The sequence below is a fragment of the Pseudomonadota bacterium genome (assembly GCA_018823285.1).
Lineage (GTDB): Bacteria > Desulfobacterota > Desulfobulbia > Desulfobulbales > JAGXFP01 > JAHJIQ01.
Map to the genome: position 1 here is coordinate 57,672 of JAHJIQ010000013.1, position 57,671 is coordinate 115,342.

Here is a 57,671-nt window from a genome sequence, read left to right on the forward strand (position 1 = left end):
TACGCGGGGATCCAGATCAGCAGGGCACCCGGCATCCCCTGTGTGTATGGTGGTTTTGCAGTTTTTTTCCTGGGTCTCTTCTTGTCGCTCGGCAGGTGGCTGCAAAGGATAATCAGGTCAGGTTCTCCCCGGTCGTAGTGGTCATCAGCCTGCCATGCTTGACCCCCTTGGTGCCGATCAGTTCATCGGCCAGTTTCCTGATCTCTCTGGCCTTGCCTTTGATCACCACCACCTCAAGGCAATGATGGGCGTCGAGATGGATATGCAGGGCGGAAACGATGTTCCGATGGTGGGTGTGCTGGTGCTCGGTCAATTTGTCCGACAACTCTCTGGTGTGGTGGTTGTAAACCAGCGAAACGGTGCCGACTGTTTCCTCGTCTTCGTTCGCCCACTGCTCATCCACCAGGGCGTTGCGGATCAGATCCCGCACCGCTTCGGACCGGTTGGTGTACCCCTTGTTGTCGATCAGTTTATCAAAGCTCTTGAGCAGCCTTTCATCTATCGAGACCCCGAATCTTACTATCTCCGCCATCACCACTCTCCAAATCCATAAAGCTTGAGTTGAGCAGCTCGCCTGCTCGAACCGAAGCGAGCTTGCGAGAAATCGAAACTTATACCCGAAGGGTGTGCGCTTCCATCACCAATCCGCCAAATAATAACATACGCCACACGCATAAAAACTATTTAATTGTTATCCTGTTCGTGCTACTATTTCGATCTTCGTAACACCAAGACCCCGAGGAAATTGATTCATGCACATGGCAGATGCCCTTTTAAGCCCGACGGTCGGCGGGATAATGTGGGCGGCAACCGCAATAACCACCGTTTACTGTTCGAAAAAGGTCAGCGCCAACCCGGATGATCGGAAGATTCCGTTAATGGGGGTTCTGGGGGCCTTTGTCTTTACCGCCCAGATGATCAACTTTGCCATTCCCGGCACCGGTTCAAGCGGACATCTTGGAGGAGGTATACTGCTCGCGGCCCTCCTCGGCCCCCACGCCTCTTTCCTGGTGATGGCCTCAGTCCTGATCGTCCAGGCCCTTTTTTTTGCCGACGGCGGCCTTCTGGCTCTCGGCTGCAACATCTTCAATCTCGGTTTCTTTCCCTGTCTCGTCGCCTATCCCCTGATCTACAAACCAATAGCCGGCCGAACACCTACTCCGGCAGGAGTCTTGTCCGCTTCTCTCGGGGCCTCAGTGATCGGCCTGCAGCTGGGTTCCCTAGGCGTGGTCTCGCAGACCTGGCTGTCGGGAGTAACGGAACTCTCATACACCTCTTTCATCATGTTCATGCAGCCCATCCATCTGATTATCGGCATGGCCGAGGGGGTGATCACCGCAGGCGTCATCTCCTTTATCTGGAAGGCCAGGCCGGAGATCCTGTCCCGGGCTGCCGGCGACCTGCCCGTGGGAGATCTGCCGATCAAAAACGTCCTGATCGGTTTCGGCCTTGCCGCTCTCGTCACCGGGGGTTTTCTGGTACTGTATGTTTCCGAAAACCCGGATGGTCTTAACTGGGCGGTGGAACAGGCCGGAAGAACAGGGACTCCTGAAAGACCTGCAACCGCTCTGCAAAGAAACCTTGCCGAGCTCCAGAACAAGACGGCGATACAGCCTGAGTACCAGGCAAAAACCGATCATTCTCACAGAGATCGGAACACCAAATCGCTGGCCGGATTAGCAGGTGGAATCATTGTTCTGCTCATGGTTTTAGTGACCGGTTCCATTGTCAGAAAAATCCGCCTGAAAAACACTTCCCGGGAACAGCACCTCCGATGACCCCAAGACTTGAAACCGCCTTTTATGACATCGGCCGCCTGGATTCGCTTTCCCAACTGGACACCCCTGCCCACCGCCTTGACCCAAGGGCCAAGGTGGCCACGACCTTCTTTTTTGTTGTGGCGGTGGTCTCCTGCGGGAAGTATGAAATCGCGGCGCTTCTGCCTTTTTTCCTATTCCCGGCGGCAGCAATCGGTCTTGCGAACCTTCCCACCGGGTATCTTTTGAGAAAACTGCTGCTCGTCTCCCCCTTTGTCCTGTTCATCGGGATCTTCAACCCGATCCTGGACCGGGAGACCCTCATGAACATAGCGGGTCTTGACATCTCCGGCGGCTGGATATCTTTTGCCTCTCTGGTCTTAAAATTCATGCTTACCGTGGGCGCGGCCCTCCTGCTGATTGCCACCACCGGCTTTCCGGCAATCTGCATGGCCCTGAACAAACTGGGCGCCCCGCGTATTTTCACCGTCCAGCTCCTGATGCTCTACCGATATCTTTTTGTCCTGATCGAGGAAGGAATCCGGATGATACGGGCCCACAGCTTACGATCCTTCAGCGGCAGAAGGGTAAGGCTACGGACTTTTCTGCAGCTTCTGGGCAACCTGCTCCTCCGCACCCTGGACCGGGCCCAGAGAATTCACATGGCCATGCTTTCCCGAGCTTTTACCGGGGAGATACACCTTGCCGGAAAATATAATTTCAAAACCGGAGAAGCGCTCTTTCTGATGGCAAGCCTCGCCCTGATCGCCGTTTTCCGGTTCACGGACATCACTCGAATCATCGGCAGCCTGATCCTGGAGGTCGGCCCATGAGCCACCATATCGTCGCCGTCAAAGATCTGCATTACACCTACCCGGACGGGACCGAAGCTCTCAACGGCGTTTCTTTCCGGATTGAACACGGCGAGTCGGTAGCCATCATCGGCGCCAACGGGGCTGGCAAATCAACCCTCCTTCACCATTTGAACGGCTATATCACACCTGGCTCCGGAAGCGTGCAGATTGGAGATTACCCCCTCACCAGAGAAACCATCCAGTATGTCAGACGGTCGGTGGGGATGGTCTTCCAGAACCCGGACGACCAGCTGTTCATGTCGACCGTGTTTGACGATGTGGCCTTCGGCCCCTTGAACCTCGGCCTGCCGGTGGAAGAAGTGCAAAAAAGGGTGCATGAAGCATTGACAACCGTAGGCCTTCCTCATCTCGCCGACCGCCCGCCCCATCGCCTTTCCAGCGGCCAGAAACGGCGGGTGGCCATTGCCTCGGTCCTCTCCATGTCGCCGGACATTCTGGTGATGGATGAGCCATCCTCCGGACTCGACCCGAAAGCAAGACGGCAACTCATCGAACTTCTCGCCTCTTTCAAGCACTCCAAGATCATCGCCACTCACGATCTCGACATGGTCCTTGATCTGTGTGAACGGACCATCGTCATGCACGAGGGGCTGGTCAAGGCCGACGGCCCGACCATGGAAATTTTCCACAACCCAGAACTGCTGGAAGCAAGCTGCCTGGAGCAGCCGCTACGGATGCAGGGGTACGTCGTTTTACAACCGTCCTGAACCCGATGGAGGAATCATCCGGCTCCCAACAGGGGTCGGCCCGTCAAACTGAAATATCACCCGACCTCAGATCCCCCTTTTTCTTTTGAAGTCTTCAATTTTCTCCATCTCCTTCTCAAAACATTCCGGGCAGAATCCATGGCTGACGTTCGCTTCCGAGTGTTTGTGCAAATATACATCCACCTGCTCCCAAAACCCTTCATCGTCACGGATCTTCTTGCAACGGGAGCAGAGGGGAATAATCCCCCTGAGCGCTTTAATTTCGTTCCTGGCGGCAATCAGGGTTGCGATCAGGTCATCCTTTTCCTGTTCAATTTTCCTCTGGGCGACAAGACTTCTGTATGCGTAAAAAGAGGCGGACAACACAGACAGCATCAGCAAAAATGCGATCACAAAAACCGCCAGATTGATCTTGCCGATAATCTTCCCGACCTGTGTCATTGTTTTTGTGATATCGTAATAGATCTCAAAAGCACCGATGATCTCACCATTGTCTCTAATCGGCACATAGCATTCGACAACAAAGCTCTCGAAAACGTCTCCGGCAGTCGTTTTATTCTTGTTTCTCTCCAGTACGCTGTACGCTTTGTTGCTGTTGATAATGTCATTAAAAAACACCCTGTCTGCCTGCATGCCGATATCCCGCGGATCGGTTGCGTATATGATTTTTCCCCGCTCGGAGAAAACCTTGACCTTTTCCAAGGCAAAAATTGATTTTGTCTCATCGATTTTTTCGATAACCTTCAATCCCAGCCGGGTTTCATCCAGGATCGTACCGTGAAGGTGCATAGCCGTAGACATATTGAAGGCCATATCCGTCATCATTTTTTCCGTATGGGTGACGACATAGGACGTGAAAGCCGGTGTTGTTACAAAATAATTGAAGAGCGGAAAGAAGATTGTTGCAAGGGCTGCGGAAACCACGACTCCAATGATTGTTCTCGTTTTCATATCTTCTCACAGGGAATATATATCGCACCAAGGTTCCTGATGAATATCCATCTTCTCATCCAATAAAACACCGGGTCAAGAAGTTTACCGAATTCCCCGCATCAAGCTGAGTTGAGCAGCTTGCCTGCTCGTACCGATGAGTTAAGTTAAGCAGCGTGCCTGCTTATACGAAACTTATGCCCCCCGGGCGAAAGCGAGCTTACGAGACATCGAAACTTATACCTCAAGGGGGTACTGAAGTGAGTACCCGTAGAGTGAAAAAAGGATACCCCCTTCAGCCGGACAGCTTATGGAACCACTTCAGGCAAGTGGAAAATCAGCCTTTTCTCCGGACAGCTCCCGTTCATTCAGGAGACGGAAGCCCGGAGAACCACCGGATATCCGGAAACGACTACAGACCCTCCTCCCGGACTCTTAAATAAGACGGGAACTTCGGAAGACCGGACTTGTAAAATCCATAATACTTGAAAGTGATGGTTGTCCCGACCTGCGGCGGATGGACTCTTTCCTCATCCGTAAAGCCGGTGCCGATTTTGCATCGGGTTCCATTCGGCAGTTCAACCAGTAACGCGCCAAGTCTTTCTCTATTTCTACCCGTGCCCGGCAGGTGGGCAACCACTTCACCCTCCATATCCTGATAGCTTTTAACCTTCAGAATGTCGCTGCTCCTGCCCATGCGGTAGAATGTATCCGGCCTTCTGACAATCAGACCTTCGCCACCCACGCTCTCAACTTTGAACAATTCTTCTTTCAGGTCCTCTTTACTTTTCACCGACTTTTGGGCGATAAGAAAAACATATCCGGAAGGATGCTCTGCAAACCACTCCGCTCCCTTTTGCAGCCGCTGAACAAACGGGGCGTCAGCTTCAGGCACATCGAAGACGGCAAACTTCAGATCAAGCCAACCACTGTGGGGTTGTTGCTTCTTGACTATCCCGACTGTCTTTTCAAAGGTGCCACGCCCGCCCCATATTTCACCTTCAAGGGCAAAGTCAGGGAAATTTTTGAGAAACTCGGCGGGCGGGTTCAATGGAATGCCGTTCTTGGAGAGCAGCCTTTTCCCGTCCCAATACCCTCTGACCCCATCGAGCTTTTCGCTGACCAGCCACCCGGCAACATCGATATTCTGCTCATACACCTGGGGCAGCATGAGTTCAAGAGCCGCCGCAGCAGTTCCCGAGAGGAAAATGGCAAGGAGCGGTATCAGAAGAAGCGTTGCGCGCCTTATCCTGCAGCAATCTAAAACGTATAAACCGTCCAAGCGGCTTGTGTCATTCAAGTTGTTCATTCCAACCGGCTTATTGTAGTGCTGGATCGACTCCACGCGTTCAAGCGAAAAATACCAAATGCAGGTTAGGCGGACAAGCAAATTAATCATGGTAAATATCCAACGCTCCTGTTTAAATATCCGGCAAATCTACTACGGGAAAAATGGAAAAAATGGGTGCCGACTGCAAACCGAAAGCAATTGTCCTCTTAAGTGGCGGGCTTGACTCGACTACAACTCTTGCTATTGCCGGACACGAGGGGTTTGATTGCTACTGTTTAAGCTTTTCCTACGGACAGCGACAGAGTATCGAACTTGAAAAAGCGAAGGTCATTGCCGAAAAAGCGGGAGCTGCCGAGCATCTGATCCTGAATCTTGATCTCGGCAAAATCGGCGGGTCCGCGTTGACCGCTGATATTGAGGTTCCGAAACATGATTCCGTGAGCGAAATCTCCTCATCAATCCCCGTCACCTATGTGCCGGCCCGGAACATCATCTTTCTCTCCCACGCCGTTGCCTGGGCGGAGGTGATCGGGGCCAGGGACATTTTTATCGGCATCAATGCCCTTGATTACAGCGGTTATCCGGATTGCCGACCGGAATTTCTCAAATCCTTCATCAATACCGTGAATCTGGGGACCAAGGCGGGAGCGGAATCCGGCGACAGATTCAATATCCACGCCCCGCTGATCAAATTGACCAAGAAAGAGATCATCGAAAAAGGGCTCTCCCTCGGGGTTGACTATTCCTTCACCCATAGCTGCTACGACCCGGACGATCAGGGCCGCGCCTGCGGCAGATGCGACTCCTGCCTGCTCCGGCGCAAAGGGTTTCACGAAGCCGGGGAGACCGATCCGGTTTCATACAGATAACCAGCTGAAATTATTGAACAATGACACTCTTCCTGCAAGATATCGGCGCCCTGCTGATGGTCGGGCTGCCCGGCCCGGAAATGGATGATTCCACCCGTTCTCTGATCCGTGAATCCGGGGTGCGAAACTTCATTATTTTCAAAAGAAATGTGGAAAATCCGGCCCAGCTGAAAAAACTGTGCGCGGAGATCATTGCGGACTGTATCAACAGCGGTTACGGCAGACCACTGATCTCCATTGATCAGGAAGGCGGAACAGTTGCCAGATTGCCCGAACCATGGACACAGTTTCCCGATGCCCGGGTCCTCGCCGCATCAGAAAACCCCGAATCGGAACTGTCGATTTTTGCCGGAACGTGCGCCACGGAACTTCTTGAGGCCGGGATCAATATGAATCTTGCCCCGGTTCTGGATATCTGCCCGGCCGGGGAAGGATACTTCATGGAACGAAGGAGCCTCTCCGGCGATCCGGTCAAAGCCGCCCGACTGGGGGGGCATGTGATTTCCGAAATGCAGAAGAACGGCCTGGCCGCCTGCGCCAAACATTTCCCGGGGCTCGGCAGCGCCAGACTCGATCCGCATCTCGAACTGCCTCTGGTTGGGAAAAAAGCCGACCTGCTACTTTCCGAAGATCTTCTTCCGTTCAGGGAAGCATGCCGGGCCGGTGTCGCAGCGGTCATGACATCTCACACGATCTATCAGGATATCGACCCGGAACATCCGGCAACTCTCTCCGGCAAAATCCTGACCGGAATCCTGCGTGAAAATATCGGCTATACCGGCCTGGTCATCACCGATGATCTTGAGATGGGGGCGATAGAAAATGAGCGGAGCGTTGCCGAGGCCGCCCTCCGTTCATTCGAAGCCGGGGCCGATCTGCTCCTGATCTGTCACGATCACCAAAAAATACGTGAAACGTGTGCCATTATCCATCACGCCCTCGCTTCCGGACGGGTCTCGGAGAAACAGATTACAGACGCTGCTGCGCGAATAGAGAAGGTCAGACATCGGTTTGCATAAATCCTGAATAGTTTCCCTCTTCTCTCAACACAAACTGCGGTAAATATGTTAGTATCCATCTGAATCCGGAACGGATAAAAATTTACCCGATACATCATCCCTCGGACCCCTGATCCTTAAAATGCTGCAAAAGGATGTTGCGCCATGAGCATGGAAAGCGAAAAGCTCGTCGTCGAGCTCAATTACCGACACGCCATCATTGACGAGAGAGACCCGGAACGGGCCTTCAGCAGCCGGAAGATGTTTGATCTGCTGCCGGAAACCCTGATGGACAAAAGAACCATGCGCCTGGTGGAGATCCACGATCTCTTTGCCGCAGTCGACGACACCAGGACCAACGTCGGTTCGGCAAGGCTTTTTCACTCCATGGTCAACCCCTCCGAATCGATCGAACTGATCCATGCCAAACATGATTCATTCTGCGAGCTGGACAGCAACGCCAAACTGAAAGATGCTATTGAAGAGTTTCTGGTCTCTTTTCGTTATGGCGAAGAAACCCTGTTCAAATTGCTGAACGCCCATATCCACCCCCTTGCTCCTTATGGCAGCTTCAACCGGGCCATGAACGTGATCAAAGACATGCTGCAGGGAGTCAAAAAGATCCCGCAACCGGAAACAATCTATCTCGACTCCCTGATCAAGAGTATTTTGAGTTTCAAGGGCTCACCCGCCTACGATCTCATCACCGGCCCGAGACATAGAACCACCAGGGGAATGAAAACCAGGAAAGAGAAAAAATTTTTCACCCCCTCTCTGCGCTTTTATCCGACCCGTTTGAGCATAGGCGCCCTGATCCCCGCGGTACCGGCGATTTATTTTGGTCTCGGCTGGTTCACCGAATTCATGAATCCGGCCGTTGCCTGGTCGATGCTCCTGCTCACCGGCTGGATGAGCGTCTTCGGTTTTCTCTACAGCGGGGTGATCAAGCCGATTTTCGACTACGAAACCGCCATCCTGCCGATCAGGACCAGGCTCACCCAGTCGAACCGTTTTGCTTCCGCGATCGAGGCTGTTGCCGCCATCGATGAGCTATTCTCTTTTGTGACCTTCAGCCGCAAGTCGAAGCATCCCTGCGTCCTGCCTGAAATCACCAACAATAAAAGCCACTCCTTCATCGCCAGAGACCTGCGCAATCCGACCAAGGATCTGATCGAGAATGATTTCGTTCCGAGCGACGTCTCCCTCGACGGCCAGCGGACCACCTTCATCACCGGTCCGAACAGCGGCGGCAAGACCACCTTCTGCAAGACAATCGTCCAGAACCAGATTCTCGGCCAGATCGGAGCGCCGGTGATGGCCAGTTATGCCAGAATCAATATGGCCGACCGCATTACCTACCAGGCCCCGGCCTTCGACACTCTGCATGACGAGGAGGGGCGTTTCGGCACCGAACTCAAGGTCACCCGGGACATCTTCTTCGCCACCACCCCGCAGAGTCTCGTTATTCTCGATGAAATTGCCGAAGGGACCACCACCCATGAAAAGATGGGGCTTTCGGTTGATATCATGAACGGCTTTTACGCCATCGGCAACAACACCCTGCTCGTCACCCACAGTTTTGAGCTGGTCGAGCAGTTCAGACGGCAGCAGAAAGGCCAGTACCTGCAGGTCGAGTTCAAAGACAATCTGCCGACCCATCGGATGGTCGAAGGCATCTCCCGTGAAAGTCAGGCCCACCGGGTTGCAAGCAAGATCGGCTTTTCCCCGGAAGACATCCGGAAACATCTGGAGGAGAAAGGGTACCTGGAACCTGAGCCTGAAGAAAACGGACATGAAGAGCGGAGAAAGAAAACCGAAGACCGGCGGAAAACGTCCGGTGACAGACGCCAGAGCCAGAATGACTGATTATTTAAGCTTTTCTCCTGGCTTCTGACTCCTGGCTTCTGACTTCTTGCGGGATACAGGCACGAATATATCGCCAAAACCCCTTTATTATCGGGAGATTAACCTAACTCAGAAAGTTGAGAACTAATCTCCGGCAATCACCCAGACCAAACGTCCTTCCGGTCGAACCAGTGCTGCGGGATACCGTTCCGAATATTTTTCCGGACTGGTCAGGATCAGGTCGGCGATCCCCCTTTTCGCAAATCCGTTGATCAGAAAGAGCACCATTCGGGCCCGGTTGATCACCGGCAGGGTCAGGGTCACTCGGGGAACAGCAGGAGAAAGTTCCGGCGGGAACGAGTCTGTCACCCATGTCTCTCTTTCGGCCAGGGCATCGGTTCCGGGAAAAAGAGAAGCGATGTGGCCATCCGGGCCCATGCCGAGCAGGATCAGGTCGAAAACCGGAAACCCTCCGGCCGACAGGCCATTCCTGAAGAAATCGCGAAGGGTCGCCTCATAGGCGGCTGCTCCGGCGGCAGCATTGGAAAGATCGGTCGGAATCCGGAAAATATTCTCCCGGGGCACTTCAGCCGGATCCAGGAACAGGCGTTCCGCCATCCCGGAATTACTGTCCGGGTGGTCTGCCGCAACCCACCGTTCATCACCCCAGAAAAAAAAGGTGTCCCGCCAGGGAGAGGCCTCGTCTTCCCGGTGCTCAAGTTCGGCCATATATCGGTACAGAGGCTGCACGGTGGAGCCGCCGGTCAGCGCTACTATATATTTCCCCCGTTCCGTTACGGCCCGGCGGCCGTGATCCATGAACAGTTCCGCCACCTGCCGGCAGAGCCGGTCAATATCGGCAACTTCATACACTTCAGCCTTCAAACAGTTCCTCCGCACTCCTTTCGGCCGCCGATTACTTCATCAACTGGCTCAGCCACTCTCCCGCCGCTTCCGGCCCCCAGCTTCCGGCCTCATAAAAATGCAACCTGCCGGGCCGGTCATCGCATACCGCGCACTCCTCAAGAATCGGGGTCAGAAATTCCCAGGCGAGCTCAACCGCATCCTGGCGCCAGAAAAACATCTGGTCGCCCTGCATGCAATCGAGCAGGACTTTCTCATACGCCGCCAGAACCGGGCCGCTGAAATCCTCACTGTAGTTGAAATCAAGGTTCATGGTCTGCAGACAGATTCTCGCCCCCGGGACTTTGGTCTGAAAAGAGAGCCGAATCTCCTCCTCCGGGAATATGGCCATGGTCAGGCGATTGGCGGTAATATTTTCCCCCAGCACCTCCCTGAACATCGAGTGGGGAGCATGCTTGAACTGAATGACCATCCGGGTGTCTTTTCGGGCCAGTCGCTTGCCGGAATAGAGATAAAATGGCACTCCCTGCCAGCGCCAGTTGTCGAGGAAAAGACGCATCATGGCAAAGGTCGGCGTCAGGGAATCGGATGATATTCCTGCCTCCTGCCTGTACCCGGGGACCTTCCCGGTCCTGTCGGGGCCATACTGGCCAAGGATGAGGTCTTCGTCGAGATCAACTGAGGTAAAGGGTTGCAGGCTGCGGAAGACCTTGACCTTCTCGTCCCGTATCCGATCAGGGGAGAATGCCGCGGGCGGTTCCATGGCAATCAGGGACAAGAGCTGCAGCAGATGGTTCTGGAACATGTCCCGGACCACCCCGGTTTTTTCATAGTACCCTGCCCGGGTGCCGACCCCCAGCTCTTCGGCGGCGGCAATCCCCACATACTCGATATAATTTCTGTTCCACAGGGGTTCGAAGATGCTGTTGGCAAAGCGGAGCATCATGATGTTCTGGACGGTTTCCTTGGCCAAATAATGGTCGATCCGGAAGATCTGCTCCTCAGTAAATCCTTCGTGGATGACGCGGTCCAGTTCCCGGGCGCTTGCGAGATCAGAGCCGAACGGTTTTTCGACCACGATCCTGGTCCAGCGACCATTCTCTTCGGTAGCAAGACCGGCCCGGGTGAGGTTTTTGGCAATGACCGGGTAAAGCGCCGGAGGTACGGCCAGATCGTAAATGCGGTTCCCGGTGGTCCCTTCACTCTTATCAAGGGCCTCAAGGTATACGGCCAGCTCCTGATAAGTGCCGAGGGAATCGTACAGGACCTGCTGGTAGTGAACACGTTTCATGAACGAAACCCATTCGCCGCTGTCTGTCGCCGCATCAGGGCATTTTTCCCGAAGATACTTGCGGAAGGAAGCGCTGTCGAGATCGGTCCTCCCGCAACCGACAATCACACAGGGTTCCGGCAGATTGCGGTTCCGGTAAAGATTGAAAAGCGCAGGCAGAAGTTTTCTGGAGGTGAGATCTCCGGTCGCCCCGAAGATCACAATGGTGCAGGGGTCGAGATCCCCTGAAGGAAGACGGCAGGAAGCACTGCTCCCCCCTGAACCGAAATTTAAATTATGAGTTGCCAAAAATTACACCCCGTTAGTGAAAGCCGTACCAATGAACAGCAGGCATTCATACTACCATAAAACAGGATATAATTTCAGCCCAGAAAAGTTGGATGGCGATCAGGGCACGATTTTCAGGATTGCACTGGACCGCCAGTTGTTCGGACCGTAGTCGCTCGATCCCTCAAGTCCGGAAGTTGTGCAGGTATTGTCTACCAGCCCGGGCTCGGTTTCCGGGGCATCCTCAGCAACACAGTTTGGACTATTGGTCCCCCCTACTGTTAATTCACCCGTGAAACCGTTGCGCGAAGACGACGCAAGGGAAACACCTGAGATACTGTTGTCCGTAGCAGTGATATTCCGCAACACGTTATCGTTTGAAAAAGAAGAAAGAGAGAGCCCGGTGGAATTTCCATCGGCAACAACCCCGGACAGGGTGTTTTCTGAAGACCCTACCAGAAAAATCCCGTAATTTGTACCGGTGGCGGTGACTCCGACCAGAGAGTTTGTCGAAGAATCATTCAACCAGATACCATTGCCGCCCCCTGAACCGGTGACCGTGATATCTTTCAAGGTATTATTGGTTGACGAAGAAAGCTTCACCCCGGCCATTGAAGCATTGGACACTGCCACTTTATTGAGAGTTGAATAGTGGGTGATGTAGAAATTGACACCAATACCATCTGTTGAGCCGGCGGCATCAAATGCCCCCTCTATCCAGACGAAAGAAAGACCGGCAACTGTTTTCAGACTTCCGGAAAGGGTAACCCCGGGCTTTACAAGCAAGGATATTTTATTGGTGCCAAATTCATATAAGCCGCCATTGTCTACCGTAACGAGATAAACCTTGCCCTCAGTTGTCATATTGCCGGTGTTGCCGCCGTTATCAATCTCGATGGGATTATTCCACCAGACAGCCGGCGTGGTCTCAAAAACAACTGCGCCATTCCCGTCCCTGACCGTGATTTTGTTCAGCAGCCATTGCGCGGTATCAAAATCGATCAGATCGGAAAGCCCCTTGCCGCTTTTAAGTCCGGTGGAGAACATCAGCACCGGGCTTTTGGTGGGATCGCATTCCCAATCAAAAGCACCGAGATCATCCGTTGCGCTAAGTCCACTGCAGGATGTTTTGTCCCCTGCATATACCGCACGCTGCAAACCGCCGTTGGAACAAGAAACATTGTCCGTTGAATAACACCGGGTACCGTCGTTTTTGACGTAATCGTTCCAGTTTTCGCCATCGGTGTACAGAGGTGAAATTGAAGTGCTGTACTGGGCCGCAGGAGAGCTGGGCGGGGTGGTGGGTCCTCCGGTGCTTCCATCGCCGCCGGCGCCGCCGCCGCATCCGCTCACCATGACTAAAATTAAAACCAGAGAACAAGCCCGAAAAAAACAATTTCCAATGTTCACAACAACCTCCCCTTTTCACCCTTCGGGTATCTGTTCAGAGCAAAACTGCGCTCTTTTAGGTCAATCAAAGTGCGGCACCTTTACAGAAGTACTCGATCCGATCTTGCCGCACTGACCTTCCCAGTCGTTAAATGAGCCGCATGGAATGGTCACATAAGTAGTTTTTGCTGGTACAGGATTGCCCACCAGATCCCTTAAACCTTTAACGTAACCAGCAAGTTTATCGTCTTCTTTGTAGATTTTGCCATACTTGTCATTTAAATCGCCGATGCCGCCTTTCATAGCTGGATACTCACCTTTTTCCGCAAAGACATTCAATGTTTTGATACCTGCTGCTTTTTGCAGATTATCTATCTGAGTGGTCCCCCTAGTTTTTCCATCACTGCCGGTGGCCCACATGTTCGTTGCCACCGGGCGGGCGTGATAGACATTGATCCGTCGGCCCTTTTGCACCTCGTTATGGCAGCCGAGACAGATACCGTAATTTTTTACAACTATGGTCGAATTGCTCAAAGAGTCCAGCTTGTGGACCGTCTTCACAGTAGCGATCGAATTGATCTTGGATTTTTCAGCGACCCCGGCCCACTGATATGCCTTTTCATATATTTCCAGTCCATTGCTATTGCCGTCATTTGTATGGCACTGGGAACAGACCAGTTTTTTCGGCAATGTCGCCGGACCGGTTACAGTGTAGGTGTTCTTCCAGTCAGCAGTAGGCTCCCAGTTAGGAGGGGGGGCGAGGGTGGGGCCGCCGCGCGGATCATCATGACACTCATCACAATTGCCAGCCTGTGCTGCAGCGTTATTGTGGTGCGCGCCGCCATAGGTTGTTGCGCTTGTGCTGCCGCCGGCTCCTTCGGTAGTAGTGGTTGTCATATATGGCCCATGGCAGGTCAGACAGCTGGCAGTTCGATAATCGGCAAGAGCCGCGCCAAGGCGGGCGTCACCGTTGGTTCCTCCGGCCGGATCGCCGATTTTGACGGCACCGTTCCCGCCGACATGACAATCTGCACATACATGGAATCCCACAGTGATACCTTCGGCGGGTATCGTATGACAGCTGATGCATACCGAGGAACCGGTAAAATCAGTGTCGGGATGGCCGCCGTGGGGATCTATTCGCGGGCCATGACAGGCTGCACATTTTGCAGGGACGGTACTGCCCGCCGTAATGGCGTTTACCACAACCGTATTAGTGCTGCCATGACAGGTCATGCAATCAATCTCCGATCCTGCCGGGGTGCCCAGATCATTACTCACTACAGTACGTCCGATATGCCCTGCTGACAGATTGCTGAACACGGCATGACAATTCACGCATGGGTCTACATTCACGGGCGGAGGATTGTCAAAGACTGGTTGCGTGTGAACCGTATTATCGACATCAACATGGCATGCGGCACATTGTTCATTGACATAGTAGCTGTTCCTGGTGTCCCCATGATGGGCGGCGATAATGCTCGTGGTGTTTGCCGCCAAAGGATGACAGGTCAGACAAGTGGCATTGCGCCAATCACCGAGCTTTGAAGCTTCTCTTGCATCACCGACACTGCCGTTGGCGGGCTCTCGGATGGTGGTTTCGTCGCCGCCCAAAGGATTGTCATGGCAAAGCAGACACTGATTGGCGTGAATTCCGGCGGTTACGTTAGTTTCGAAATGGCAGCTGTTGCAGTTGCCGTAGGAACTGAAATGGGTGGAATCATGACCGCCATGGGGCAGAGCGCGGACCCCGTGACAATCGGCACAGGATGCATTATCTGGAGAAGCGGTCGAACTTCTGCCGTTGGCAATGGCATCGACAACCAGTTGATTCGCGCTCAGATGACAGGTGGCGCAGGTCATCACACTGCCGGCAGCTTCGTTGTTTTCACCACCGGTTAAATCCTTGGATGCAATCACCAGCCCGACATGGGCGGTGCTGATATTGGCATACCCCGTGCCGTTATATCCCATAAAGGAGTGACAGGAATCGCACTGCCCGGAAACATTATTAAAAGCGACCGTGTTCTCCTGGGTCGGGTTGTCTTCATACAGGGCATTGTCGTGCTCACCGCGATGGTCGCTGTCTCTCCCGATATGACATTGGGAACAGGCGCTTGGCGTACCGACGATATGGTTTAAAGCTGATCCCCGCAAAGTGCCGTTATTGGCAGCGACATAGACATGGCAGAGGTCGCAGGTGTTGCCATGAACCTGCGTCTGCACGTTGCCGGGGTGGCAGAATGCCGTTGAACAGACCGCCTCAGACAGCACCCTTGTTGGGTGGGTGTCGCCGATCACGGTGTGGGAAGCGGCAAAATTTCCGGTGTAACCGCTGTGGCAGTCCACACAGGCCTGAATCGCCCCGTTGTCGGAACCGTCGTATATTGCCTGAATAACGGCTGCATCCGCACTCTGATGGCATTTCCCACAGTCTGGGGAATCAACCCCGCCGACCACCTTGTGAGTGCCGGTAATGATGTTGGGCTCCGTATGACAGGTGGTTGAGCAGTAGCCGGTGCCGTCGGTGATGGTATTGTGGATAATCGCCGGATGGTATCTGCTGCCGTCGCCGACTGATTTCAGGTCGCCGGAAATCACGATATTGTCAATGGCCACATCATTCTGGTACAGGACGCCGGTGCCGACCCGATATTGAATTCTGATCTTGAAGTCACCATTGGTATACACTTCCGGATCAGCATAGCCGATGAAATCGATGGGGCCGGTGCTCTGCCAGACATCTCCCGTGCTTCCGGTATGGATGTCCGTCGACCGCCAGGTCGTGCCGTCCCATGCTGCAGCCGAGAGGACCGCATCATCGTTATCGGCAATATTCATGTTGTAGCTGAAGCTGATCGACAGCGAATCATAGAGCGAGGCATCAAAGGTATTGCTCACCAGATACTGGACAGTCCCGGCGGCCAGCAGGTCACTGCCGTTCGTTGCGTCAAGGTCGCCGCTGCCGCCGCAGTTGGTCGGGTCAATTACCGTAATTCCGTTAGGGATTGCGATGCTGGTATTCCGTTCACTCACCGGCGCGGCATTTGAAATGTCCCAGATGATGAACGCATCGGTCAACTGGTCCTTCTCCCTCGGCCAGAGGTTGATGGTATGGGTGCCGGCGGAGAGGAATACCTGATTGCTGCCCGCTTGTCGATTGCTGGTCCAGGTCCAGGCGCCTACTGGTGTTTCGGTGATGATTCCAACCAGCGTGTTATCAACCCCCCACATGGTGGAGTCGCCGCTTGTATTATTCCAGTCACCATCCTGCAGACGCATACTGATCTGATAAGTGCCGTCGGCAGGAATAACCACGGTATAATCGGTCCTCGCGCCCTGGGGAGTATTAGAGGTGCCGCCGGTGGTTGTCCGCAGGTACCGGCCGTTGTTGGCGCCGGAAACATTTGAAGCGACCGACCAGTCATACGTCCCGGGGACAATCGTATTCTCATAATTTTCCGCCTCGATATAGGTCCCGCGGGGATCGACGGTACAGGCAGCCGAAGCCGGGGAACTCTCAAGAAGGATATATTCTCCGTTCCCGTTCGCAGGCCCGGTCCCGGCGCTGTCGCTTGCCCCGCTCCAGATCATCCATTGGGCAGCGCCGTTCACATCGGTCGCTTCAGTCCAGTTGCCGAAGGTGGAACCGGCGGCCTGGCCGGTGATCAGGTTTGTGAAATCATCCGTCTGGTTGAACGGCGTGTTTGTGCCGTCGCCGCTATCGTTATGGCAGGTCAGACAATCACCGCCGGTTCCGCCGGTGCGGGCCGCATAATTGACATTGTCATTCGGGATAATGACACCTCCGGAGGCGCTGTAATCCACCAGTGCATCACCGCCGTTCACATGACAAACCGCGCAGGTTTCGAGACTGTTGGCGGCCGCTCTCCGGTTATGGAGATTGGTGATGTAGTTGCGGTTGCTCTGCGGATCGTGACAGAAGGTGCATTCCGTTTTCTCCCTGACAAAGGTGTCCGGTTGAGGATGCCCGCCATGATCCGCGACCAGCGGGCTGTGGCAGCCGGCACACTCTACGGGGTTCTGATCCGTTGCGCCGGCGTTAATGGCGGCGTCAACCTTTGCTTGTGTCATCTCCGGCAGTTTTGCCCCCTGGCTGTAGTTATGGCAGCTCAGGCAATCCATCCCTGCAGTGTAGGTTGTGGTTGAGGTCAAAGCGATATGTACGGTGTGCAAGTCTGTATTGACAAAGCTGCCATGGCAACTTTTACAATCCAAACTCGGATTATTCACCTCGGTTAACGGAGTTGTGGCCAAATTATGGGTATTATTATGGGCGTCGGTTGTATCAGCAACAGTCAGACCGTGCAGCCGATAACTCCCCTTCACCACATGACACCCTTCACAGGTTACGGAAAGATTGTTTGCCGGGGCAATGGCGCTATTGATAACCGCAGTGGCGCTGGCGCTCCCTGAGTCACCGGCGGCATGGCATTTCAGACAGTCTCCGGTTGTCATATGGGTATTGAGCTGGGCCACGCCGGTGGTCATAGCCCTGTGGCAACCCAGGCAGTTTGCCGATGATAGATTATGCTTTGCTCCCACCGAAGCTGCAGTCAGGCCATGCCTCTTGATGGACGGAAAAACCGCCTGGTTATGACATTCGGTACAAGTTGTCGTCGAACCGGCAAAGCGGGTCAGATCAAACGGCACGGTGGTGAGATACGGGATGATCGTGTAATGACAGTTTGCACAGTCGTACGAATGGATCTGACTGATCGTTCCGCTATGACAGGTAACGCACTCGCCATTTGCGGTAATCGGGGCATACCCTTTACTCGCAGCGCCCAGATGATCATTTGGCGGGGTGGTCGGGTGAGGATCAGTCCGGGGAGTATGGCAATCCGCGCAGGAGGCAGGGTTCGCGGCAATGCCTCCGGCGATTGCCGCGTCCACCCTCGCCCGGGTCATCCCCGCCAGAACACCTTGAGTATAATCATGACAACTCAGGCAGTTCATCCCCGAACCATAGGTCGTGGTTGAAGACATGGCGAAGTGGCCGACAACCAGGTTCGGCCCGGCAAAGGAGGGATGACAGGTTGCACAGTTGCCGATTGCGGCTGGTTCCTGGCTCGGGCTGTCTTCAAAGACGGTATTGTTATGAATGTCTGCAGTGTTGGCTACCGTTTGCCCGTGCCGCCGGTAATCACCTTTCACGGCATGACATTGCTCGCAGGTCACCGGGAGATTTGGTTTCGGTGCGGTAGCGGTCTCGATAACAGCGACACTACTCGTGCCGTTTGCGGTGTCTACGGCAGCATGACAATTCAGGCAATCGCCGGAGACCATGTGCTCATTGAGCTGCGCCAGACCGGAGGTCATGGTGTCATGACAGGCCAGGCAGGTGATCGAGGACAGATTATGAATGGTCCCGACCTCAGCGGCGGTTATGCCGTGCCTCCTGATGGTCGGAACAGTTCCACCGCTGTGGCAGTCGGTACACGATGTCGTGGACCCGGCAAACTGGGCCAGATTCAAGGGGGTGGTGATTAATCCAGTCATTGAGGCGGTATGACAGGTCTCACAGGTGGCGTGGACCTCGACTACGATATCGCCGTTGTGGCAATTTGTACATTCGGCGTTCGGGGTGATTGGCGCATATCCGCCACTCCCGTCGACAGTATGCACGACATTCGGATGATCATCCGAACGGACACCGCCATGACAATCTGCACAGTAGACAGTAGCCAGTGAGTTGCCTGCTGAACTTTTACCTTTATTGATGGCTGCGTCAATATTATCCTCTCCAAGCGTTCCCAGAAGCACATCAGTGGGCAGCCCATTGACCTCAACTGTGGCCACGGGATTATAGTAATGGCAACTGCCACAATTCATGCCCGTTGAATACGTCGTGGTGGCGGCCAGGGCCAGATGCCCTGTCGCAACCGACGCCATGGCGCTATGACAGTCAGTGCTGCTGCAGGTCAGTGCGGGAGTCGCATCGAAGGCGGTGTTATTGTGAATATCGGTTGTATCAGCACCGCTCATTCCGTGGAGTGTATAATCCCCCTTCACTTCATGGCACTGCTCGCACGCTACGCTGAGATTATCGGCGGGAGCTACTGCTGCAGCAATAGTGTCCATGGCGCTGGTCCCATTGGCGGTGTCGGGAGCGCCATGACACACCATACAGTCGCCGGTCGCCATGTGCCCATTAAGCTGCACGGTTCCGTCATCAATATTGTCGTGACAGCTCAGACAGGCGACTGAGTACATATTGTGCCGTGCCCCGACAGCACCCACAATCAAGCCGTGATTCCTGATGGCCGGGAAGGCAACGGAATCATGGCAATCGGTACAGGTGGTTGTGGAATCTTTAAATTGGGTCAGGTCATAGGGTGTTACCGCAAGGTCCTGCAAATTCAGATCATGGCAGGACCTGCAGTCATACTGATGGGTCTCGGAAATTGTAGCGTTGTGGCAAACCGTACACTCCGGAGAAGGTGTGATCGGAGGATAACCGTTACCGGCCACGTCCAGATGATCGTTTTCCGGGGTCGGCGGATGTCGGTCCGTTACCGTGTCGATACGCACCCCATGACAATCGGCGCAGGACGCCGGCGTGCTCAATGAAGCGACACCGGCGTCGATGACCGTATCGATATCAGCGGTCAGTTTGCCGCCTGCATAGTTATGACAGCTCTGGCAACTCATCCCGAAACCATAGGTTGTTGTCGCAGAGAGGGCGAAATGGCCCATCACCAGATTCGGAACACCGAAGGACGCGTGACAGATTGTGCACTTGTTCTTTATGGTGGCCGGTTCCGGGCTCGGGCTGTCTTCATAGACGGTGTTATTGTGAGCGTCGTAGGTATCGAACACCGTCATCCCGTGCAGCCGGTAATCGCCCTTGAATGCATGGCACTGCTCGCAGGTTACCGGCACGTTCAAGTCGGAAGGGTCCGGCGGAGTCGAGGGATCGGTCGGATCAAGTATCAGGGTGGTCGCCCGATAAATAACGTTTGTCGCGCTGGTCCCGTTTACCGTATTCGGGGCGTTATGGCAGATCAAGCAGCTGTTCCCGCCTCCCAGGTGCAGATTCAACTGCGCCAGGCCGTTGGCCATGTTGTCATGACAGCTCTGGCAGATGGCGGAAGAAAGGTCGTGAATCGAACCGACCGTGGCTGCGGAATTACCGTGGTTTGAAACCCCGGTGAGGGTATGGCAATCCTTGCAGGAAGTGGCCGAACCGGCAAACTGCGTAAAATCCGGGTTGGTCCGCATGGCAGGCGCTTTCGCATGACAGGTGGCGCATGACGTGATATGCGCGCTCCCCGGGTCGCTGTAGGCTGCATGGCAGGGCAGGCACTCGGCATCGACCATGATCGGCGGATACCCGTTATAGCCCGGCGCCACGTGATCGACATACCCGTGCGGTTCGGTCTGGGCGCCATGGCAGTCGGCGCAGGCCGGGGGCTCGGGAGATGCAGCCGTGCTGACACCGGCAGCAATTGCCGCGGCAACCGTTGCATCGTCAAGCTTGCTGCCGGGTGTATGGCAACTCTGGCAGGTCATCCCCTGCGGGAAGGTCACTGTTTTACGATTCAGGTGACGAGCCGGAATATCCGGCGCAGCACCATGACAGGCCGCGGCACTGCATCCGCCCTGAATCGCGGCGGGTTCGACAATATTGTTCTGGCCGCCCTCATAAACCGAGGGATGATCAGGAGCAGGATTGTGTTTACCGCCCCCGTGGCAGGTTTTGCAGTTACTTGAAGGACTGGTGTGGTTTGCTGCCAGGCTGATCAATGTTCCGTCGGCGGGGTTGTGACACAAGGTGCAACTTGCCACTGCGGTTCCGCCGTTGAAATGCACTTCATTTACGGTGTTGAAAGGCCCGGTTACCGATACATGGCAGGTTTCACAACTGTTGTCCGTGGTGGCGGTTATTGCGATGGGGTGAGTGTCGGAGTCATGATCTTTCCAGTTGGCTCCTTTGCCGACGTGACAAATTACGCAGGTGACCTTTGTGAAGTTCTGGTCCCGGATATATCTGCCGCTGCCGTCAATCAGGCGATCGGCGCCATCAAACGAGTGATCCGGGGAGGCTTCAAGCGCACCATGATTGGTCACACTCTCCGCCCTGACGGTTACATTATTTATAAACAGGGAGGTCACCGGATGGCAGCTGTAGCAGCTTGGGTGCCCCGCCTCGGCTTTCTCGAAGCTCGTATGACATGAAACGCAGTTGGCATCACCGGTCAGAAAATTTGCATGATCCGCCCCGGGAGCAAAACCGGCTGTATGCTGATGACAGACCATACATGGTGCATTGGGCCCGTGAACGGTCGCACCGTTTCCGGAGTTGTCGTTGTTCCAGTAGAGGACTGTTCGTGGGTGGCAGACCTGACAGATCCCGAACGGTGTTTGCGAGGTGGAGCTGTCGACAAAGCCGCGGTCGGCTCCTGTACTGTTCAGGGGGCTGAATGACTTGATGTATTTCTCGCCGTTGCCATTGGCGTCAAGCATATAGCTGCGCAGTGATTGGCCGTATAAAATGGCGAAATTCAGGCCGTCTGACGTCGGCAGCCGGCCTTTCAGGGTGATGGTCGAGTTATCGGCAGCGATGATTTCATAGGTGTCTCCGAGGTTCTCATAGTTGATCATGAGTATCAGGCCGCGGCTGTCATCCTCGGCACTGCTTTTATCGGAATGACCTCCTTTAGCGTTCCAGGTTGATGGATCTGACCAGTCAGGCAGTGCGGACAATCCGGAATAGGATATCGTGGTCTTCCCAGCCGGATAATTGGCTTCCGGTGAGGTTGTGGCTAAGGTGGTGACCACCGTTCCGGTTGCCAGATAGGCATCCGGGTCAATACCTGCCCAGGAACGGATATTGTCCTGAAAATGGGGGTCATGACAATCAATACACTGGGTCGTCCAGGTCTCTGTGCCGTTGATCTCCAGATCGGAATGAAGCGTGTGTTGCGGCGCCGTCCCTTCCGGGCCATGACACCCTAGACAGATCACATTGTTGACGGTATCATCAATGTTGCCCGGCACATGATTATCATAGGCGGGATGCACGTGGCAATCGTTGCACCTGATGCCGTTTGATTCATTATGAGGCGTATCGGTATAATAGGCCAGAGCAGTGTTCAATCCGGCCAGCGCAAACAACATGGCCGTCAATACAATACAGGTTCTCTTGAGCATTTTCCTTTCCCCAAAAATTCATTGATCATTTCCCCCAGAAAAAATTTTTCACATTTGTCCACGTGTGGTAATTTTTTTTGGCGATCAATACCTTGCAGTTGCAGTGGTTCAATACAACCGTCAACCGAAGACACCCCTAAGTTCTCCGAGCCGGTGCAGAAACGGATCCAGGTCTTCGCCTGGCTTAGCGCCTTTGCAGAAACAATAATGCAGCCATGTTGCGTCACTCCCGGGACGAAGGGAGCCCTGATCGAATCGTGCAGCTTTTCATTAAGAGACACATGTCAATTAATCCAACAATCTTTGCGGCAACAAAGCTTCCAAAAATCGTGCCAGGGTTGCTGATTTAAACAATACGCATCATATCAGCCAGTTAGGCAAAGCACCGTTGTCGCCGGAGGTGTAGACATGTAAAAAGAGCGTGCCACCTATACAGACATGTCTTGTCATAAGTGTCTGGATGAATGCGGTGGAATCGAAACAGGAAAAAGAATCTGCCTGGTGTGCTGATTGGGGAATCGTCTCAAATACTGAATGGTGGTTGGCACGACATATCTGCGTTCATATCCACTACCTCAGGCATGAAAGCCAAGTTGGGCCACCCTTCGACAAGCTCAGGGTGCAAGGAAAGACTGTTTGAGAGATAAATACCGTTCACCCTGAGCCTGTCGAAGGGTGAATGGCTGGTCTGCACGCCCCCTTATCTACGGATAGAATCTGCCAAACAGGACACCAGTACCGTATCCGCCGGTGTGAAAACCCGGGAGTGAAAAAGTGCACCGAGCTTCATCATGATCACCGGTTAAAAATCATAGCGATAGCCCAGAGAACCGAAATAGTTCGTCGTGTTCGTTGAGCCGTCCGGATCGAAATCATTCCATTCTCCTCCGGCTTCAATGGTGAAATGGATTCTTGGTTTCCGGAGCCGGTAATCCATCCTTAACAGCGGCCTGGTTCTGAATTGGCTGCTCTCCAGCCCCCTTATTTTGATATAGGAAGCGCTTATTCTGGGGTTGAGGCGCCAGTAACGGCTTATGGGGTAGCGGGTATTGACATTGACGGTATACACTTCCTGCTCATTCCGGTCGTGATAGGTGCCTGAAAGAATGGCGATATCACCCTCCTTTACCAGGCTGCTGCCGATGAACTGCAGAGTGTACGCATATTCAAAAGGTTTTTCCTCCTGGATGGTTGCTGTATTGATAGTGAGTGCGGAGGGTGGGGTCACAGGGGTGGTTGAGTTGTCTCCAGGAACCAGTTCGGCCATGGAGGTCGAAAAATCGTCGGAGGCGTAAATTTTTGTCGCAGTCGCATCCAGACCGACCTGCAGTTTTTTGCTGACCGGCTTTACAAGACCCAGCATATAGGAACTGGTCTTGTAGGTTGCCGCTCTCGCAATCTCGCGAATCTCATCTTCGGTCAGGTACAATCTCAGATCATCAAGGGTTGTCACCGTTACGGTCCGGGTAAGGTCTGCGGGATCGGGGAGCAGATTCCTGCCCAGAAAGGCACTCAAGGCGTTATTCGGCAACAGGATCGGACTGTTGCGATAATCCGCCGCCAGGTTGATGATGATCTTATTGGGCAGATTGATATTGCCGTTAATGAGCGCGGTATTTAATTCGTCAAAATAGAGATCGTAATCAGCCAGGGCGAAAAACGATGCCCGGGGATGAAAAAAGCGGATTTCACCACCTGCCGCCTGTCGTTCGGTAAAGCCATTATCCTCCTGATTGATAATAAAGGTGCTGAGATTCCAGTAGTTGGCATAAGGCCCGATGTCAAAACTGAGACCGTAAAAATATTTGTCCGTTGCAAATTGATCAAGACTGTCGGAGGCAACGGGAAAGCCTCCCACAAGGTTCGCCTTCATCTTTGAAGCGAACTTATACGTTAAAAGCCCTCCGTCAAAACGGCCAAGGACCCCGCCGGTGCTTCTTGACTGCCTGCCGAATCTGCCGGAAACCGTTCTTTTGTTATCCGCGTCGATATAAAAGGTATTGATCCTGGTAATATTGTCCCCGGAAGTTCCATCGGCTTCATAACCGCCGACAAAAAGGGTCCGCGACTCAATGTTCGCCGCCCTCTTTCTGACGTTAAAGACCAGATCACTGGAAAGTGATGACCGGGTCACGGTTTTCACACCCGTTTCGGGGTTCAGTTCATCATAATAGTAATATTGCGACAGACTGCCGAACACCTCCATCCTGTCCCGGGAGGATTGTTTTTTCATTTCCACTTTGGGAGGCGTGGCGCGCGCCGTAAGAAGCCCTACCAGACGCTGCTTCACTCGCTCGGTGTCCTCGCCCTCCGGATACATCTGGATGAATTTCTCATACTCCGCCTTGGCATGGGCGAGTTGCCCGTTTCTTTCCCGGGCAAGACCAAGAAGCTCCTGGGCTTTTTTTCTTTCCTGCTGATCCTGATCCTGCAGAATTCTCGTATATATCTGAATGGAGCGGCGGTAATTTCCGGCGGTCATCTCTTTTTCAGCTTCATCCATCAGGGTCAGCACCCGCTGCTGCGATAGAGGAGGCATCAGTTTTGGGGCCTGCAGCGGATCTTCTTTTTGGTCCATCTGCTCCATCGCGGTCAAAAACGGAGTGATCCGCATGGAAGCGGTGCCAATCGAACGACGCTCCGAGCCCGCCCTCTCTTCCTCGGAAACCTTGGCAACCCAGGCATCGGGAAAGTTCTTCTTCAGCATGCCCAGAACTTCCTCCGCCTCCTCGCGTGACGGGAAAAAGCCCAACCGGAGACGGTTCCACACTTTGCCGTCATCGGTCTTAATTTTAGATGTATAGAGACGGTAGTTTTGAAAAACCCCGGGTTTCAATTGCAACTTCCTGACAATTTCATCCACCATCTGCTGTTCGGTAAGGCTTCGCTGCAGGTCCTCCTCATCCCCGGGTCTGACCCGGACGACGACCCTCCGCTCGGAACCGGTGCCGACCGTGTCATAATGGACTTTGCGGCGTAATTTCACAGTCCACCGGGGGCCCAGGATCTCCTCGGTCTTGTCGGCAACCTTGGAATCTGCCGGATCGGATTCAATGGTGAGGGCAAACCGGCGATATTCGTCCGCTGATTCCAGATTGATGGCATAGGGGTGACGGAGATCAATCCCGCCGAAAAACGACGCGCCGGAAGTCTCCGGCAATCCCTGCTTTCCGGTGGTCTCAACCTCCCCGGAGCCCGCAGCGGATTTCGGGTATTGCAGTTCAATGATACCGTTGTGGGACTGCAGCCTTTCTCTTTTCGAAACCTTCGAGATCCAGGCGGTCGCAAACACTTTACGGATGCTCCCGACAATCGCTTCGGCCGATTCCTGATCAGGGAAAAAACCGACCCGGATTCGATAGACGGTTTTCCCTTTTTTCTCCAATTCCGTGGCATAGACCCGATATTTTTCCAGTTCAGGTGTCGCGGCAATTGAAATCTTCCCAAAAGGTTTTTCAGACGTTTTCAGGGTTATGGTATAGGGGTAATCGAGATTCACCCCTGCCACTCCTCCGACTGCTCCGGCGCCGGGCATAATCGGCGCCGCAGCGGTTGTCGCAACTTTTTCAGAATATTCAGCCACCGGCTTAAAGACTCTGACGGCAAAACGCCTCAAGTCGTCACCACTTTTCACCTCAAAATCCACTTTTCTTGAAAAGCGCAGGGTCAGCTTCAACTCCGAAACCTCATCTTTTTCGAGAACCATTTCCTGCAAAGGACTGTTATCGGTTGCCTGCCAGTTGAATTCCTCAACTTCCCGGGAACTTTCGATCTCCCGGTCAACCGGCCTGAATCTGACCTGTACAATCCGGGAGCTGTTCAGTGGCGAGTGCGACAGATACTGGAGAGGCCGGTTGAAATCGACCCGGACTTCCTGAGCATCGGGAAGGTCTGCAAGGTCAACGGTATCGATGGATCTTTCTGCGGCTTCAAGGTTCAGTGAAAAACTGAGAGCCAAGGCCGTGATCAGACAGACAATCATTTTCAGGCAACGTAATATCTTCATTTTTCCGGTCCTCGCCGGTCTGAGCCGCAACCTCACAGGCTCGACCGATCAGGTTTAAGATTTGTCGGTCTCGTAAAAAACTACGAGACGAACGGGCAATGTCATATAACTCGTTGATTTATCGTTTTCCGATCTGGACGTATACGGCTTTTTACGGATTCATCAAGATCTCAAAGGTTCTGGGTGCTCATGGTCATTCGGATGCTATGGCATACATCCGTTTTTTGCCTCGGGCAGGTACACGGAGATGATCACGCTCCTGAAATCATCTCCCTGTTTCACCGAAAACTTCATTGGATGCGCGAAGAGGAGGGTCAGATACGGTTCCACCACATCCCTGCCCTCATAAATGATTTCCGCAATCTCAACGATATCCGAATCCGGCGGGGAAAAATATTCGCTGCGGACCACCTGCTGACGCTCTTCTGCAGTCACCGCGACCGGCGCGAGATAAACCCGGAGTTCTTTGCCCGCAGTTTCCGGAAAATGATTTTTGTATTTCACCGGCAGATTAAACTTCACCCGGATCACGGCACATTCCGACCTGTCGACAATGACCACCTCATCCAGGACTTCGTTTCTGCTGGTCTGGGCCTGCGCGAATTGGGTGCCGATTGCCAGCCAGAGAAACGCGGCGATCAGAACGGCATGTGCTTTACTTTCAGTGATGGTCATCATGATCATCGTCTCCCTCCGGATGGTCCGCAGGCGCATGGCACCCCACACAAGGCTGCCCGGTGACCGGCAACGTTTGACTGCTGTTGCCGAGGTGACAGCTGCTGCATGTGCTGTCGGGATGATTGCCGCCGTTATGTGAGTAACGGTTGACTCTCCAGGTTGCCGGGGAAGCTGAATGGCACTGCCGACAGTCACCTGAATAGTGAGGCATGACCGCACTATGGCAGGTGGCACAAGAAGGCGCCCCCGCCAATTCATCGTGGTCCGTGCGGGCCGGGATCCAGGCATTCGTGGTATGGCAGCCGTCGCAATGATTTGTGCTGGGAATATGGGCCGACGGTTTACCTCCGGCCATCGCTGCATTGTGGCAATTGAAGCACGGATCGGAAATCGACATATGGTCCATGACCGCCGGTTTCCAGGCATTCGTGACATGGCAGTTATCGCACTCGCCGCCGGTTCTGATATGGGTCGGAGACCTTCCCCCGGCATTGATTCCGTTATGGCAGTTTGCACAACTCCCGTTGACCTCCAGATGATCAACAACGGTCACCGTGGTCCAGGTTTGAGTATTGTGGCAGCTGTCACAGTTGTCCGTACTGCGGAGATGGGCGGGTGTCTTGGCGGACGCCGCACCTCCGCTGTTATGGCAACCGACGCAGGCGCCGGACACTTCGAAATGGTCAACCGTCACTGCCGGTTTCCAGGTGTTGTCGGAATGGCAGGAATCACAAACATTCGTTGCTCGAAGATGGGTAGCGTTTTTGCCTGGTGCCGCAATCCCGTTATGGCAGGCAATGCAGGTCCCGGAGATCCGCGAATGATCAAAGGCCGCCAGCGCCACCCTGCTATCAGTGGCAAGGGCCGGTGCAACCTCCCCGGCAGGTGTCCAGGCGGAAGTCGCATGACATAAGCCACAGGAATCATTGCGGTCGGGGTGATTACTCCCCATGCCCTGAGCTTTTGCTCCATCATGACACGAAATACATTCACCATCGGTTTCCTGGTGATCGACAACCGCCGGTTTCCAGGCTGAAGTTATATGACAGCTGTCACATTTGTCGGTACTCCCGAGGTGGGATACCGGTCTCCCTTTAGCGTCCCCGCGGCCATGACAGTCGGCACACGTCCCTGAAACATCAAGATGATCAACGGTGGTTGCCGATTGAATGGCGAGGGGGCTTGAACCTGCAGCAACCGCCATTGTCGCCACGGATCTCAAGGAAGCGCTGATCACGGGCGGGGCTGCGGCTGCAACCGCTTTCATGGCAAGAGAACTCTGGAGCGGCGCGTCCGGGGTGATCGCTGTCCAGGTGGAGACATAATGGCAATCTTCACACGTATTGCCGGTCACGGGATGCGACACCCCCTTGCCGATTTCATCAATGTTGTTATGACAATCAAAGCAGGCGAGCACAAAAGTGTGATACACCAGATTGGCCGGAACCCAGGCGACCGTTGAATGGCAGCCGGAACATTCACCGCTTGTCACCAGGTGACCGGCTTCCTTGCCTCGCTCATTCACCCCATCGTGACACGAGACACAGGAGGGATTGATCAGCTCGTCGTGGTCAAGCCTGCTGAGTGGCAGCCAGGCAGTGGTCAGGTGGCAGGAGTCGCATAAATTAGTGGTGTTGGGATGGGTTTGCGGCTTAACCCCGTTATGGCAATTCAGGCAGACCGAGCTGTTCAGCTCGGCGTGATCGACCTTTAGGACATGATCCCATGTGGATTGCGGCGAATGGCAGCCTTCACAGTGATTAGTGGTGGGAAGATGTCCGGCGTTCTTGCCGGGGAGCCTCACCCCGTTATGGCACAACATGCAACGCCCGACCACATCAGCCGAATGGCTGAAATCGACGCCGACAAACCAGCTCACATCGGTGTGACATTCCCCGCACTGTGCCTCGGTCGGGAGGTGGTAGGGCGACTTGGTTGAAGCGGACACCTCACTGCCGAGACTGTGGCATTGATTGCAGAGCTTCGGCGTCCCCGACAGAACGCCCCGCACATGACATTGTTCGCACTTTAGCCTGGCGTGGGCGCCGGAAAGATCAAACCCGGTCGCAAGATGATCGAATTCAAACTCAACCTGCTCCGCCCCGACGTTGGAAGCAAAAACAGCAAGCACAAACACCAGGAGAGCCAGAGCGTGCAATACGCCCCTGCCGAACGACCATTTCATTATCATTTCCCTTCCCCTTCATTATCAGACCAACAGAACCTGCGGCATCATCTCTGTATTTTAATGTCCTTGAACGAAACCGGTGTATGGCACCTTTCGCAGATCAACCCGAACCCCCCACGGTGCGGGTCATCGATCTGGTGGCAGCTGTAACATGAGGTGTCCTGTTTGATCTCTTTTTCCACCGCCTTGATGTGGCACAACATACAGTCGAGCCCCTGGTGCGCGCCGATCAGTTCAAATTTTTTCCTGTCATGTTCAAAATTCCAGAGTTCCCAGCCATTGGGGTTATGACATTGCCGGCAGTTTTTCCCAAGATGCTGCTTGTGGCGATCATCTTCCTTATGGCAGTCGAAACAGGTTTTTCTCTTGTCGGTGATATACACATTATCAGGATGACAATTCTCGCAGGTGGCAACCCCGTGCATGCCGATGAGCGGAAAGCTTGTCAGGTCGTGATCAAAAAACACATCGACCCGCCACCCTTTCGGGGTGTGACACTTGTCGCAATATTTCTCGAGCTTCCCCTTGTGGACATCGTGGTCCCGGTGGCAGTCAAAGCAGGCAATCGACGGTTTCTGCTCCTTGGTGACCGGCGTGGTGTGGCATTGGCTGCATTTGAGTTTTTCATGTTTTTCTTTCAATAAAAACTTCGATTCCTTTTTATTGTGATCATACTTGTGCTTCTTCCACTCGGTCGGCGCATGGCAAGTCTCGCATTTATTTCCGAAAACAAGATGATGACTGTCGTCAAGCAGGTGGCAATCGTAACAGAGGGTCCCCGGTTTCTGTTCGGCAACCGGCCGGATGTGGCATTTATTGCATTTGAGTTCCTTGTGCTTGTCCTTCAGAGGAAACTTTGAGTCTTTGCGGTTGTGATCATAAATAATCTTCTCCAGCCAACCTTTGGGGCTATGGCATTTATCACATTTCGTGTCAAATTTGCCCTTATGGGGGTCATCAAGCTTATGGCACCGGACACATTCATGTCCCAATTTGTCCTTCTCATCCCGGATCAGCGGTCCTTCCTTGTGACACTGATCGCATTTAAGCTTTTCATGCTTTCCGGTCAGATGAAACTTCGATTCCTTACTGTTATGGTCATACTTCGGCTTCTTCCATTCCACGGGGGTATGACATTTATCGCATTGGGTACCATACCTTTTTCCATGCACATCGTTGATCCGATGGCAGGAATAACAGTCCATCGGGATCTTCTCCCAGATCTGGCGGGGATGACAAAGGGCGCAGGATACCTTTTCGTGCTTGCCCAGTAACGGGAACTTAGTCTTGTTATGGTCGTAGACATACTTCTTCCAGGTCGCTTCCCGGTGACAATCGCCGCATTTCTTGCCAAGCCTGCCGCGATGAGGCTCGTCCTCTTTGTGGCACTCGATGCACTCGCTCGGCGCATCACGATATTTAACCTTTGGCTCAGGCTTATGGCATCGCACACAATTCAAGGTCTGATGATTTTCCCTGATTGGAAAATCCGTCTCCCGGTGATCAAACATATCCCGGTTCAATCTGACGATATCGGCCGTCCTGCCCAGATGCTCGGAGTGGCATTTCCTGCACTCGACATCCTTCACCGTTTTACTGATCCCGTGAAATCCTTTGCCCTGTTTCACATCCTCGGCAACTTTCTTATGGCAGTCCAGACAGAGTCCGGCCTGGGAACCTTTTTTAAACGCCAGATGACAGCTTTTACAGACCAGTTCATATTTAGCGTGCCCTTCAATAACCTCCCCCGGCATCACTACCTTTTCAATGGTCTCCCTGGCAGACGGCTCCGCTGATTCACCTGCGGTCACCTGCCCCTCATTTCCATAGGCGCTCCCGCAACACGCAAGGAAAACCAGCCATAAAAAAACAGCACTGCGAACAGCGATCTTTACTTGATTCATCATAGCGTTCATTACAATAGCCAACATTTCGAATCAGTACATGTGCACAGCAATCACATGGATGATTGCCACAAAAATCAGCATAAAAAACAACGGGCCATGAAACAGGTACCACTGGGCAAACAGCCTTTCATAAAAGGAAAGCTCAACGATTTTGAGAATGGCCTTCATATGATCCCTGACAATTTTCATATTGGATTGATGCTGCCCCTCCATCTCGCTTTCCGGCCACCCGGCCCTTTCAAATACTATTTTCAGACCGCGCTTCAACCCCCTGATGATAATCAGGTAATTCAATCTGGTCCTGAGACCGATGGTCAGGACCCGGAGGATGCTCTCCAGCACGCTATGGGGCGGGGCAAGAACCTCTTCTTCAAATTGGTGCAACCGCTGTTTGAGTTTCGGCGCATATGTGAATATATGGTTCAGGCTGGAACGGTTCACCTCGGTTTTTTTCTGCAGCTCCTGCAAGGTGATCTTCTTTCCGTGCAACCGGTAATGAACCCTGGTGTAGATATACATATGAAAAAACCCGCTCGCTGCCACCAGCATGGTAAAAGTCAGAGCAACCTGACTATTGAAGGAACCGACGCTGAAATTCGCATGAAAAAGAACAAAGGCCGGCCCCAGTGTGCCGAAGATCATATGGAGGTAGAACCAGAACTTAACCGGGCCGAGAAATTTCAGGCGGGAGTTTTTTTTGCGCAATGGATAGAAAACCAGCACCAGCATCATGGTCCCGCCGATAATGCCAAAAATATATCCCAGACCGCTTTCCGCACTTAACAGTTCCTCACCCCGCACCAGCCAGCCCAGACCTAAGACAACCCCCACGCAGAAAAAGAAAGCAAGCAGTGAATACTTGGTAGTGGCCGCCGCCTGCATAACGGAATAATCGATATTAACCCGCCCTTTCCTGCCAAAATAAAGGTCCTCATTTGCGTCAAGTTTGACCTCTTTTACCGGCCTGAAGATGGAAGCTACCACCCCCAGAGTCTGATCGGCGGGATCCTTCGCCTTCCCTTTTGCCGGACGGAACATGGAAGCAGCCACTTTCATGGTCTTATCGGCCCAGCTGGTGGTCTGATTGGCCTGGTCTGCAGATCGCTCAACCCGACTTTCTGATCGCTCACCCTGCTGACTCTTGACCCGCTTTACCTGACTTCTCTCAACCCCTTCCCGGTTCCCGGGCGGATCGGTTCGCCTCCCAGGTTCGCCATTCCCCCTGTGGCCTGATTTCTTCTCTTTTGCCGGCCGGAGCGCAGAAGTGACTATTCTCAAAGTCTGGTCGGCCAGAATCAAAGTCTGGTCGCCCAGGTTTTCAGGGGGTCTCACCCGACCCGTTCCCCGAGCCTTGGGAATCCCTGTCTGCCCGGTTCGGTTTTTTGTTTTCACTTTTGCCGGCCGGAACATGGCAGCGGCAACACTCAGGGTCTGATCAGCCCAGCTGATGGTTTGATCGGCCCAGCTTGAGGACTGATCAGCCGGGGGTGTTGCCGGGTCTTCCGGAAGCAAAGGCTGATCGGCTCGCAGGAGCCCCCGGGGAGAGCGCCTGACCTTTTGTATTTTTCCTTGTTTTTTTATGCCGGGTTGGGCAGGGTCTGAGTGGCTCTGGTCGGAAAATGCGCCATCAAGCAGTTCTGCGAAATTCTCTCTGTCCTCGGCTTGCGTACGCTCAAGAAGATCGACGTCATCATGCATCAGCAAGCGGGAAAGATTCGCGTCGTTGAGCGAGACGACCAGCTTCTTTTTGGCTCCGGACTTCGCCGCCGAGGCCCTGGGAAGATGCTCTCCGGATTTGCCAGAACCCACTTTAGTCGGTGAAATTTTTTCTTTTCCCGCGGGCTGTTTGTTCTGTCTTTGCATAGCTCTCTCCACCCTGCATCTATTTTGCCGGCAAACTGAAGACTTTACGCAGCGTACTGCCTACTCCATGCTTTTCAATAACGGCAAGCATCTCCTTGTTCCCCTCCGCCAGCTGCCGGGCCGACTCCTTCTTCATATTCTTTTTGTAAGGCCCTGCCCCGGCCGCAAGAAGGGCCTCTGCCGTTGCAACATGCCCGGCCGCCACCGCGAGCATCAAAGCGGTATCACCATGCAGATTTTTCAGGTCAACATCAGGATATTCTCCGACCAGCAGCTTAACCACCTGGTGATGCCCGTTCATGGCAGCCGCCATCAGCGGCGTATTTCCAAGTTTGCTCGCTTTGCTCACCGATGCCCCGGCACGCAACAATTCCTGAACAACATCGCTCCAGCCCTCAGCGGCCGCCATAAACAGCGGAGTCTGGCCATCAATATCGGCCAGATCGACATCGGCTTTTCCGGTGACCAGCATTTTGATGATTTCCGAATTGCCATTTTCTGCGGCAAACCAGAGAGCTGTCTGCTCTCCGGGACCAGAGGTATTGACATCGGCGCCGGACTGCAAGAGCGCTTGAACAGTTTCTGCCTGCCCTTCGCGTACGGCAAGCAACAATGGCGTCAAACCATCCTTGTTCTTGATATTGGCCTTGGCCCCGGCAGCAAGCAATGCAGCCGCTGTTTGCGGATGTTTTCCCGCAACAGCCGCGAACAGCGGCGAGTTCCCGTCTTCATGCCGCAGATTAACCACCGCTCCGTATTGGATCAGGAGCCGGACAGTCGCCAGCGCCCCTTCCTGCGCGGCCCAAGACAAAGCCGTCATCCCGTTTCGTTGTTTGATCTCGGTTTTTGCCCCGGCGGAAAGTAAAAGAGCCACGATCTTGTCATGCCCCTGCCAGGCGGCCCGACTCAGCGCCGTATGCCCCTCCTCATCCTGCCAGTCAAGCTCGACTCCTTGAGCCAACAGAGCCTCAACAACCTTGATATTCCCGCGCCAGCAGACAACCATCAGGGTAGACCAACCCTTGGTGGGGAGAATGTCCTTGCTGGCAATTTTTTTGACGGCAGGCGGAGTCTGCAGATCTTCGGCCAGAATAACCGGCGACCTGTGGCGGTCTTCAGCTTTTTTCTCAAGAACGGCGCCATGTCGCAACAAAAGACGAACGACCCCTTGATGCCCCCGCATCTCGGCAAGCTGCACGGCGGTCCTGCCCTTTTCATCCCTGGTATGGATCGCGACTTTGCGGGCCAACAGAATTTTCACCGCATCATCCAACCCTTTACCGGTAGCGACCAGCAGCGGGGTATTGCCGTTGGCATCGAGACTTTCCGGATCGGCGCCATAATTTATTAGATGAGTCAATGTTTCTGCAAGTTTCTCGGCTTTACCGCCATGGATCAGAGCCAGCAAAGCATCATTGCCATACCGGTCTCGCATATCGTGGCGCGCCTCTTTCTGCAGAAGGTATAGAACAACTTCGGCATGGGCAAAACTCGCCGCTTCCATGAGCGCGGTCCGCCCGTTGTCCCCCACATCATTTACATCAATCCCCGCCTCAACATACTGCCGTACTTTTTCAAGCTGGCCTTTCCGGGCCGCCCACCGAAAAGCATCCTCGGCCAATCTGCCATCCTGCCAGAGATTGAGGTCCCCGCCTTCGTCCTGATCCGCTTTTTTGCGGTCGCTTTCGGCAAAGTACCAGGCCCGTTCATCTTTTCCCGGGGCTGCTCCACTGTCAGGTCGCGGCGTATCCCACCCTTTTTTAACCATTGCCTCAAGTCCGGCGATGGCATTTTTGTGGCCCTTGTCGGCCGATTTTTTCATCCACTGATAGGCAAGATAAACATCCTTTTCCACACCCTTCCCCGTCCGGTAAAGACCGCTCAGCTGGTACATCGCCTCGGGATCACCTTCAATGGACATCGGTTTCAGCAGGAGAAACATTTTTTCATAATCCCTGATCCGGGCGGCAGCCTTCACCTCAAGCATTCTCGGATCAATCTTTTCTTCAACACCCGAGTCTGCGGCACGAGAAGTCGCCACCCCATCAGAACTGGAAAAACCGCAAAGAACAATCAGCGCAACCGCAATATTGATTAGCGCCAGGCGCTTACGGGGTCCCATACTTGGTCTCGATCGTAATCCCGATTTCCTTTAAAAACCCGGTGGGCAGAATGCCTCCGGCGCAAACAATGATCACTTCATTTTGGATTTCCATTGTCTCGCCACCCTTTTCGATTGTTACGTGGGGGGGAGTGATGCCCTTGACGTTCGAGCTCAACAGGACCTTTAAACGGCCGGCTTTTTCCGCTTCCTCAACCTTGATTCTGTTTTTCTCCTTGGCGCGTCCGAAGGCATCACTTCTGTAGGACAAAGTCACCGTTGTGCCGGACACGGCGGCGATGCTGGTCGCCGCTTCCAAAGCGCTATCCCCGCCGCCCACCACCAGCACATGCTTGCCCCGGTGATCATCCGGATCGATCAGGCGGTACACGACCTTGCCGTCATCTTCACCGCAAACATTAAGTTTTCGCGGGGTTCCGGCCCGGCCGATCGCCAGAAGAACAGCTCTCGTCCGATACGTTTCCCTGTTGGTTTTCACCTCGAACTCATCCTGCAGGGGGGTTATCTTTTCGACACTTTCACGGAAATTGATCTGAATTCCGGTCTTCTCCCGGGCGCTATTCCAGTACTCCAGAAGTTCCTCTTTGGTGGTCTCAACAAACTTCGATTCACCAATTCCCGGAAGATAACTTGGGCGGGTCATCACAATTTTCCCTTTTGGATACTTGTAGACCGCGCCGCCAATACCGTCTTCCTGTTCAATGGTCACATATTTCAGACCATGTTCCTTGGCAAAAAGAGTTGCGGAAAACCCTGCCGGACCGGCACCAACGATGGCCACATCATATCTGTCCCCCTGACCTATCCCATCAAGATTGCTGATCGTCCTCATGGCCGCCACCCCCTTTTCCAATGCCCGGTGAATCAGCCCCATCCCGCCAAGCTCCCCGGCAATGAAAAGCCCCTGCACGTTTGACTCGAGATTCTCGTCAATTTTGGGAATATCAACTCCCCGGTTCCTGGTGCCGTAAACAAGGGTGATCGCGTTCCGCGGACATACCACCGCACAGGCGCCATGACCAATGCAATAGGCCGGACCGACCAGGTGGGATTTACCGTTAATGATGCCCAGAACAGCATGGGCCCTCTGCTCGGGGCAAGCGGCCGCGCATGAACCGCAACCAATGCACCGGTTGTGATTAATCACCGGCCACATTGAGGAAGGCTCGGTAAGACCCGCTTCGATCGAGGCCTTCTGTTCGGCAAGACTCTTCCGGTGCTTCCTGAGCTTGGCTCCTGCATAAAGCAGAAAAATCACCAGCAAGGGCGAGGCATAGATTACAAGTGTGAGTTTTGAAACAAACATGGGATTAACTGGGCCAAACGCCTGTAATTTCAAATTTATTCATAAGGTAAAACAGCAAGCCTCCAGCCGTTCTCTCACGAGCCTGTTTGCAGTCTCATGTCAGCTTTACAAAACGCCGGTCTCACGAACCAGTCAACAGATGATGGCGGCCATCTCCTGCAGAATCAGGTCATGCTTGCTTACAATATCTTTTGTCAAATCCTAATAAATCACTCTAAATTGTCAACAAACCCCAACATCTCTAACACAACCCTGATGCAAACACAACAAATGTTCAGCGCCTTCAAGCTGCTTGGATATCAGGGGATTATGCGATATTTTGCGGAAGAGAAACGATACTCTTTTGGCGGGGACCCCGGTGACGGCACATTGTACCGGTCAAATCGCCAATCGGTTATCTGCATGTTAAGGCATCAGAATTATTTCCAGTAATTGCGAGAAAACAGGTGCAAAATCATAAAGTCATTGATGTGGAGAAACGACTCATTGCAAATCGGACCAAGGTTAACCGGTTTATCTATTATCAATATCCGTGCCAACAATCCCGGAATAAAATAAAGCTCTTCATACCAGGCTCTTATAGATTTGCAGGAAGGTCTGAAGGCGTGCAGAAGTGACAAGCGACAGGAGCACTCGACGCATCTGTATACCCACAAGTGTCTAAACACCAGCCCGGATCTGATGTTGCGATATGGGCACCAGAGGTATCCTAGTGTCGCGTCAAGGATGAAATGTCATAATATTTCTCCGGCATTTTTTGTGCCGGCAAGGCACGTGTTGGGTTGCATAGCAGCGCTATGTAACCCAACACGTAACGCAGGAGGCGCGAAAAACGACGGGAAAGATGTGACGGTTCAGAGTTGACGTGACACTAGGCAGTATGTGCTTCAGTTTATGGATTCCTGAGGGCAGAGCATGACTTCATGGAATTGCGACTGCAGGACTTGCAACCCGGGGTGCAGGATTATTCGGCATGCGGACCGTCACCGGTCTTCTCCCCGATGCCATACTTGAGTATTTTGGTATACAGTGTCGCACGACTTATCCCGAGGAGCCTGGCCGTTTTGGCCTTGTTCCAGTCCGTGCTTTCAAGCGTTGCACAGATTGTTTCTTTCTCGGGACCGGTGCCCCGGGTGGAGCCCGGAGGATCCTCATGCTTCATAAAGTGCCGGAGAGTCGCGCTTTCCGACAACAATTCTTCCGGGAGATGTTGTTGCCGGATCAGTTCACCGTCGCAGAGCGCACAGGCATAATGCAATGTACTTTTCAGCTCGCGGACATTGCCCGGCCAGTGGTATTCAAGAAAGATCTTCCGGACATTTTCATCCATTCCTTCAATGTTCTTTTTCAGTGCCTCCCGGAATACCCCTATGAAATGACTGGCCAGCAGGGGAATGTCCTCGACCCGCTCTCTGAGGGGAGGCAGCTGGATCATGAGACCTTTCAGCCGGTAAAAGAGATCCTCGCGGAATCTCTTCTCTCCGACCTTCGCTGATAAATCCTGATTGGTGGCCGCAATAACTCTTACATCCGCCTTCCGGGTCTCGGAATCCCCTACCACCTCAAACTCCCTGTGCTCAAGAAAACGCAGCAGTTTGGCTTGAAAAAGGGGAGAAGTGTCTCCAATTTCATCCAGAAACAGGGTGCCGCCCTCAGCCGCCTGGATCCGCCCGACCCTGTCCTTTACCGCTCCGGTAAAAGAACCGCGAACGTGTCCGAAAAGTTCACTTTCCAGAAGATTCTCAGAGAGGGCCGCACAGTTGACTTTTATCAGAGGATGGGCGGATCGGTTCCCGGCATAGTGGATTGCATCGGCGATCAATTCCTTTCCCGTACCGTTGGCGCCACAGATGAGGACATTGACATCCAGCTCGGCAGTCCGTTCAAGAAGATCATAGATCTTCCGCATTTTCTCGGATTTGCCGATAATATTGTGGTAGCTGTGCTTGCTCAGAAGGGTGTTTTCAAGTTCTACCAGGCGAGTGACATCCCTGATTACGAGAACCGCCCCGCCAAGCTCATTCTGTTTTCTGATCAACGGAGCAGTGTTCAGGACCAGGGTCCTTTCCGCTCCCCCTTCACAATTACACTTGACCCGGTATTCTTTGACCGGTTTTCGGGTTTCAAGCGTCTGCAGCAACGGCTGCACACAGGCAACGGTGCCTCTCCCGATCCTTTCCTGGAATGACACCCTATCTCCCGACATCCCGGGACAGATCTTGTCCAAGGGCCTGTTGGTATTGATAATCTGCAGCTGATCATCAACTGTGACAATGGTGTTCTCAATACTGTCAAAAATGGTTTGCAGCAGAAGATGCGACTCTTCCTTCTCACGGACAGCCTCAAGCAGTTCCAGTTGGGTGTTCACCCTGGCCAGCACCTCTTCCATCTTGAAGGGCTTGATAATATAGTCAACCCCCCCTGCCTCAAAGGCCATGACGATATCCTTGATCTCCGATAAAGCACTGATAAAAATAACCGGGATCCGGGAGGTTCGTTCATCGGATTTCAGGATGCGACACACTTCATAGCCGCTCATTTCCGGCATCATGATATCGAGCAGGATGAGATCGGGGGGATCCGAGCGAACTGATTCAAGAGAGGCGATGCCATTGGCGGCGGAAGTCACCTGGTAGCCCTGTCCGGTAAGGATCACCCGCAGAACGTCAAGGTTCACAGGCGTGTCATCAACAATCAGAATTCTGTGTGGTTTTATTTGTTCTTTCATCTCAGGCTTTCTTCACCGCGTGCCCCCCGAACTCTCTACGCAGGGCGGCCAGCACCTTGTTCTCGAAGGCATCGGGCTGCCTGGATTCAAAACGTCTGAACAGGGCGCTGGTGATGACCGGGGCCGAAACCCCTGTCTCCACGGCCTGCTGGACGGTCCAGCGCCCCTCGCCGGAATCGTCGACATAGCCCTTCAGATCGGCAAGTTCGGGGTCCCTGGCAAAGGCATCTTCAAGAAGTTCGAGCAACCAGGAACGGATCACACTCCCCCTGTTCCAGAGTTTTGCCAGCTCGGAGTAATCCATCTCCACACCATAGGGAGAGGCTTCGAGGATCGCAAAACCTTCCCCGTAGGCCTGCATCATTCCGTACTCGATGCCGTTGTGGATCATTTTGACGAAATGTCCGGCTCCCACCGGCCCGCAGTACATATAGCCGTTTTCCGGAGCCAGAGTTTTAAAGATCGGTTCCAGGTATTCGAAGTCGGCCTTTCTGCCGCCAACCATGGTGCAATAGCCGACTTCAAGGCCCCAGATCCCCCCGCTCACTCCGGCATCCACATAGTGGATTCCCGGCCCGGCGAGAAAATCCGCCCTTCTGATGTCGTCTTTATAGAAAGAGTTGCCACCTTCAATAATGATATCCTCCGGGTCAAGCAGCTCTCGCAGCTGTTCGACATGGTCGTCCACAGTGCGCCCTGCCGGCAGCATAAGCCACACCACCCGGCGCCCTTCCAGCTTGCCTACGAGATCCGCGAGCGAAGCGGAACCGATCCCGCCTTCCCGGGCAAGCTCGTCAATCTTGTCCGGCGACCGGTTATAGGCGACAACCTCATGCCCACCCTGTATGAGTCGGCGGGCCATATTCATCCCCATCCGGCCAAGACCTACCATGCCGATCTTCATCACATTCTCCCTATACCATCAACCGGTTGTATTCCTTCTCCAGAAAACCGAGATGCATGTTTTCCTCTTCGATAAGACGGTAAAAGAGATCTTTCACCGTTGGTTCTGACGCCTGATGGGCCAGCCGGCTGTAGAGGTCCATCGCCTGAGTTTCAAACATCATGGCCAACTCAAAAATGTGTTCCAGAGTCAGAAACTCCGGCCTGACCCGGGCCAGAAACTGGGAAACTGACCGCCCCCCCTCCATGGTGTCATCGAGGATGCCGATCTCCGGAATCGCAGAACGGTCTTCGACCAGATGCCGGTACTCCTCCATCAGCCACGCCTTGTGTTTGTCTTCAAATCCGGCCAGCCTCTCTAAAAGCCGCGCCTCTTCCGCTCCTTCGGCGAGTGCTGCCAGCCTCGCGTAAAACTTCTGCAACCCGTCTTCAAGGGCATAGGCAAGGACAATCCCGCTTTGATAATCCCCGTCACTGTCAAGAAGTTCAAGACCCTGAATTTCAGGCCCGGTTGCCTTGCGGCCGAACCATTTCTTGATCCCGCCGGACAGATTATACACTTCCTGAAACCCTTTGCCGCTGAGAAACCTTGCCGCGATGGTGCTTCTCCCGCCGGAAGCGCAGTAAACAATAACCGGCTTTTGCGGATCCAGTTCTTTCAGCTTCTCCGCCAATTCTTTCATCGGGGCCAGAACCGCTCCCGGGAGATGCTCCGCCTCGTATTCCTTTGGCTGCCTCACATCCAGCAGGACGTACTCCTCAGCCAGATGATCGGCCATGAACTTCCTGACCTGTTCACTATCAAGATCATTTGTCTTAGAAAAAAAAGTCTTTAGATTCATATGCCTACCTTGCAATCACTGTTTCAATCCTTGTCCGTCAGAGCGCATTTTCCCTTCATCGGGCAGTCCTTGCAATGCCTGCCCTTGCGGATGTATTTCTCGCAACACTCGTCCTTTTTCTTCTGTTTCTTCTGCTTCTCTTTATCTCCCATAACTGACCCCAATATAGTGAACTCCTGAAACATTACGCAATCTTTAATCCGATAGAACAAACAAACTGATAACCAGTACCAATAAACACATTCCCGACAAATCGTCAAACCCCCTGTTTCCCGAGAAAAGTTCCAGCACAAGACAATGTATTACCGTCCAATTTATCACCACATATTGTTTATTGAATAATTATCTGAACTGTTGTATTTTACTCCCCTTTTTTTATGGTATTATACAGACAGGTTCATTGAAGCCGTCCGGCTGCAGTATAGAGCCTGTTCACTAACTTCTATACGGAGGTGTTGTGCATGGAACTTCAGGTTGAAGGACGTCATGTTGACATTCGCAATTCATGGCAGACCAAAATCGATGTTGAAAAAGATCGTCTGGACCGTCACCATCCGGGACTGGTTCATAACCTGCGGGTAGCAGTTGAAGCCACCACCAGTCACAAAGAGGGTGGTTACGAAGTCAGACTTATTGCCACTGTCCCCAACGACACCCTGATCGTCAAACGCAAAGGGGACGCGGTTAAACCGCTCCTGGTAAAAGCTTTCGACAACCTTGGCCAGCAGCTTAAAGAGATGCAGCGCAAAAAGAGACAAAGCTCCAAAGGGCAGGAAGGAAGCGGCCCTGAAGTTTTGACCGGCATTATAAAAACAGTCTCCCCTCCTGAGTCGTTCGGCTTTATCGTCACCGGCGACGGACGGGAAATCTATTTCCATGAAAACGCCTTGAAAGACGCGCAAATCGGCGTCCTGAACGAAGGCGATGCCGTCACTTTCGGAGAAACCGAGGGTGACAAGGGGCCCTGCGCCAGCTGGGTTAAATTGACCAACTGAACCGGGGTCTCAGGCCAGTAAACGGAACAAACATACAATGTCTGCATCAGCACAGGTCGATATCGGGCCTGAATATCTTGAAGAAAAAGAAGACACGCTGTCTGAAAAGATCGCCCGGCTCAAAATTGAGCTGGGCGATGACCTTTTAATCCTCGGTCATCACTATCAGCAGGAAGCGGTCTATAAATTTGCCGACCAGGTCGGCGATTCCCTGAAACTCGCCCGCACGGCCTCCCGGCAGAAAAGCAGGTATATCGTCTTCTGCGGTGTTCATTTCATGGCGGAAACCGCGGATATTCTCACCTCGCCGGAGCAGGTTGTCCTTCTCCCCGACCTCCGGGCCGGTTGCCCGATGGCGGATATGGCAAGCATCGATGAGGTCGAATACGCCTGGCAGGATCTGGCAGAAGTCATCGGCGACGCCTCGGTTATCCCCATCACCTATGTCAACTCTTCTGCCCGAATCAAAGCCTTCGTCGGTGAAAAGGGCGGCTCGGTCTGCACCTCTTCCAACGCGGAGAAGGTGTTGTCCTGGGCCCTGAACAAGGGGAACAAAGTCATCTTTTTCCCCGATGAACATCTCGGCAGAAATTCCGCCTATGCCCTCGGTATCCCGAAGGATGAGATCGTTCTCTGGAACAGGGAGGAGCCTTTGGGGGGAAATACTCCGGAAGAGCTTCAGAAAGCAAAAGTCATCCTCTGGAACGGATACTGCACCGTCCATATGCAGTTCACTGCGGAGCAGGTCGACAACTGGCGCCGCAAAGATCCGGACATCAAGGTGATCGTTCACCCGGAATGCAGAAACGAGGTGGTCGGCAAGGCAGACCATTACGGCTCCACCGAAGCCATCATCAGGACCATTTCCGATTCCCCGTCCGGAACCAGCTGGGCGGTCGGCACCGAGATCAACCTGGTCAACCGCCTCCGCCGGCTGCTGCCCGACAAAAAAATCCACTCCCTGTCACCCTTCCAGTGCCTCTGCTCCACCATGTACCGGATCAAACCTGGGTATCTGCTCTGGGCCCTGGAAAGCATCCGGAGCGGCCAGGTCGTCAACCGGATCACGGTCGACCAGGAAACTGCGGAAAAGGCGAAGTTGTCCCTGAACAGGATGCTCGAAATCTGATAGTTCAAACAGCTTAAACGTTCAAACGCCTAGACGCTTAAACGCTTAAACAACTGAAAATATGAAAAGAATATATTTCGACAATAACGCCACCACCCCGGTATCACCCGAAGTCAAAGCCGCAATGCTCCCCTGTCTTGAAGAGCGATTCGGCAACCCTTCGAGTGCCCACAGAATCGGGGAGGCAGCCGCATTGGCCGTGGAAAGAGCCCGAGAGCAGGTCGCCCTACTTTTCAACGCCCATCCCTCCAGAATCTGTTTCACCAGCGGCGGCACCGAAGCCAACAATATGGCAATATTCAGTGCCGCCGGAGCAAACCCTGACAAAAAACACATTGTCACCTCCAGGGTCGAACATCCTTCAGTCCTTGAGCCTCTCAACCACCTTGCCGGGTATGGATACGAAATCGAAGTGCTTGAGGTCGACCCCAACGGCGCCCTTGATCTTGACCGGCTGCGATCCACACTCCGCGAGGACACCGCCCTGGTCACCCTGATGGCGGCAAATAACGAGACCGGGGTCATCTGGCCGATCGGGGAAATCGGCGAAATCTGCAAGGAGAAGGGGGTCCTGTTCCACAGCGACGTCGTGCAGATGCTCGGCAAAAGCCCGATAGACGTCCAGGAACTGGCAGTCGACTACCTGAGCATGGCCGGACACAAGCTCCACGGCCCGAAAGGGGTCGGCGCTCTATTCACCTCAAGAACCGCACCTCTCAGACCGGTCATTTTCGGAGCCGGTCAGGAAAAGGGCAAAAGGCCGGGCACCGAAAATGTTCCCGGGATTGTCGGCCTCGGCAAAGCCTGTGAAACAGCCGGTGCCAAGCTTGCAGAGTATTCTGTAAATATTCTCGCCTTGCGGGATCGCATTGAAAATTCCATCAGCAGCAATTTCCCGGATGCGATCATCAATGGCGCCGGTGAGCCAAGGCTTGCCAATACAATCAACGTCTGTTTCGAGCACTGCTCATCCGCCGGTCTGATCCAGGAACTTGATGAAAGAGGGATTGCGGTCTCGGGCCATTCGGCCTGTCACAGCGGCGACCTGAACCCCTCGCATGTCCTTACGGCCATGCGGGTTCCGGAAACCCACCTCCATGGCGCCCTGCGCATAAGCCTCAGCAGGATCAACACCGCTGAAGAAGTCGACCGGTTTCTGGAGATTCTCCCGGACATCGTCGAAAAATCACGCCGGGGTTTCGCCGATTAACTTCCTTTATTTGTGAACCGTTTTCAGGTATCTTCAACTCGAAATCTTTCGCGCCAATAAAACGCAAACAACAACTCAAACAGGATCAGCCATGTGCGGCATTGTCGGATATATAGGAAAAAGAAAGGTTGTCCCGATTCTTCTGAAAGGGCTGAAAAGCCTCGAATACCGGGGCTACGACTCCGCCGGACTGGTGTATATCGATGAATCCGGCGGACTCAAAAGACACCGCTGTCAGGGCAAGCTTGCAAATCTTGAAGAGGTCATGGAAGAGCTGACTGTTTCCAGCACCGTCGGCCTCGGCCATACCCGCTGGGCAACCCATGGCCCGCCGTCAGAAGCAAACGCCCACCCGCATCTGGACTGCACCGGGAGACTGGTTGTCGTTCACAACGGGATCATTGAGAACTTCCATTCCCTGCGCGATGAACTGAAATCACGGGGTCATGTTTTCAATTCCGAAACCGACACCGAGGTCCTGGTCCACCTGATTGAGGAGTACCTTGAAGACGATCTGGTCGCAGCGGTCCGGCAGGCCCTGAAAAGAGTCGAAGGCGCTTACGCTCTCGGCATCCTCTGGGCGGACAAACCCGATGAACTTGTCGCGGTCAGGAACCACAGCCCTCTGGTCCTTGGTGTCCAGGAGGATGGCGGCTCCTTCATGGCCTCCGATATCCCGGCCATTCTTCCCTACACCAAGGAAGTGATCTACCTCGAAGACCGGGAACTGGCGGTCCTGAAAGAAGATGGCCTGACCGTCATGAATCTTGACAGCGGCAAACTCCAGGAAAAAGAAATACACACCATCACCTGGAACGCCGCGATGGCCGAAAAAACGGGCTACAAACATTTCATGCTGAAGGAGATATTCGAACAGCCTCAGGCGATTTTAAACACCTTCCGGGGACGGATTGATCCGGAAACCGGTGAGGTGAAAATGGTGGAATCGGCGCTGACCGGAGAGTACCTGCGAGGGATCAGAAGAATTGTGCTGCTGGCCTGCGGCACCTCCTGGCACGCGGCGCTGATCGCCAAATACTGGCTGGAAAAGTGGGCCTCCATTCCCGTTGAAGTGGATATCGCCTCCGAATTCCGCTACCGCACCCTTCTCATCGATGAATCGGTGATGGTTGTTCCCATTTCCCAGTCGGGTGAAACCGCCGACACTCTCGCCGGAATGAGGCGCGCCCGAAAAATGGGGGCACGGATCACCGCCATCTGCAATGTGGTCGGCAGCAGCATGACCCGGGAAGCCGACGGCACCATATACACCCACGCCGGCCCGGAGATCGGAGTCGCCTCGACCAAGGCGTTTACCAGTCAGCTCACCGCCCTGTTCCTGCTTACCCTGATGATCGGAGCGGCCCGGAACACCATCCCGAAAAACCAAAGGGTAGAACTGATCCAGGGGCTGATCAGCATCCCGGCAGTGATCGAAAATGAGCTGCCGCGCCTTCAGGAGGCCACCGACCGGATGGCCGAAAATTTCGTAAAATGCCGGGATTTCATCTATCTCGGCCGAGGGATAAACTTCCCGGTCGCCCTGGAAGGCGCCCTGAAGCTGAAAGAGATCTCCTACATCCACGCCGAGGGGTATCCCGCCGGCGAACTCAAACATGGCCCGATCGCCCTGGTCGACCGGGAGATGCCGATCCTGGCCCTCGCCCCGAAGGACAGTGTCTACGACAAGGTCATCTCCAATGTCGAAGAGGTCAAGGCCCGTCACGGCAGACTGATTATGGTCGGCAGCAGCGCCGACAAAAACCTGCAGCGCCTGACCGAAGAGATCATAACCCTGCCCGAGGTGCATGAAGAACTCAATCCGATTCTCTACTCGATTCCGCTCCAGCTCCTGGCCTATCATATTGCAAACCAGAGAGGCTGCGACGTCGACCAACCCAGAAACCTCGCGAAAAGTGTCACCGTTGAATGATCAGCCCTCATCCCCACGAGTGTCGGCGCAGAACTCTAAAGAGCTGTTTTCCTACAGCGGCGAAGGCCGCCCGGCCGGGCACCTCAATGTGTTTCTGCCGGGTTGGGGCTTTGACGGACGGATCATCACCCTGCAGGAACAGGTCACCGACTGGCTGTTCCCGACAAAAGTGATATCCCCCGAGGACACCCTCCGGGCGCTGGCGGTTTATCTTGAGCAATCCCACATCAATTCCGTCACCCTGGTCGGCTGGTCGATGGGGGCCAATCTGGCCCTTGACTTTGCCGCAAGGCATCCCGACAAAATCGAGGCCCTTTACCTGCTCGGCATCCGCAGGTCATGGCCGGCAGGGGTCATCAACCAGATCAGGAGCGACCTTCGGCAAGGCCGGAATTCCTTTCTTCATAATTTTTACCGAAAATGTTTTCTCGGATACCGCAAGGCCCACGAAACATTTACCACCGACATCGCCCCCTCCCTGCTCACCAACCTGAAAACCGGGATTCTGGAACAGGGTCTTGACTATCTTGGCGATTACAATCTTGAGAATTCTCTTTCACTCCTTGCCGGAAGCGCCTTTTCAACCCGGATCATTCATGGCGGCAAGGACATTATCGCTCCTCTGAGCGAAGCTCCGCATTCCGCGAGCATCCCTCTCACCATCCTTGAGCATGGCGGGCATCCGGTCTTCCTCGACCCGAACTTTCCCTTTCAGCTGCACAACCGGAAAGCATCGATTCACAGCAAATTCTGCCGGGCCGCCGACACTTACGACGCCCACGCCATCATCCAGAAGGAAATTGCCGTGCGGATGGGAGAGTTGCTGCCGGCCGAAACCCCGGCCAGGATACTGGAAATCGGCTGCGGCACCGGAAATTACACGAAAATCCTCCACACCCGCTATCCCGAAGCAGAGATTACCGCCCTTGATTTTGCCTCCGACATGCTCGCGAGAGCCAGGGCAAAACTTCCCCCGGGAAGTTCCGTCAGATACCTTTGCCGGGATGCGGAGATTTTTCTGAATGAGTCAGAGGAGCGTTTTGACCTGATCACCTCCAACGCCACCATGCAATGGTTTGACAATCTTTTGCAAGCCTGCCGCAACATCAGGTCCTTACTCACCAGCGAGGGGAGGATCCTCCTCTCGATCTTCGGGCCGAAAAGCATGCAGGAAATGCGGGAAGGACTGGGAGCGATCCTCGGCAGAACCGCTCCGCTGCCGTCGACCTGGTTCCCGGACCATGACACGCTTGCCACAATATTCGGCCCGCTCTGCAGAGACCTTGAGATCAGGGAATGGCAGACCACCAGAGAATACGAAACCTTAAGCGACCTGCTCGAACATATCCGGAAAACCGGCACCTCCGGCTGGCACCCGGGGCGCCCGCTGCTCACTCGAAGCCGGATGACCGAACTTGAGAGCTGGTTTGTTGGGAAATACGGCAATTGCCGTACCACCTATCAGGTGTTCCAGATCAGCGGGAAAAGAAAATGAGAGTATTCGGATGACGAACAAAGCCCTGTTTATCACGGCAACCGATACCGGAGTCGGGAAAACCCTGGTCAGCGGCCTGCTTCTGGAATACCTCCTGAGACGTTCCATCAAAGCCGGGTACCAGAAATGGGTCAGCACCGGCGATGCCGATAACCCGGCCGATCTTGCGGAATGTATGAAAATCGCCGGGGCACAACCGGCGCCGAATGATCTCGACTCACAGGTCCCGTTCCGCTTCAGCTACCCGGCCTCTCCTCATTTTGCCGCCGAGATTGACGGCAAAGAAGTCGATGCCGGGATGATCCTGCGGAAATTTGCCGAAATGAACAGCAGGTATGAATTTTTAATTGTCGAGGGAGTCGGCGGTCTGCTGGTGCCCCTCCGCCGCGACCTGCTTCTCGCCGATCTGCTGACCAAACTTGAGCTCCCCACGGTCATTGTCGCCCGAAGCGGTCTTGGCACCCTGAACCACACCCTGTTGACAATTGAGGCGCTCCGCAACAGGAAGCTGCCGATTGCCGGGGTTATCTTCACCGATCCGGCGGAAGTTGATGAAACCCTGGCCCTTGACAACATACGGACCATCGCGGAAATCGGCCGGGTGGAAATCCTGGGACGCCTGCCCTACAGCAACCACCGCCCGGATCTTATCAGGCATTTCAGCCTCATCGGCTCCAGGATGGTGAAATGACGAGACTTCGTTTTTAAAGCGGCTCCCCGCACGAAGCTCAACCCGACCCTTTTCCGAAAGAAAATCCGTCCCATCGATTCGCCGGACTCGAAAGCCTGCGGGTAACCGGCACCGAAAATCAATTCCTGCCCACCCGCACCAGCCACTCGCAAACCAGCAAAACCGCAGTATTTTTTTTATTTGACTTCTCCTCCCCAATCACGAGAGAATTTGTCACGTAACATGTAGTTTCATTAATTCATCCGCAGGGAGAGTGCGTCCGGTGAAGTTGATGGAGAGTCATACCGCTTCGTGTTCAGCAAAAATCATCGGGAATATTGCGTCCTTTTACAGCTCGGTCCGCTCCCGAAAGATTCCCTCATCTTTTGCCGACGCACGGAAAACCTGCGGCATTATCCAGGGTCTTGCCTCCCTGAAAGAGTCATTAGCGGCGGTAGCGAAATCGCATGAACCCAGCTTCCTGAAACTGGGGCAAAACCTCCAGACCATCTACATGAACGCCAACACCCTTGCCGGAAGCACCATCGAGTCGGTCAAGGAAATTTCCGGCGACAACCGGCAAAGCGCCCTGGCCGGGCTGCGGGACAAAATCCGGATATCCCTGGCCCGAATGGCAGGCGATCAGGCCGCGATCGACAACAACCTGCAGGACCTCGAAACGCAGGGGCAACATCTCTCAACCCTGACGAACACCAGCCGGGACCTTTACAAAATTGCTTTGTACCTGAAGGTCGCCGGGATCAACATCGGCATTGAAGCAACCCGCTCCGAAGAGTCGCGGGCCATGTTTTCCCTGACCGCGGAAGAAGTCAGTCAACTCGGGGGCAGGATCATCTCCTTCGCTGAAAATATTGAAGAGGACGCCTCCCTGGCCCGCAATGTGCAATTGTCGGTTCGGGCGGATATCTCACGGAAACTCGGCAAGTTACGGGAATACGGCGCCGCAGCGGAAACGACCGTCGGGAATGCCCTGGCGGTGATTGAGCAACTGCTCCTGAGTACCTCCACAGCCATGGACCAGGCGGCGCTCCACTCCAAATCCATCGCCGCCCATTGCGGCGAAATCGTGGTCGGCATCCAGTTCCACGACAGCATGAGCCAACGTCTTGAACACGTCATCGAAACATTTGCTGAAGCAATCACTCTGCTTGCCGATTCCCCTGGTGAAGACCCTTCGCAGGATCCCCCCCTTCCGCTTGCGGAAAGAATGGCGGCCGCCTACCCCCTCTGCCGGCTCCAGGCCAATCAGATTCAACAGGTGGTTACGGAAATCGAATCCCTCCATCAGCAGATATCCCGTTCCTTTGACCTGATCGACCAGATCATCGGGCAGATGGCCGCAGTCCTTTCCGGCCTGTCCGGGGACGACCGGGAAGAGCTGTCCGCCCGGCACCCGGGTGACTCATTCGAAAACCTGAAAACCTCCCTCGATGATCTGGTTCTCCTGATGAAACAGGGGGATGATCTGATGGAGGATGTCCGCCGGGAGGTCCACGATGCCGCCGAGACCTCCAACCGGCTCCTCTCATTTATGAACAAAGTCAACGCCACGGCGTTTGAAATCAAGATCCAGGCCCTGAACTCGATCATCAAGGCCGCCCATCTGGGGAACAAAGGGCTGACCCTTGTCGTCCTGGCCCACGAAATTAACACCCTATCCGATACCGCAGACACCATTGTTGCAGGGGCGGCGGAAGCGTACCGTCTATTGTCGGACCAGGCGAATAAAAACCTGGTGAACCAGGGAGACGCAGGCCGTGACGACACCTCCCTCAGCACCGCCATCGCAGACATCGAATCCGTCTACGGCCGGTTTAAAACCACCTCGCAATCCGTGGCAGACAAAGCCGAAGCGCTGAGAACCCTGACCAGGGAAACCAGAACCTCCCTGGATTTCCTGCCGGGCATGGCCGCCCACCTGAATGACTGCCACCGGAAAATGGAAAGCCTCCTCTCCGAGCTGGAGGAAGAGTGCGGACCTGTCGGCCATGAAACGATCGACGCCGCCATCCGCAATGTTGAGGGCCGCTACACCATGGACCAGGAACGGGTGGTCCATCTGCAGCTTACGACAGGAATCCCGTCAGAACAATCGCCCATTCAGGCAGATGTCTCCGCCGAACCGGATTCATCGATTGAACTCTTCTCATCCCAGGCGGAAGAGGATTCCTCAATCGAACTTTTCGGGACCGACCCCGAAGCAGATTCTTCGGTAGAACTATTCGACGCTCCGCCTGCAGCGGAAAAATGGGAGGAACCACCCATCCCCTCGCAGGAAAGCATTGAGCAAAATCGGCCGGCAACGGAATTTTCACAACCGGCCGAAAAGAAGACCGAAGACCTGGGCGATAATGTCGAGCTTTTCTGACCGCAATATTCCGCTCGCAACGGGCATCCATGGGAGGACAAGATGAAATTGACCATCGAACCGGACGGCAGGCGGGGGACTTTAGTTCTGCGCGGAGCCCAGACAATCGGGCAGGCGCACGCTTTAAAAGAGAGCCTCCTCGACGCCTTCCAGAAGGTGGAAGAGCTTGAAATCGACATGGACGCCATTACTGAAGCAGACCTCTCCCTCCTGCAGCTTCTCTGCGCCGCGCACCGGACCTCCCAGGAACTCCGGAAAAAGCTTTTCATAAAAAGGCGCTGGCCGGAAGTCCTGGAAAAAACGGCCGGATCCGCCGGCTTTTTTCAGCACCGGCGCTGCCAGTTCAATCTGGAAAACGATTGCCTCTGGCGGAAGGAGGGAGGCGAATGAGCAAAACCATCATGACCGTCGATGATTCGGCAAGTGTCCGGCAAATGGTCAACTTTACCCTGAGCGGGGCCGGATACGGCGTTATCGAGGCGGAACACGGCAAGGACGCCCTCGCCAAGCTGAAAGCGGCCACGGTCAATATGATCATCACCGACCTGAACATGCCGGAAATGGACGGTATTGAACTGGTCCGCGCCGTCAGAAACGATCCCGCCCTGAAATTCATGCCCATCGTGCTCCTGACCACAGAATCCCAGGACACCAAGAAGCAGGAAGGCAAGCAGGCCGGCGCGACCGGCTGGATCGTCAAGCCGTTCAAACCCGAGCAACTCCTCGGGGTTGTCAAAAAAATTATCGGCAGCTGATATTCCTAATCTTAAGAAAGAGTCGCTATGGATCCACATCAAACCGCATACCTGGAAGAAGCCAAAGAACTTCTTGTTGAACTGGAAACCTCGTTGCTGGAGCTCGAGGACACCCCCGATGATCAGGAGCTGATCGGGAGGGTCTTCCGGGCGCTGCACACCATTAAAGGGTCCGGCGCGATGTTCGGCTTCGACCGGATCGCCGAGTTCACCCATCAGGTGGAAACCGCCTTCGACCTGGTCCGGTCCGGGAAAATCCCGGTCACCTCCGAGATGATCAACCTCACTTTACGGGCCCGGGACGAGATCAAGGCCATGCTTGAAGAGGCGGAAACCGGCGAGACAACGGACCCCGGTTCCGCCGAGGAGATCATCAATGCCTTCATCGCCCTGACCACCGGCGCAGCACCTCCCGCACCGGAGCCCCCGCCCCAGCTTCCTCCGGCCGAAAACGTCCGGCCCGGGATCATTGCTCCGGATCGGCCGGAGATCAAAGGAAGATTGACCACCTTCAGGATTCTGTTCAAGCCCCGGCGGGAAATTCTCCAGACCGGCACCAATCCCATCCTCCTGCTCGATGAGCTGAATGCCCTCGGCGAATGCACGATCATCGTCAATAATGAAAAGATCCCCTCACTCCACACCATCGATACCGAGCAGTGCTATGTGAGCTGGGAAATCCTGCTGACCACCGACCAGGGAATCAACAGCGTCAGGGATGTCTTCATCTTTGTCGAAGACCTGAGCGAAATCGTGATCGAGGTGCTCGAGGAAGATCTCGATTCCCTGGATGACAGCCAGCAGAAGAGACTCGGCGAAATCCTGATTGAACGCCGTGAAATTTCAGCTGAAGCGCTGACCGCCTGCCTCGACAAGCAAAAAAGGATCGGCGAGGTCCTGATCGGCGAGAAACTGATCAGCAACCAGGCCGTTGCCAATGCCCTGGCCCAGCAGCAGCATTCTTCCAGAGTGCTGAAAAAACAGAAAGAGCTTGCCGAAACTTCAACGATCCGGGTGGAGGCCAATCGTCTGGACAAGCTGGTCAATCTGGTCGGGGAACTGGTCACCCTGCAGGCCCGCCTGGGCCAGAAGGCCTTCCGGGAAAATGATCCCGACCTCATCTCAATCTCCGAGGAGGCCGACCGCCTGACTTCGGCATTACGGAACAATGCGATGAGTATCCGGATGCTGCCCATCGGCAAGACCTTCAGCAAGTTCCGCCGGCTGGTCCGGGACCTCTCGAAAAACCTCGGCAAGGAGATCATCCTTACCACCGAGGGCGAGGAGACCGAACTGGACAAAACCGTCATCGACAAATTGAATGACCCCCTGGTCCATCTGATCCGGAACTGTATCGATCACGGCATCGAACTGCCGGAGGAAAGGATGCATGCGGGCAAAGCAGGCCAGGGGACCATCCATTTAAAGGCTTTCCATTCCGGGGCCAATGTCTTTCTGCAGATCACCGATGACGGCAAAGGCCTCGACTGCAAGGCGATTCATGCCAAGGGGGTCGAAAAGGGCATCATCCAGGCGGATACCGTCCTGGCCGAGAAAGAACTCTTCGCCCTCATCTTCGCGCCTGGATTTTCCACCGCCAAAACCGTCTCGGATGTCTCCGGCCGCGGCGTCGGCATGGATGTGGTGAAAAAGAACATTGACGCCCTCCGCGGCACTATCGAAATCGAAAGCCGGCAGGGCTCCGGGACCACGGTCACCCTCAAACTGCCCCTGACCCTCGCGATCATCGACGGGCTTCTGGTGCAGATCGGGAAGGGCTTTTTCGTCATCCCGCTCTCCGCAGTCGAGGAATGCCTGGAGGTCACAAGAACGGAGGCAAACCAGGCCCTGGAAAGGAGCATGCTCTCCTCCCGGGGGGAAATCCTCTCCTATATCAGCCTGCGCCGGCTGTTTTCCTGTCACGACACCCCTCCGCCCCTGGAAAAGATCGTGGTGATCGAGGAAAACGGCCACCGGATCGGCCTCGGCCTCGACAGCGTCATCGGCCAGCACCAGACCGTGATCAAGGGGTTGAGCAAGGTGTATCAGAATGTGAAGGGCCTTTCGGGGGCAACCATCCTCGGCGACGGCACCATGGCCCTGATCCTCGATATCCCGCAACTGGCCCAATGCGTGAAATCAGAACCGCCATTGTGAAATAAAGGAACAGAGAGAGAGTCCACCAACAATATTAATGACAACATCCAACAACCACATCCGGGAGTATTGAGCATGAAGATCAACGACATTAAAGTCAGCGTAAAACTCATCGGCGCCTTTCTCATTGTCGCACTCATCGTTGCCATCGTCGGGGTGACCGGCCTGATCACCTGCAACAATGTCGGCAAAGCGACCGACATCATCCTTGATGAACAGGTCCCCCTGGCGGATGCGACCATGGAGAGCTCCATCGCCCTGATCAGCACCCGGGACCTGATGGGGGAATTCCTCCTCAATGACAGCAAGGAGACTCTCGATCAGGCCGCCATGGAGTTTGAGAACAATATCAAAAAGCTGCAGGACCAGCTTGCCTTCCTGAAAAACAACGGCAACGACGCAATCAAGGAGGCCGTCTCCCAGGCCGAATCGCAGGTGAATCAGTACATCACCGCCGGTCACTCCCTGATGGCCGAACACCGGGAGAAACTTGCGAAAACCATGGACCGCCAGGCGGCCATGGAGAAACTGGACGCGGAAATCGACTCGATCAAGGAATCCCTTGCAAAATACGAGGAAACCTTGACCAGAAACAAGGCAATTGACGAAAAAGTCGATGCGGCCATGGAATCAAAAACCATTATTGTCGAACAGCAGGCCATTGTCGAAGAGTTCATGAGCATCAGGACCCTTGAAGAATCGTCAGCGCTGCAGCTGTCCTTCAAGGATATGGAAAAACAATTCGACAAGCTGGAGCATCTCCTGCCCAAAGAAACCACCAGGGAACACGCCGCATTTTCAGAGAATGCCCACAAAATTTTCAAACTTGGCGCAGAAATCGTGCAGCTGAATACGAACACCAGAACCCAGATGGCCCAGGTAGACGAGTTGAGCGGCAAGAGCATCGACCTTGCCGGCAAAATGGAGGAGATTGCCGGCAAAAACATGCAGCTGGCCATGGAATCCGCCGACAGTTCGCAGGGCAAAGGGCGCTGGATCATCGGGATCATGACCTTCTTGAGTTTTGCCATTGCCTTTCTCCTTGGTTTTTCCCTCTCCCGGCATATTTCCGTGCCCCTGCTGGAAGCGGTGGATGTCTCGGGGAAACTCAGCAGGGGAGACTTGAGCGTTGAGATTGAAATCAACAGAAAAGACGAAATCGGTCAACTGCTCACCGCCATGAAAAACATGGTCGCCAAGCTGCGGATGGTGGTCGGCGATGTCTTAAGCGCTTCGAGCAATGTCTCTTCCGGCAGCCAGCAGATGAGTTCGAGCGCCGAAGAGATGTCCCAGGGCGCCACGGAACAGGCGGCCGCCGCCGAAGAGGCATCGTCCTCCATGGAAGAGATGGCCTCGAACATCAGCCAGAATGCCGACAACGCCCTCCAGACCGGCAAGATCGCCGGCAAATCAGCCGAAGACGCCCTCGAAGGCGGCAAAGCGGTGACCGAGACGGTAGCCGCCATGAAGCAGATTGCCGAAAAGATCTCGATCATCGAGGAGATTGCCCGCCAGACCGACCTGCTGGCCCTGAACGCCGCCATCGAAGCCGCCCGGGCCGGCGAACACGGCAAGGGCTTTGCGGTTGTCGCCTCGGAGGTCAGGAAACTTGCGGAACGGAGCCAGACCGCGGCGGGCGAGATCAGCAAGCTCTCCTCCTCCAGCGTCGAAATCGCCGAACATGCCGGCACCCTGCTCACTTCCCTGGTGCCGAATATCCAGAAAACCTCCGAGCTGGTCCAGGAAATCAGCGCCGCCAGCAATGAGCAGAACACCGGGGCCGACCAGATCAACAAGGCAATCCAGCAGCTCGACCAGGTCATCCAGCAGAACGCCGCCGTCGCCGAAGAGATGTCCTCCACTTCCGAGGAGCTGGCCAGCCAGGCGGAAATGCTGCTTGAGACCGTCGGCTTCTTTAAACTCGACGACCAGGGTTCCGGCCAGATCCGCGGCGAGAGAAGCTATCATCATCAGCATCACACCCCGCCGAAAAAGACGGCAAAAAGGCAACAGATCGCCCATGTCCCCCATAAAGAAAGCCATGAAGATCCGGCTCAGGGACAGAGTGGAGCAAAAGGTTTTGAATTCAACCTCGGCCATGAAGGACCTGCCGGAGACCAGATGGACAATGATTTTGAAAAATATTGAAACGGCGTTCACCGCGGATTCCGAAAATGTTCCGGGCCAACACGCCCGGAACCGCCATTCACATATTTTTTAGGAGAATGTCACCATGAGTGAATCATCTTTGTATCTCACCTTCCGCCTGGAAGATGAACTTTTTGCCGTGGATGTTTCCCAGGTCCGCGAGGTGCTTGATGTTGCCGCCATCACCAAAATCCCCCGCGCCCTTGATTTTATGCGGGGCATCATCAATATCAGGGGCACCGTGGTGCCGGTCATCGATCTGCGGACCAAATTCGGCATGACCGAAACCAGACAGACCCTCGATTCGCGGATCGTGGTCATGGAAATCGATCTCGACGGCGAGACAACCCTGATCGGGGCGATGGCGGACTCGGTCCATGAAGTCCTCGAACTGGACCGTGACCAGATTGAACCCCCGCCCAGACTCGGCTCGCGCTGGCGCATTGAATTCATCAAGGGTGTCGGGACCCGGGATGAGGAATTCATCCTGATCCTCGATATCGACCGGGTGTTCTCCGCCGAAGAACTGACCAGGATTTCCGCCGTCGACACCAGCGCCCAGGCGGCGCCGGTGGACGATGAAAAAGAGTGATTGGGACGGGGGTGATCGGTTTGCCGGCGTCATCCAATCCATCCCCGGCGCTTTCCCAAAAAAGCGAATATGCCGCCGTATCCGCCCCGGAGGCCATGAATGACCGCCTGTTTGCCCGCTTTCAGGCGGTCATCATGGACAAGCTGGGCATCAAGATCACCAGTGCCAAAAAAACCATGCTCCAGTCCCGCCTGTCGAAGCGGTTACGGTTACGGGGGCTTAAATCCTACGAGGAATATTTTGATCTCCTCTTCAAGTCCCCGGCAGGCAGGGATGAAATCCAGGCATTCATAGACGTTATCACCACCAACAAGACCGATTTTTTCCGGGAGCCGCACCATTTCGACTATCTCGCCCGCAATGCCTTTCCGCAGATCGTCGGCGGCGGGCGGAGTCTCGACCTGCACCGGGGGATCAATCTCTGGAGTGCCGGTTGTTCCTCGGGAGAAGAGCCATACACCATAGCCATGGTCGCCAACGAGTTTTTCCGCCTGCGCCAAAATCTCCGCTATACCATCTATGCCAGCGACATCTGCTCCACCGTTCTCCGGAAGGCCAGAACTGCGGTTTATCCACACCACACCGCAGCACCCATCCCGGTTGACCTGAAAAAAAAATACCTGCTGCGCAGCAAGGACCGCAACAATGACCAGGTCAGAATCATTCCGGAACTCCGGGCGAAAATCCGGTTTCTGCAGCTCAACTTCATGGACGACGAGTACCGTCTGCCGACCAAGGTCCAGGTGATTTTCTGCCGCAATGTCATGATCTATTTCGATCAAGAGACCCAGAAAAAGGTCCTGGCCAGGATGTGCCGCGAGCTTCTGCCGGGCGGCTATCTTTTTGTCGGGCATTCCGAAACCCTTACCGGCCTCGGGCTGCCTCTGGTTTCCGTCGGCCCTACCATCTACAGGAAGATCACATGAGCCCGCGCAATTCTTGTGTGTCGCAGATCTATCTCAAACCGGCGATGATTTTCTTCGATGCCTCGCCGGCCTGCGTTTCCACGGTGCTCGGCTCCTGTGTGACCCTCACCATGCTCGTTCGCCGGCTCGAGCTGGCCTCGGTCTGCCACGCCCAGCTCCCTTACTGCAAAACGCCGGGGTCTTGCGCCACCACCTGCAGCGAAAAATATAAATTTGTCGATTGTGCGATTACCCGCATGTTGGAAAGCTTTACCGGTTGCGGCGCCGCTCTTTCGGAAATAGAAATCAAGATCTTCGGCGGCGCCGACGGCATCAGGGGGGACACTCCCGGCGGGCAGTCGATCCGGATCGGCAAAATGAATATCGAAGCAGCCATCCGGACCCTGCGGCAACGGGAGCTGAAACCGGTCAGCGGAGATGTCGGCGGGTCAAGAGGACGGAAGATTTACTTCCTCACTCCCACGGGTGA

Annotated in this window: 38 protein-coding genes (2 of these 38 cut by a window edge); 21 read left to right on the top strand and 17 right to left on the bottom strand. The window is 54.4% G+C overall.

Annotation, left to right across the window (positions count from 1 at the left end; all coding sequences use genetic code 11):
• Positions 1–138: the final stretch of a cytochrome c biogenesis protein ResB gene (locus tag KKG35_03665; protein ID MBU1737212.1), read on the top strand. The gene continues 777 nt to the left of window position 1, outside the view; only the last 138 of its 915 coding nucleotides appear in the window; the start codon falls outside the window, past its left edge; the stop codon is at positions 136–138.
• Here the strand turns inward: KKG35_03665 and nikR are convergent.
• Positions 113–532 (bottom strand): nickel-responsive transcriptional regulator NikR, encoded by a 420-nt coding sequence (gene nikR / locus KKG35_03670; protein MBU1737213.1) that lies wholly within the window; start codon positions 530–532, stop codon positions 113–115. The genes KKG35_03665 and nikR overlap by 26 nt on opposite strands.
• Before the next feature lie 220 nt (positions 533–752).
• Here nikR and KKG35_03675 point away from each other — a divergent pair, with 220 nt between their 5' ends.
• From KKG35_03675 to KKG35_03685, 3 genes are read left to right on the top strand one after another with little or no spacing between them, the layout of a single operon-like run.
• Positions 753–1,778: an energy-coupling factor ABC transporter permease gene (locus tag KKG35_03675; GenBank protein MBU1737214.1), complete on the top strand. Its 1,026-nt coding sequence runs from the start codon at positions 753–755 to the stop codon at positions 1,776–1,778.
• The gene (gene cbiQ, locus KKG35_03680) at positions 1,775–2,590 is read left to right on the top strand and encodes a cobalt ECF transporter T component CbiQ (protein MBU1737215.1); all 816 of its coding nucleotides are present in this window, start codon (positions 1,775–1,777) and stop codon (positions 2,588–2,590) included. Before KKG35_03675 ends, cbiQ begins: the two co-directional genes overlap by 4 nt.
• Positions 2,587–3,339 (top strand): energy-coupling factor ABC transporter ATP-binding protein, encoded by a 753-nt coding sequence (locus KKG35_03685; protein ID MBU1737216.1) that lies wholly within the window; start codon positions 2,587–2,589, stop codon positions 3,337–3,339. Before cbiQ ends, KKG35_03685 begins: the two co-directional genes overlap by 4 nt.
• A 66-nt stretch (positions 3,340–3,405) precedes the next feature.
• On the opposite strand, the gene KKG35_03690 is transcribed toward KKG35_03685, so the two are convergent.
• Both KKG35_03690 and KKG35_03695 read right to left on the bottom strand, forming a co-directional pair.
• Positions 3,406–4,290, bottom strand: coding sequence for a hypothetical protein (locus tag KKG35_03690; GenBank protein ID MBU1737217.1), 885 nt, complete (start codon positions 4,288–4,290; stop codon positions 3,406–3,408).
• Between the two features lie 391 nt (positions 4,291–4,681).
• Positions 4,682–5,578 (bottom strand): DNA ligase, encoded by an 897-nt coding sequence (locus KKG35_03695; protein MBU1737218.1) that lies wholly within the window; start codon positions 5,576–5,578, stop codon positions 4,682–4,684.
• Between the two features lie 152 nt (positions 5,579–5,730).
• On the opposite strand from KKG35_03695, the gene queC reads away from it, so the two are divergent.
• From queC to KKG35_03710, 3 genes are all read left to right on the top strand, one after another.
• Positions 5,731–6,429: a 7-cyano-7-deazaguanine synthase QueC gene (gene queC, locus KKG35_03700; GenBank protein MBU1737219.1), complete on the top strand. Its 699-nt coding sequence runs from the start codon at positions 5,731–5,733 to the stop codon at positions 6,427–6,429.
• Between the two features lie 20 nt (positions 6,430–6,449).
• The gene (gene nagZ / locus KKG35_03705) at positions 6,450–7,448 is read left to right on the top strand and encodes a beta-N-acetylhexosaminidase (protein MBU1737220.1); all 999 of its coding nucleotides are present in this window, start codon (positions 6,450–6,452) and stop codon (positions 7,446–7,448) included.
• A 144-nt stretch (positions 7,449–7,592) separates the two neighbouring features.
• A complete protein-coding gene (locus tag KKG35_03710; protein ID MBU1737221.1) occupies positions 7,593–9,293 on the top strand; it encodes a DNA mismatch repair protein MutS in 1,701 nt (566 codons plus the stop codon).
• A 123-nt stretch (positions 9,294–9,416) separates the two neighbouring features.
• Here the strand turns inward: KKG35_03710 and pgl are convergent, their stop codons facing one another.
• From pgl to KKG35_03780, 14 genes are all read right to left on the bottom strand, one after another.
• Positions 9,417–10,157: a 6-phosphogluconolactonase gene (gene pgl / locus KKG35_03715; GenBank protein MBU1737222.1), complete on the bottom strand. Its 741-nt coding sequence runs from the start codon at positions 10,155–10,157 to the stop codon at positions 9,417–9,419.
• Between the two features lie 31 nt (positions 10,158–10,188).
• Positions 10,189–11,715, bottom strand: coding sequence for a glucose-6-phosphate dehydrogenase (zwf, locus tag KKG35_03720; protein MBU1737223.1), 1,527 nt, complete (start codon positions 11,713–11,715; stop codon positions 10,189–10,191).
• A gap of 99 nt (positions 11,716–11,814) precedes the next feature.
• Positions 11,815–13,050 (bottom strand): right-handed parallel beta-helix repeat-containing protein, encoded by a 1,236-nt coding sequence (locus tag KKG35_03725; GenBank protein ID MBU1737224.1) that lies wholly within the window; start codon positions 13,048–13,050, stop codon positions 11,815–11,817.
• Between the two features lie 114 nt (positions 13,051–13,164).
• Positions 13,165–22,260, bottom strand: coding sequence for a hypothetical protein (locus KKG35_03730; protein ID MBU1737225.1), 9,096 nt, complete (start codon positions 22,258–22,260; stop codon positions 13,165–13,167).
• Between the two features lie 802 nt (positions 22,261–23,062).
• Positions 23,063–26,266 carry an SPOR domain-containing protein gene (locus tag KKG35_03735; GenBank protein ID MBU1737226.1) on the bottom strand — a complete coding sequence of 1,068 codons (3,204 nt, stop codon included), beginning with the start codon at positions 26,264–26,266 and terminating at the stop codon, positions 23,063–23,065.
• Positions 26,267–26,470: 204 nt separating this feature from the next.
• A complete protein-coding gene (locus tag KKG35_03740) occupies positions 26,471–26,944 on the bottom strand; it encodes a hypothetical protein (protein MBU1737227.1) in 474 nt (157 codons plus the stop codon).
• A complete protein-coding gene (locus KKG35_03745) occupies positions 26,928–29,129 on the bottom strand; it encodes a cytochrome c3 family protein (GenBank protein ID MBU1737228.1) in 2,202 nt (733 codons plus the stop codon). The genes KKG35_03740 and KKG35_03745 overlap by 17 nt, the downstream gene beginning before the upstream one ends.
• Before the next feature lie 47 nt (positions 29,130–29,176).
• A complete protein-coding gene (locus tag KKG35_03750; GenBank protein MBU1737229.1) occupies positions 29,177–31,039 on the bottom strand; it encodes a cytochrome c3 family protein in 1,863 nt (620 codons plus the stop codon).
• Positions 31,040–31,069: 30 nt separating this feature from the next.
• Complete coding sequence (locus tag KKG35_03755) at positions 31,070–32,902, bottom strand: hypothetical protein (protein ID MBU1737230.1); 1,833 nt, start codon at positions 32,900–32,902, stop codon at positions 31,070–31,072.
• A 19-nt stretch (positions 32,903–32,921) separates the two neighbouring features.
• Positions 32,922–35,024: an ankyrin repeat domain-containing protein gene (locus KKG35_03760; protein ID MBU1737231.1), complete on the bottom strand. Its 2,103-nt coding sequence runs from the start codon at positions 35,022–35,024 to the stop codon at positions 32,922–32,924.
• Positions 35,011–36,330, bottom strand: a complete 1,320-nt coding sequence (locus KKG35_03765) for an NAD(P)-binding domain-containing protein (protein MBU1737232.1) — start codon at positions 36,328–36,330, stop codon at positions 35,011–35,013. Before KKG35_03765 ends, KKG35_03760 begins: the two co-directional genes overlap by 14 nt.
• Before the next feature lie 964 nt (positions 36,331–37,294).
• The gene (locus KKG35_03770) at positions 37,295–39,058 is read right to left on the bottom strand and encodes a sigma 54-interacting transcriptional regulator (protein ID MBU1737233.1); all 1,764 of its coding nucleotides are present in this window, start codon (positions 39,056–39,058) and stop codon (positions 37,295–37,297) included.
• A 1-nt stretch (position 39,059) separates the two neighbouring features.
• A complete protein-coding gene (gene gnd / locus KKG35_03775) occupies positions 39,060–39,962 on the bottom strand; it encodes a decarboxylating 6-phosphogluconate dehydrogenase (GenBank protein ID MBU1737234.1) in 903 nt (300 codons plus the stop codon).
• A gap of 10 nt (positions 39,963–39,972) precedes the next feature.
• Entirely contained in the window at positions 39,973–40,803 is an 831-nt protein-coding gene (locus KKG35_03780; protein ID MBU1737235.1) for a sulfurtransferase, read from the bottom strand.
• A 461-nt stretch (positions 40,804–41,264) separates the two neighbouring features.
• Between KKG35_03780 and KKG35_03785 the strand changes: the two genes are divergently transcribed.
• The 14 genes from KKG35_03785 to KKG35_03850 form a co-directional block, all read left to right on the top strand.
• Positions 41,265–41,798: a cold shock domain-containing protein gene (locus KKG35_03785; protein MBU1737236.1), complete on the top strand. Its 534-nt coding sequence runs from the start codon at positions 41,265–41,267 to the stop codon at positions 41,796–41,798.
• Between the two features lie 37 nt (positions 41,799–41,835).
• Positions 41,836–42,927, top strand: a complete 1,092-nt coding sequence (nadA, locus tag KKG35_03790; GenBank protein ID MBU1737237.1) for a quinolinate synthase NadA — start codon at positions 41,836–41,838, stop codon at positions 42,925–42,927.
• 61 nt (positions 42,928–42,988) lie between these two features.
• Positions 42,989–44,137, top strand: coding sequence for an aminotransferase class V-fold PLP-dependent enzyme (locus KKG35_03795; GenBank protein ID MBU1737238.1), 1,149 nt, complete (start codon positions 42,989–42,991; stop codon positions 44,135–44,137).
• 91 nt (positions 44,138–44,228) lie between these two features.
• Complete coding sequence (gene glmS, locus KKG35_03800; GenBank protein MBU1737239.1) at positions 44,229–46,070, top strand: glutamine--fructose-6-phosphate transaminase (isomerizing); 1,842 nt, start codon at positions 44,229–44,231, stop codon at positions 46,068–46,070.
• Positions 46,063–47,565, top strand: coding sequence for an alpha/beta fold hydrolase (locus KKG35_03805; protein ID MBU1737240.1), 1,503 nt, complete (start codon positions 46,063–46,065; stop codon positions 47,563–47,565). The genes glmS and KKG35_03805 overlap by 8 nt, the downstream gene beginning before the upstream one ends.
• Positions 47,566–47,575: 10 nt before the next feature.
• Entirely contained in the window at positions 47,576–48,256 is a 681-nt protein-coding gene (bioD, locus tag KKG35_03810) for a dethiobiotin synthase (protein ID MBU1737241.1), read from the top strand.
• Between the two features lie 271 nt (positions 48,257–48,527).
• Positions 48,528–50,624 carry a methyl-accepting chemotaxis protein gene (locus tag KKG35_03815; protein ID MBU1737242.1) on the top strand — a complete coding sequence of 699 codons (2,097 nt, stop codon included), beginning with the start codon at positions 48,528–48,530 and terminating at the stop codon, positions 50,622–50,624.
• 42 nt (positions 50,625–50,666) lie between these two features.
• Positions 50,667–51,014 (top strand): STAS domain-containing protein, encoded by a 348-nt coding sequence (locus tag KKG35_03820; protein ID MBU1737243.1) that lies wholly within the window; start codon positions 50,667–50,669, stop codon positions 51,012–51,014.
• Positions 51,011–51,379, top strand: coding sequence for a response regulator (locus KKG35_03825; GenBank protein ID MBU1737244.1), 369 nt, complete (start codon positions 51,011–51,013; stop codon positions 51,377–51,379). The genes KKG35_03820 and KKG35_03825 overlap by 4 nt, the downstream gene beginning before the upstream one ends.
• Before the next feature lie 27 nt (positions 51,380–51,406).
• Positions 51,407–53,536 carry a chemotaxis protein CheA gene (locus tag KKG35_03830; GenBank protein MBU1737245.1) on the top strand — a complete coding sequence of 710 codons (2,130 nt, stop codon included), beginning with the start codon at positions 51,407–51,409 and terminating at the stop codon, positions 53,534–53,536.
• 75 nt (positions 53,537–53,611) lie between these two features.
• Positions 53,612–55,684: a HAMP domain-containing protein gene (locus KKG35_03835; protein MBU1737246.1), complete on the top strand. Its 2,073-nt coding sequence runs from the start codon at positions 53,612–53,614 to the stop codon at positions 55,682–55,684.
• Positions 55,685–55,769: 85 nt separating this feature from the next.
• Positions 55,770–56,276 (top strand): chemotaxis protein CheW, encoded by a 507-nt coding sequence (locus KKG35_03840; GenBank protein MBU1737247.1) that lies wholly within the window; start codon positions 55,770–55,772, stop codon positions 56,274–56,276.
• 95 nt (positions 56,277–56,371) lie between these two features.
• On the top strand, positions 56,372–57,202 hold the full coding sequence (locus KKG35_03845) for a chemotaxis protein CheR (protein ID MBU1737248.1): 831 nt from the start codon (positions 56,372–56,374) through the stop codon (positions 57,200–57,202).
• On the top strand, positions 57,199–57,671 hold the 5' portion of the coding sequence (locus KKG35_03850; protein MBU1737249.1) for a chemotaxis protein CheD. Its footprint extends 133 nt past the window's final position; the window shows 473 of its 606 coding nt (coding positions 1–473); the start codon lies at positions 57,199–57,201; its stop codon lies off the right edge, out of view. Before KKG35_03845 ends, KKG35_03850 begins: the two co-directional genes overlap by 4 nt.

Excerpts from the sequence above, each read along its gene's own strand:
- KKG35_03765 (MBU1737232.1), bottom strand. The coding sequence starts at position 36,330 with ATGTTTGTTTCAAAACTCACACTTGTAATCTATGCCTCGCCCTTGCTG.
- cbiQ (MBU1737215.1), top strand. The coding sequence starts at position 1,775 with ATGACCCCAAGACTTGAAACCGCCTTTTATGACATCGGCCGCCTGGAT.
- KKG35_03740 (MBU1737227.1), bottom strand. The coding sequence starts at position 26,944 with ATGATGACCATCACTGAAAGTAAAGCACATGCCGTTCTGATCGCCGCG.
- KKG35_03675 (MBU1737214.1), top strand. The coding sequence starts at position 753 with ATGCACATGGCAGATGCCCTTTTAAGCCCGACGGTCGGCGGGATAATG.
- KKG35_03840 (MBU1737247.1), top strand. The coding sequence starts at position 55,770 with ATGAGTGAATCATCTTTGTATCTCACCTTCCGCCTGGAAGATGAACTT.
- KKG35_03730 (MBU1737225.1), bottom strand. The coding sequence starts at position 22,260 with ATGCTCAAGAGAACCTGTATTGTATTGACGGCCATGTTGTTTGCGCTG.
- KKG35_03690 (MBU1737217.1), bottom strand. The coding sequence starts at position 4,290 with ATGAAAACGAGAACAATCATTGGAGTCGTGGTTTCCGCAGCCCTTGCA.
- KKG35_03750 (MBU1737229.1), bottom strand. The coding sequence starts at position 31,039 with ATGATGAATCAAGTAAAGATCGCTGTTCGCAGTGCTGTTTTTTTATGG.
- KKG35_03760 (MBU1737231.1), bottom strand. The coding sequence starts at position 35,024 with ATGGGACCCCGTAAGCGCCTGGCGCTAATCAATATTGCGGTTGCGCTG.
- KKG35_03780 (MBU1737235.1), bottom strand. The coding sequence starts at position 40,803 with ATGAATCTAAAGACTTTTTTTTCTAAGACAAATGATCTTGATAGTGAA.
- queC (MBU1737219.1), top strand. The coding sequence starts at position 5,731 with ATGGGTGCCGACTGCAAACCGAAAGCAATTGTCCTCTTAAGTGGCGGG.
- glmS (MBU1737239.1), top strand. The coding sequence starts at position 44,229 with ATGTGCGGCATTGTCGGATATATAGGAAAAAGAAAGGTTGTCCCGATT.
- KKG35_03830 (MBU1737245.1), top strand. The coding sequence starts at position 51,407 with ATGGATCCACATCAAACCGCATACCTGGAAGAAGCCAAAGAACTTCTT.
- KKG35_03825 (MBU1737244.1), top strand. The coding sequence starts at position 51,011 with ATGAGCAAAACCATCATGACCGTCGATGATTCGGCAAGTGTCCGGCAA.
- KKG35_03710 (MBU1737221.1), top strand. The coding sequence starts at position 7,593 with ATGAGCATGGAAAGCGAAAAGCTCGTCGTCGAGCTCAATTACCGACAC.
- KKG35_03725 (MBU1737224.1), bottom strand. The coding sequence starts at position 13,050 with ATGGTGAGCGGATGCGGCGGCGGCGCCGGCGGCGATGGAAGCACCGGA.
- KKG35_03695 (MBU1737218.1), bottom strand. The coding sequence starts at position 5,578 with ATGAACAACTTGAATGACACAAGCCGCTTGGACGGTTTATACGTTTTA.
- KKG35_03845 (MBU1737248.1), top strand. The coding sequence starts at position 56,372 with ATGAATGACCGCCTGTTTGCCCGCTTTCAGGCGGTCATCATGGACAAG.
- KKG35_03785 (MBU1737236.1), top strand. The coding sequence starts at position 41,265 with ATGGAACTTCAGGTTGAAGGACGTCATGTTGACATTCGCAATTCATGG.
- KKG35_03770 (MBU1737233.1), bottom strand. The coding sequence starts at position 39,058 with ATGAAAGAACAAATAAAACCACACAGAATTCTGATTGTTGATGACACG.
- KKG35_03685 (MBU1737216.1), top strand. The coding sequence starts at position 2,587 with ATGAGCCACCATATCGTCGCCGTCAAAGATCTGCATTACACCTACCCG.
- KKG35_03820 (MBU1737243.1), top strand. The coding sequence starts at position 50,667 with ATGAAATTGACCATCGAACCGGACGGCAGGCGGGGGACTTTAGTTCTG.
- KKG35_03815 (MBU1737242.1), top strand. The coding sequence starts at position 48,528 with ATGGAGAGTCATACCGCTTCGTGTTCAGCAAAAATCATCGGGAATATT.
- KKG35_03795 (MBU1737238.1), top strand. The coding sequence starts at position 42,989 with ATGAAAAGAATATATTTCGACAATAACGCCACCACCCCGGTATCACCC.
- nadA (MBU1737237.1), top strand. The coding sequence starts at position 41,836 with ATGTCTGCATCAGCACAGGTCGATATCGGGCCTGAATATCTTGAAGAA.
- KKG35_03735 (MBU1737226.1), bottom strand. The coding sequence starts at position 26,266 with ATGAAGATATTACGTTGCCTGAAAATGATTGTCTGTCTGATCACGGCC.
- KKG35_03835 (MBU1737246.1), top strand. The coding sequence starts at position 53,612 with ATGAAGATCAACGACATTAAAGTCAGCGTAAAACTCATCGGCGCCTTT.
- KKG35_03755 (MBU1737230.1), bottom strand. The coding sequence starts at position 32,902 with ATGCAAAGACAGAACAAACAGCCCGCGGGAAAAGAAAAAATTTCACCG.
- gnd (MBU1737234.1), bottom strand. The coding sequence starts at position 39,962 with ATGAAGATCGGCATGGTAGGTCTTGGCCGGATGGGGATGAATATGGCC.
- nikR (MBU1737213.1), bottom strand. The coding sequence starts at position 532 with ATGGCGGAGATAGTAAGATTCGGGGTCTCGATAGATGAAAGGCTGCTC.
- nagZ (MBU1737220.1), top strand. The coding sequence starts at position 6,450 with ATGACACTCTTCCTGCAAGATATCGGCGCCCTGCTGATGGTCGGGCTG.
- KKG35_03745 (MBU1737228.1), bottom strand. The coding sequence starts at position 29,129 with ATGAAATGGTCGTTCGGCAGGGGCGTATTGCACGCTCTGGCTCTCCTG.
- bioD (MBU1737241.1), top strand. The coding sequence starts at position 47,576 with ATGACGAACAAAGCCCTGTTTATCACGGCAACCGATACCGGAGTCGGG.